This window comes from Epilithonimonas sp. (assembly GCF_032055105.1).
Lineage (GTDB): Bacteria > Bacteroidota > Bacteroidia > Flavobacteriales > Weeksellaceae > Epilithonimonas.
Genome location: NZ_DAMBRK010000004.1, coordinates 1 through 57,671 on the forward strand (window position 1 = coordinate 1; position 57,671 = coordinate 57,671).

At 34.9% G+C, this 57,671-nt stretch carries 56 protein-coding genes and 1 riboswitch (1 of these 57 running past the window's edge); of the genes, 30 read left to right on the forward strand and 26 right to left on the reverse strand.

Annotation, left to right across the window (positions count from 1 at the left end; all coding sequences use genetic code 11):
• Window positions 1–110 precede the first annotated feature (110 nt).
• The 6 genes from RTY06_RS04140 to pckA all read left to right on the forward strand — a co-directional run bounded on the left by RTY06_RS04140 (window position 111) and on the right by pckA (window position 9,557).
• Window positions 111–2,033 carry a putative porin gene (locus RTY06_RS04140; protein ID WP_312823034.1) on the forward strand — a complete coding sequence of 641 codons (1,923 nt, stop codon included), beginning with the start codon at window positions 111–113 and terminating at the stop codon, window positions 2,031–2,033.
• 263 nt (window positions 2,034–2,296) lie between these two features.
• On the forward strand, window positions 2,297–3,871 hold the full coding sequence (gene bshC / locus RTY06_RS04145; protein ID WP_312823036.1) for a bacillithiol biosynthesis cysteine-adding enzyme BshC: 1,575 nt from the start codon (window positions 2,297–2,299) through the stop codon (window positions 3,869–3,871).
• 37 nt (window positions 3,872–3,908) lie between these two features.
• On the forward strand, window positions 3,909–5,912 hold the full coding sequence (locus RTY06_RS04150) for a LysM peptidoglycan-binding domain-containing protein (RefSeq protein WP_312823038.1): 2,004 nt from the start codon (window positions 3,909–3,911) through the stop codon (window positions 5,910–5,912).
• Between the two features lie 123 nt (window positions 5,913–6,035).
• Window positions 6,036–6,911, forward strand: a complete 876-nt coding sequence (gene fabD / locus RTY06_RS04155; protein WP_089769700.1) for an ACP S-malonyltransferase — start codon at window positions 6,036–6,038, stop codon at window positions 6,909–6,911.
• Window positions 6,912–6,922: 11 nt separating this feature from the next.
• On the forward strand, window positions 6,923–7,825 hold the full coding sequence (locus RTY06_RS04160; protein ID WP_312823041.1) for a GYDIA family GHMP kinase: 903 nt from the start codon (window positions 6,923–6,925) through the stop codon (window positions 7,823–7,825).
• 118 nt (window positions 7,826–7,943) lie between these two features.
• Window positions 7,944–9,557 carry a phosphoenolpyruvate carboxykinase (ATP) gene (gene pckA, locus RTY06_RS04165; RefSeq protein WP_312823042.1) on the forward strand — a complete coding sequence of 538 codons (1,614 nt, stop codon included), beginning with the start codon at window positions 7,944–7,946 and terminating at the stop codon, window positions 9,555–9,557.
• A gap of 83 nt (window positions 9,558–9,640) precedes the next feature.
• Here the strand turns inward: pckA and RTY06_RS04170 are convergent, their stop codons facing one another.
• Window positions 9,641–10,279 carry an MBL fold metallo-hydrolase gene (locus RTY06_RS04170; protein WP_312823043.1) on the reverse strand — a complete coding sequence of 213 codons (639 nt, stop codon included), beginning with the start codon at window positions 10,277–10,279 and terminating at the stop codon, window positions 9,641–9,643.
• Window positions 10,280–10,324: 45 nt separating this feature from the next.
• Between RTY06_RS04170 and RTY06_RS04175 the strand changes: the two genes are divergently transcribed.
• Window positions 10,325–11,536 (forward strand): DUF5103 domain-containing protein, encoded by a 1,212-nt coding sequence (locus RTY06_RS04175; RefSeq protein ID WP_312823044.1) that lies wholly within the window; start codon window positions 10,325–10,327, stop codon window positions 11,534–11,536.
• Between the two features lie 117 nt (window positions 11,537–11,653).
• Window positions 11,654–11,947 (forward strand): GNAT family N-acetyltransferase, encoded by a 294-nt coding sequence (locus tag RTY06_RS04180; RefSeq protein WP_116033321.1) that lies wholly within the window; start codon window positions 11,654–11,656, stop codon window positions 11,945–11,947.
• Window positions 11,948–12,023: 76 nt separating this feature from the next.
• Here RTY06_RS04180 and rho read toward each other — a convergent pair whose 3' ends face one another.
• Entirely contained in the window at window positions 12,024–13,799 is a 1,776-nt protein-coding gene (gene rho, locus RTY06_RS04185) for a transcription termination factor Rho (RefSeq protein ID WP_312823045.1), read from the reverse strand.
• A gap of 172 nt (window positions 13,800–13,971) precedes the next feature.
• On the opposite strand from rho, the gene RTY06_RS04190 reads away from it, so the two are divergent.
• From RTY06_RS04190 to RTY06_RS04215, 6 genes are all read left to right on the forward strand, one after another.
• A complete protein-coding gene (locus RTY06_RS04190; protein ID WP_312823046.1) occupies window positions 13,972–14,361 on the forward strand; it encodes a DUF4293 family protein in 390 nt (129 codons plus the stop codon).
• 144 nt (window positions 14,362–14,505) lie between these two features.
• Window positions 14,506–15,432, forward strand: coding sequence for a M28 family peptidase (locus tag RTY06_RS04195; protein WP_312823047.1), 927 nt, complete (start codon window positions 14,506–14,508; stop codon window positions 15,430–15,432).
• 135 nt (window positions 15,433–15,567) lie between these two features.
• Window positions 15,568–17,406 carry an ABC transporter ATP-binding protein gene (locus tag RTY06_RS04200; protein WP_312823049.1) on the forward strand — a complete coding sequence of 613 codons (1,839 nt, stop codon included), beginning with the start codon at window positions 15,568–15,570 and terminating at the stop codon, window positions 17,404–17,406.
• The gene (locus RTY06_RS04205; protein WP_312823050.1) at window positions 17,406–17,537 is read left to right on the forward strand and encodes a hypothetical protein; all 132 of its coding nucleotides are present in this window, start codon (window positions 17,406–17,408) and stop codon (window positions 17,535–17,537) included. The genes RTY06_RS04200 and RTY06_RS04205 overlap by 1 nt, the downstream gene beginning before the upstream one ends.
• Before the next feature lie 14 nt (window positions 17,538–17,551).
• Window positions 17,552–17,749, forward strand: coding sequence for a hypothetical protein (locus tag RTY06_RS04210; protein WP_312823052.1), 198 nt, complete (start codon window positions 17,552–17,554; stop codon window positions 17,747–17,749).
• A gap of 16 nt (window positions 17,750–17,765) precedes the next feature.
• Window positions 17,766–18,116, forward strand: coding sequence for a hypothetical protein (locus RTY06_RS04215; protein WP_312823053.1), 351 nt, complete (start codon window positions 17,766–17,768; stop codon window positions 18,114–18,116).
• Window positions 18,117–18,124: 8 nt separating this feature from the next.
• On the opposite strand, the gene RTY06_RS04220 is transcribed toward RTY06_RS04215, so the two are convergent.
• The 9 genes from RTY06_RS04220 to RTY06_RS04260 all read right to left on the reverse strand — a co-directional run bounded on the left by RTY06_RS04220 (window position 18,125) and on the right by RTY06_RS04260 (window position 24,087).
• Window positions 18,125–18,469, reverse strand: coding sequence for a tRNA-binding protein (locus RTY06_RS04220; RefSeq protein WP_312823054.1), 345 nt, complete (start codon window positions 18,467–18,469; stop codon window positions 18,125–18,127).
• Window positions 18,470–18,471: 2 nt separating this feature from the next.
• Window positions 18,472–18,993 carry a hypothetical protein gene (locus RTY06_RS04225; RefSeq protein ID WP_312823055.1) on the reverse strand — a complete coding sequence of 174 codons (522 nt, stop codon included), beginning with the start codon at window positions 18,991–18,993 and terminating at the stop codon, window positions 18,472–18,474.
• A gap of 9 nt (window positions 18,994–19,002) precedes the next feature.
• Window positions 19,003–19,302 (reverse strand): type II toxin-antitoxin system RelE/ParE family toxin, encoded by a 300-nt coding sequence (locus tag RTY06_RS04230; protein WP_312823056.1) that lies wholly within the window; start codon window positions 19,300–19,302, stop codon window positions 19,003–19,005.
• Window positions 19,292–19,528, reverse strand: coding sequence for an addiction module protein (locus RTY06_RS04235; RefSeq protein WP_312823057.1), 237 nt, complete (start codon window positions 19,526–19,528; stop codon window positions 19,292–19,294). The genes RTY06_RS04230 and RTY06_RS04235 overlap by 11 nt, the downstream gene beginning before the upstream one ends.
• Before the next feature lie 236 nt (window positions 19,529–19,764).
• Entirely contained in the window at window positions 19,765–21,072 is a 1,308-nt protein-coding gene (gene sufD, locus RTY06_RS04240; protein WP_312823058.1) for a Fe-S cluster assembly protein SufD, read from the reverse strand.
• 27 nt (window positions 21,073–21,099) lie between these two features.
• Window positions 21,100–21,492 carry a four helix bundle protein gene (locus tag RTY06_RS04245; RefSeq protein ID WP_312823060.1) on the reverse strand — a complete coding sequence of 131 codons (393 nt, stop codon included), beginning with the start codon at window positions 21,490–21,492 and terminating at the stop codon, window positions 21,100–21,102.
• 30 nt (window positions 21,493–21,522) lie between these two features.
• On the reverse strand, window positions 21,523–22,266 hold the full coding sequence (sufC, locus tag RTY06_RS04250; protein WP_312823062.1) for a Fe-S cluster assembly ATPase SufC: 744 nt from the start codon (window positions 22,264–22,266) through the stop codon (window positions 21,523–21,525).
• A gap of 37 nt (window positions 22,267–22,303) precedes the next feature.
• Entirely contained in the window at window positions 22,304–23,752 is a 1,449-nt protein-coding gene (sufB, locus tag RTY06_RS04255; RefSeq protein ID WP_312823063.1) for a Fe-S cluster assembly protein SufB, read from the reverse strand.
• A 5-nt stretch (window positions 23,753–23,757) separates the two neighbouring features.
• Window positions 23,758–24,087 (reverse strand): iron-sulfur cluster assembly accessory protein, encoded by a 330-nt coding sequence (locus RTY06_RS04260; protein ID WP_312823064.1) that lies wholly within the window; start codon window positions 24,085–24,087, stop codon window positions 23,758–23,760.
• Between the two features lie 228 nt (window positions 24,088–24,315).
• Here RTY06_RS04260 and RTY06_RS04265 point away from each other — a divergent pair, with 228 nt between their 5' ends.
• A complete protein-coding gene (locus RTY06_RS04265; RefSeq protein WP_312823065.1) occupies window positions 24,316–25,272 on the forward strand; it encodes a GLPGLI family protein in 957 nt (318 codons plus the stop codon).
• 1 nt (window position 25,273) lies between these two features.
• Window positions 25,274–26,077: a GLPGLI family protein gene (locus RTY06_RS04270; RefSeq protein ID WP_312823067.1), complete on the forward strand. Its 804-nt coding sequence runs from the start codon at window positions 25,274–25,276 to the stop codon at window positions 26,075–26,077.
• A 34-nt stretch (window positions 26,078–26,111) separates the two neighbouring features.
• On the opposite strand, the gene RTY06_RS04275 is transcribed toward RTY06_RS04270, so the two are convergent.
• From RTY06_RS04275 to RTY06_RS04300, 6 genes are all read right to left on the reverse strand, one after another.
• Complete coding sequence (locus tag RTY06_RS04275; RefSeq protein WP_312823069.1) at window positions 26,112–27,869, reverse strand: hypothetical protein; 1,758 nt, start codon at window positions 27,867–27,869, stop codon at window positions 26,112–26,114.
• Window positions 27,870–27,873: 4 nt separating this feature from the next.
• Window positions 27,874–28,425 carry an LptE family protein gene (locus tag RTY06_RS04280; protein ID WP_312823070.1) on the reverse strand — a complete coding sequence of 184 codons (552 nt, stop codon included), beginning with the start codon at window positions 28,423–28,425 and terminating at the stop codon, window positions 27,874–27,876.
• Window positions 28,425–29,723: a sigma-54 dependent transcriptional regulator gene (locus RTY06_RS04285; protein ID WP_312823071.1), complete on the reverse strand. Its 1,299-nt coding sequence runs from the start codon at window positions 29,721–29,723 to the stop codon at window positions 28,425–28,427. Before RTY06_RS04285 ends, RTY06_RS04280 begins: the two co-directional genes overlap by 1 nt.
• A gap of 51 nt (window positions 29,724–29,774) precedes the next feature.
• Complete coding sequence (miaB, locus tag RTY06_RS04290) at window positions 29,775–31,208, reverse strand: tRNA (N6-isopentenyl adenosine(37)-C2)-methylthiotransferase MiaB (RefSeq protein ID WP_312823072.1); 1,434 nt, start codon at window positions 31,206–31,208, stop codon at window positions 29,775–29,777.
• A gap of 117 nt (window positions 31,209–31,325) precedes the next feature.
• The gene (locus RTY06_RS04295; RefSeq protein ID WP_312823073.1) at window positions 31,326–32,036 is read right to left on the reverse strand and encodes an energy transducer TonB; all 711 of its coding nucleotides are present in this window, start codon (window positions 32,034–32,036) and stop codon (window positions 31,326–31,328) included.
• 9 nt (window positions 32,037–32,045) lie between these two features.
• Window positions 32,046–32,447 carry a hypothetical protein gene (locus RTY06_RS04300; protein ID WP_312823074.1) on the reverse strand — a complete coding sequence of 134 codons (402 nt, stop codon included), beginning with the start codon at window positions 32,445–32,447 and terminating at the stop codon, window positions 32,046–32,048.
• A 97-nt stretch (window positions 32,448–32,544) separates the two neighbouring features.
• Here RTY06_RS04300 and RTY06_RS04305 point away from each other — a divergent pair, with 97 nt between their 5' ends.
• Window positions 32,545–32,967, forward strand: coding sequence for an OsmC family protein (locus RTY06_RS04305; protein ID WP_116033265.1), 423 nt, complete (start codon window positions 32,545–32,547; stop codon window positions 32,965–32,967).
• 80 nt (window positions 32,968–33,047) lie between these two features.
• On the opposite strand, the gene RTY06_RS04310 is transcribed toward RTY06_RS04305, so the two are convergent.
• Entirely contained in the window at window positions 33,048–35,654 is a 2,607-nt protein-coding gene (locus RTY06_RS04310; RefSeq protein ID WP_312823076.1) for an MGH1-like glycoside hydrolase domain-containing protein, read from the reverse strand.
• Window positions 35,655–35,899: 245 nt separating this feature from the next.
• A complete protein-coding gene (locus tag RTY06_RS04315; protein WP_312823077.1) occupies window positions 35,900–36,706 on the reverse strand; it encodes a glucose 1-dehydrogenase in 807 nt (268 codons plus the stop codon).
• Between the two features lie 172 nt (window positions 36,707–36,878).
• Window positions 36,879–36,983, forward strand: a riboswitch (SAM riboswitch).
• Between the two features lie 51 nt (window positions 36,984–37,034).
• Here RTY06_RS04315 and RTY06_RS04320 point away from each other — a divergent pair.
• From RTY06_RS04320 to metF, 6 genes are all read left to right on the forward strand, one after another.
• Window positions 37,035–37,982 carry an alpha/beta fold hydrolase gene (locus RTY06_RS04320; RefSeq protein WP_312823079.1) on the forward strand — a complete coding sequence of 316 codons (948 nt, stop codon included), beginning with the start codon at window positions 37,035–37,037 and terminating at the stop codon, window positions 37,980–37,982.
• Window positions 37,982–39,520: an ACT domain-containing protein gene (locus RTY06_RS04325; protein ID WP_312823081.1), complete on the forward strand. Its 1,539-nt coding sequence runs from the start codon at window positions 37,982–37,984 to the stop codon at window positions 39,518–39,520. Before RTY06_RS04320 ends, RTY06_RS04325 begins: the two co-directional genes overlap by 1 nt.
• A gap of 65 nt (window positions 39,521–39,585) precedes the next feature.
• Entirely contained in the window at window positions 39,586–40,752 is a 1,167-nt protein-coding gene (locus RTY06_RS04330) for an O-succinylhomoserine sulfhydrylase (protein WP_312823082.1), read from the forward strand.
• Between the two features lie 260 nt (window positions 40,753–41,012).
• Entirely contained in the window at window positions 41,013–42,026 is a 1,014-nt protein-coding gene (locus RTY06_RS04335; RefSeq protein ID WP_312823083.1) for a homocysteine S-methyltransferase family protein, read from the forward strand.
• Window positions 42,027–42,029: 3 nt separating this feature from the next.
• A complete protein-coding gene (gene metH / locus RTY06_RS04340) occupies window positions 42,030–44,711 on the forward strand; it encodes a methionine synthase (protein WP_312823085.1) in 2,682 nt (893 codons plus the stop codon).
• Between the two features lie 19 nt (window positions 44,712–44,730).
• The gene (gene metF, locus RTY06_RS04345) at window positions 44,731–45,687 is read left to right on the forward strand and encodes a methylenetetrahydrofolate reductase [NAD(P)H] (RefSeq protein ID WP_312823087.1); all 957 of its coding nucleotides are present in this window, start codon (window positions 44,731–44,733) and stop codon (window positions 45,685–45,687) included.
• Between the two features lie 46 nt (window positions 45,688–45,733).
• Here metF and RTY06_RS04350 read toward each other — a convergent pair whose 3' ends face one another.
• Entirely contained in the window at window positions 45,734–46,387 is a 654-nt protein-coding gene (locus tag RTY06_RS04350) for a hypothetical protein (RefSeq protein ID WP_312823089.1), read from the reverse strand.
• A gap of 85 nt (window positions 46,388–46,472) precedes the next feature.
• On the opposite strand from RTY06_RS04350, the gene hutI reads away from it, so the two are divergent.
• Both hutI and RTY06_RS04360 read left to right on the forward strand, forming a co-directional pair.
• Entirely contained in the window at window positions 46,473–47,699 is a 1,227-nt protein-coding gene (gene hutI, locus RTY06_RS04355) for an imidazolonepropionase (RefSeq protein WP_312823091.1), read from the forward strand.
• 253 nt (window positions 47,700–47,952) lie between these two features.
• A complete protein-coding gene (locus RTY06_RS04360; RefSeq protein WP_312823092.1) occupies window positions 47,953–48,579 on the forward strand; it encodes an HAD family hydrolase in 627 nt (208 codons plus the stop codon).
• Window positions 48,580–48,635: 56 nt separating this feature from the next.
• Here the strand turns inward: RTY06_RS04360 and RTY06_RS04365 are convergent, their stop codons facing one another.
• Entirely contained in the window at window positions 48,636–49,202 is a 567-nt protein-coding gene (locus RTY06_RS04365) for a DUF2911 domain-containing protein (protein ID WP_312823093.1), read from the reverse strand.
• Between the two features lies 1 nt (window position 49,203).
• Window positions 49,204–50,361: a methionine aminotransferase gene (locus tag RTY06_RS04370; protein WP_312823096.1), complete on the reverse strand. Its 1,158-nt coding sequence runs from the start codon at window positions 50,359–50,361 to the stop codon at window positions 49,204–49,206.
• 203 nt (window positions 50,362–50,564) lie between these two features.
• On the opposite strand from RTY06_RS04370, the gene miaA reads away from it, so the two are divergent.
• Both miaA and RTY06_RS04380 read left to right on the forward strand, forming a co-directional pair.
• Complete coding sequence (gene miaA / locus RTY06_RS04375; protein ID WP_312823098.1) at window positions 50,565–51,464, forward strand: tRNA (adenosine(37)-N6)-dimethylallyltransferase MiaA; 900 nt, start codon at window positions 50,565–50,567, stop codon at window positions 51,462–51,464.
• A gap of 24 nt (window positions 51,465–51,488) precedes the next feature.
• The gene (locus tag RTY06_RS04380) at window positions 51,489–52,046 is read left to right on the forward strand and encodes a thioredoxin family protein (protein ID WP_312823100.1); all 558 of its coding nucleotides are present in this window, start codon (window positions 51,489–51,491) and stop codon (window positions 52,044–52,046) included.
• A gap of 75 nt (window positions 52,047–52,121) precedes the next feature.
• Here RTY06_RS04380 and RTY06_RS04385 read toward each other — a convergent pair whose 3' ends face one another.
• From RTY06_RS04385 to RTY06_RS04400, 4 genes are all read right to left on the reverse strand, one after another.
• Complete coding sequence (locus tag RTY06_RS04385; RefSeq protein WP_312823102.1) at window positions 52,122–52,631, reverse strand: NUDIX domain-containing protein; 510 nt, start codon at window positions 52,629–52,631, stop codon at window positions 52,122–52,124.
• A 61-nt stretch (window positions 52,632–52,692) separates the two neighbouring features.
• Window positions 52,693–53,604 carry a site-specific tyrosine recombinase XerD gene (gene xerD, locus RTY06_RS04390; RefSeq protein ID WP_312823103.1) on the reverse strand — a complete coding sequence of 304 codons (912 nt, stop codon included), beginning with the start codon at window positions 53,602–53,604 and terminating at the stop codon, window positions 52,693–52,695.
• Window positions 53,605–53,649: 45 nt separating this feature from the next.
• On the reverse strand, window positions 53,650–54,081 hold the full coding sequence (locus tag RTY06_RS04395; protein WP_116034184.1) for a dCMP deaminase family protein: 432 nt from the start codon (window positions 54,079–54,081) through the stop codon (window positions 53,650–53,652).
• A gap of 9 nt (window positions 54,082–54,090) precedes the next feature.
• On the reverse strand, window positions 54,091–54,858 hold the full coding sequence (locus RTY06_RS04400; RefSeq protein ID WP_312823104.1) for an enoyl-CoA hydratase-related protein: 768 nt from the start codon (window positions 54,856–54,858) through the stop codon (window positions 54,091–54,093).
• Between the two features lie 188 nt (window positions 54,859–55,046).
• Between RTY06_RS04400 and RTY06_RS04405 the strand changes: the two genes are divergently transcribed.
• The 3 genes from RTY06_RS04405 to RTY06_RS04415 form a co-directional block, all read left to right on the forward strand.
• Window positions 55,047–55,385, forward strand: a complete 339-nt coding sequence (locus RTY06_RS04405) for a septal ring lytic transglycosylase RlpA family protein (protein WP_312823106.1) — start codon at window positions 55,047–55,049, stop codon at window positions 55,383–55,385.
• Between the two features lie 129 nt (window positions 55,386–55,514).
• Window positions 55,515–56,807, forward strand: coding sequence for a phosphopyruvate hydratase (gene eno, locus RTY06_RS04410; protein WP_312823107.1), 1,293 nt, complete (start codon window positions 55,515–55,517; stop codon window positions 56,805–56,807).
• A 206-nt stretch (window positions 56,808–57,013) separates the two neighbouring features.
• A protein-coding gene (locus tag RTY06_RS04415; RefSeq protein ID WP_312823108.1) for a citrate synthase crosses the window boundary here: on the forward strand, window positions 57,014–57,671 show its 5' portion. It continues 629 nt past the right edge of the window; only the first 658 of its 1,287 coding nucleotides appear in the window; its start codon is at window positions 57,014–57,016; its stop codon lies beyond the right edge, outside the window.

A 57,671-nucleotide genomic window follows, 5' to 3' on the forward strand; every position in this document is an offset into this window, starting at 1 on the left:
TCTTCTCATAAAAAATGCCCCTAAAAAGTGTATAACTTTTTGGGGGCAGTCCAATATTGCAGGGTTTTTTATTTCAGTATAATTAGTATTTTTGTAGACAAATTTCCTTGATGAAATATTTATTATTCCTGTCATTCATTTTTAGTATTTTTATAAATGGACAACAGATAAACAAAACTGACTCCAATAAAATTTCCTCCGATACAATTAAAGTAGATTCGGGAGAAAAAGATTCATTGGAGATTTATAAGCCTACAATCAATGATTACCAAGTGAAAAAAAGATTTTCTGAAAAGAAAATCTATGATACAACATTTACAATTGAGAGGTCTTATGTGGTAACTCAATATAATAAGCAAGATAATTTTGGAAAAATTCAGTCATCTAACATTGGCTCCGGATTCCAAAATTTGATGTATGAAAAAAGTAGCGAGCAAAATCTAAGTCTTCTCCCTGAAAACAAATCCTTTTACATCATAGGTGAAAATGATATCAATTATTATGATGTAAAAACCCCAACCACGACATTTTTCTATAATAATGCTATGAAAAATGGCGGGCAGCTCCAAACAACTTATACGCAAAATGTTGGGAAGAATTTCAACTTTGCTATAGAGTATATGGGACTTAGATCACAAGGTCTTTATACTAATAGTTTAGCATCTAGTAATAATACAATTTTCAGCGGTCATTATACTTCTAAAAATGGAAAATATGAGGCTTATGCACATTATATCCATCAGAATGTCAACAATCAAGAAAATGGAGGAGTGGCAGATATCTATGCCTTCCTTAGTGGTGATTCTGACTTAAACAATAGACAAAACGTTGAAACCAACTTGTCGGGAGTAGAATCTAGGTATGGTTATAGACGGTATTATTTCAGTCAAGAATTTTCTCCTTTTGACCCAGCAAAATATCCTTTTAAGCTAAGGCATACAATTTTTCATCAAGGAAATAAATACTATTTCTCGGAAACATCAACAAATGTAGATTTCTTTGGAGGTACAGATATCACAGGATTTCCTCTTGGAAGCAAAAAAGTATCCAATAATCTAAGTAACACAATTAGTCTAGTTTGGAATAATGAAAAATTTAAGCTAGATGCAGGATTTCGTCATCAATCATTGAATTTTGGTAACAAAAATGCTTATCCAATTTTAGGAATTCCTGGTTCGTTCAAAGAGCAGAGAATTGGAGCGGTTGGTAATTTACAAATCAAATTATTAGACAAAATCAAACTGAAATCTTTCTTGGAAATTTCCAAAGGTTCCGAATTTGGAGATTACATCAAAACAACTAATGAATTTATTTTCGAACCAATCAAAGATTATTTGCTAGAAGGACGAGTTAATTTTCAGTCAGCTTACCCGAGTTTCAATTATCTCGTGAATTCTTCGCATTATCTCAATTATAACTATTATCTACAAAATCCAAATAACGAAGCCGTAACCCAAATCGGTGGAACTTTGAAATTGGCGAAATGGTTCAACACAAAATTGTTCGTTGATTATTATAGAATTGACAATTACACTTATTTTGATAATTCAGCTAAACCGCAACAGAGTTCATCTTCGCTCAATATTTCTCAAATTGGAGGAGAAGCAACTGCTAACTACAGAAAATTTCATTTGAACGGAAGAGTATTGTTTCAAAAAGCTTTGACGAATGATAATCTTCTACCGATGCCCGATTTTATTGGTCGCGTTAATTTATATTATCAAGCTCCGGCATTCAAAAAAGCAGCAGAAATCCAAGCGGGAGTTAAATTATATTACTTCACCAAGTTTGCTTCAAGAGAATATTCGCCAATTCTTAATGAATATATTTTGCCTGGAACAAACGCGTATTCAATTGGTGGGCAGCCGATTGCTGATGTTTACATTAATATGAAAGTGAAAAGAATGTTTTTCTATGTAGAAGGTCAGCATATCAATCAGACTTTTATGCAGAACAAGTCGTTCACGGCGCCAAATTACCCTATTTATGATTTTCGATTGAATTTGGGCGTAGTTTGGTATCTTTTCCACTAATTTTGTGAGAATAATTATGGCAGCTTTATCCGCCTTCCGCTCCCAATCTTTTTTGCAGACGATTTCAGTTTAAATAGAACTTGATGAATAAGCAAAAAAGGATTTCCGCTCAAGTCGGGCTGCAGTTACAGTATAAAAACAACATTTGTAAATAAATCAAAATTTTGCTGAGTGAAACGCCTTTGCGTATCTTAAAAACAGTTAGTTGTTAAAAAAAAAACTTTGCGAACCTTGCGTTTAAAAATTTAAAAAGTACCAACCAAATGACCATCGGTTTCGAAAATATAGACAGCATTCCCAAATTGGTAAAAGACTTTCTGAAAAAAAATCTGGAAGAATTTCAAGGAAAAGTTTTTGACTTGGAGAATTTCAAAAATCAGATTTCAGAAAAACAAAATTCATATTCTGATGACAAAAGAGAAGTTCTTCATAATGCGATTTTTTCTCAGAATCAAGAAGAACAGATGTCTCTAAAACAATTGGAATTTCTCTTTTCTTTAAAAGATAAAAATACTTTCACTATTACAACTGGGCATCAGCTAAACTTGTTTACAGGTCCGGTTTTCTTTATTTACAAGATTTTGCAGACTATCAAAACGGCTGAGTTTTTAAAATCTAATTTCCCGGAATTCAATTTCGTTCCTGTTTTTTGGATGGCAACGGAAGACCACGATTTCGATGAAATCAATCATTTCAAAACGCGTGAACATTATTACGAAATCAAAGGAAATGCAGGTGGCGATGTTGGAAATGTAAAAATCGATGAAACTTTTTTCATTCAGGAATTTGAGAAAGAATTCAAAGATAATCTTTACGGAACCGAATTGATTCTTTGGATTAAAAAAGCGTATCAAAAAGGAAAAACACATACGCAAGCGATTCGGTATTTGGTGAATCAATTGTTTTCGGATTACGGATTATTGACAATTGATGGAAATGAAAAAGAACTGAAAAATCAGGTTAAAGATATTTTCAGAAAAGAATTGTTATCAAACCAACTTTTCGAAACGACTAAAAATCAAAGACAATTTCTCGAAGATAATTATGGCAAAGTCCAAGTCAATCCGAGAGAAATCAATCTCTTTTATTTAACAGAAACCAGAAACCGAATAGAGGAAATTAACAATGAATATTTCATTCTTGACACAGATTTGAAATTTTCAGAAGAAGAGATTCTAAATGAACTGGAAAATCATCCCGAAAAATTTAGCCCAAATGCAGTTCTTCGTCCGGCTTATCAGGAAAAGATAATGCCAAATCTGGCGTATGTTGGTGGAAACGCTGAGATTATGTATTGGATAGAACTCAAAGATTATTTCGAATACATTAATCTTACTTTTCCAATTTTGATTCCAAGAAACTCAATGTTGTTTTTGGAAGAAAAAACCTTTAGAAAAATTGAAAACTCAGGATTGAAGATTGAAGATTTCTTCGGGAATTTTGCTGAAGTCATCAATCAAAAAATATTAGACAACAACGAAATCAAATCACTTCTTGAGCAAAAAGAACAAGATTTGATTAATTCGTTTTCAGAAATAAAAACAAAGGCAGAACAAACAGATAAAACTTTTGTAAACCTTGTGAATGCAGAGGAAACGAGACAATTAAAGTCTTTCAAAAGAATGCAAAAACGTCTTTTGAAAGCAGAGAAAATAAAGCAATCGGAGAAATTCGAACAGATGCAAAATCTATTTTTGAAAGTCCACACAGGCGGAACTTGGCAGGAAAGAGTGTTGAATTTCAGTGTGTTCTATGCAGATCTTGGTAAGCAATGGATTGCCGATAGTTATCAACAGATGGATGTTCAAAAATCGGAACTGATAATTTCTTCCATTTAATCTGAAAGCATTATTTTTGTAGCAATATAAAAAAAGGATGGTTAAAAAGATTTTCATTTTATCAGGACTTATCGGCTTTTTAGGGCTTTCGGCACAGAAAACCCACACTGTTGCACCAAAGGAAACGCCTTACGGGATTTCTAAACAATATGGTATCACGATTGATGAATTGTATCAATTGAATCCTTCCAAAAAAGAAGGTGGTCTTAAAATTGGCGATGTCATTGTGGTTTCAAAAAGTGGAAGTTCAAAAACAACGACTTCAGCTTCAACGCCTGCTGCTACAACTTCAGTAAATAAAACAGGTAAAACGGGAACCATTACTTTACAGCCAAAGCAAACCATCTACGGAATTACAAAGCAGTATCAAATTTCTGAGGCTGACCTTAGAAAACTGAATCCTGAGTTAGATTCTCATATGAAAATCGGGGATAAGATTACTTTGCCATTAGATAATATTCAGAAATTTGGAGGTTCTGTACCTGCAACTGTTGTTCAAACGACTACAACGACTACGACGGAAAAACCGACTGAAGTAAAAACAGTGACTAAAACTGAAACCGATTCTTCTGATAAAGATTTATACGTTGTTCAGGCAAAGGATAATTATTATAAAATCTCGAGACAATTCAACCTGACTCAAAAGCAGTTATTTGCTTTGAATCCGGGATTGGAAACAGCAGGTTTGAAACCGGGAGAAGCAATCAGAGTTTCTGGTTCTGATTCTGTTACGACTTCTTCTAATTCTATCAAAGTTGAAGATAATTCTCAAAGCAATACAACTTCGGCTCCAGTTACAAAAACCACAACTCAGACAACTGTTTCCGAGCCTGTAAAAACTTCAAATTTGAGTTCTTCAGAAGACGATTATGTGACTTATACGGTTCAAAGTGGCGATACTATGTTCAGTATTATGAACAGATTTAATGTTACGCTTGACCAATTAATTAGCCTTAATCCAAATCTTTCTGATGGTTTGAAAGCCGGAATGACTTTGAAAATCAAGAAACAAGACCCGATGTATTCTAAGAAAAGCGGGGATGTTTTGAGTGTTGTTTTGATGTTGCCTTTCGGATATGATGCCAACGATGCGAAGTACAGAACAATGTCTATCGATTTCTTGACGGGTGCAAAATTAGCAGCTGAGAGAAATGCAAACAACGGACAAAAACTAGACATCAAAGTTGTAGATGCGGGAAACGAAACGACTTTCAAAAACAGTCTTTCTCAAATCAATCCTGAAAATACTGATTTAATAGTTGGACCTTTTTTCAAATCAAGTGTTCTTGAAGTTCTAAGGTTTGTAAATGATAAAAAAATTCCTGTAGTTGCACCTTTTGCGAATTCAGAAGACCTTTTTGATTACAGCAATTTGATTATCATCGAAACTGAAAATTCAGTTTATTCAGACAGAATCGTAAAAGAAGTTGGTCAGGTTTATCAAGACCAAAAAATCTATATCGTTGCAGATAATTCTAAAGCAAACGCAAATGCGATTAAAGCTGGTTTAGAAAAATCATTATCAAAACCTAATGTAGTTATTGTTAATTCTTCATCAGAAATTCAGTTAGAAAATAATATGATGACGGGACAATCGGTTCCAGTGATCGCTATTTTGGCTGATGACGATGAGTCTGCTGGAAATGCATTTGCATCAAAAGTTATAGCTCTTGGAAAACAAACAGAAGGCGTGAAAGCGTTCAGTATGTTTTATAGTCCAAGTTTTGAGAAAAATGTAGATGACCTTTCAAAAGCGAGTTTGGTTTATCTAATGGATAGAAAAATCAATTATGACGGAGATTTCGAAAAAGAAATTCTTGCAGCTTACAAAGGCAAATATTGTAAAACGCCTTCAAAATATGCCGTAATCGGTTTTGATGTGATGAACGATATGCTGACAAGAGAAAACAAAAAAGGAGAAATTTTCAAACAAATCGGTAAATCTCAAACACAGTTGGCTACAAAATTCGAATTTGTAAAAGCAAAACCAAATGGCGCTTACATCAACAACGGTTACAGAGTTGTGAGATTGATGCAATAATTATAGTTGATAAGCGATTAATGATAATTGATTCAGGATTCGCTTTGACATTAGAGATAAAATAAAATTTAAAACATTGATGGTATAATCATTTATAATTCATCAATTATTATTTATAAATATATGAAAGCACTTGTATTTCCTGGGCAGGGTTCACAGTTTGTCGGGATGGGAAAAGAACTTTACGATTCCCGAAAAGATGTGAAAGACCTGATGGATTCTGCCAATGATATTCTTGGTTTTGATATCGTTTCTGTGATGTTCAACGGAACAGACGAAGATCTTAAAAAAACCAGCGTAACTCAACCAGCTATTTTCCTACACTCGGTTGCTGCTGTAAAAGTAGCTAATGGTTTGGGCGCAGAAATGGTTGCTGGACATTCTTTGGGTGAATTTTCCGCTTTGGTTGCTAACGGCGTTTTATCTTTCGAAGACGGATTGAAATTAGTTTCCGAAAGAGCACAAGCAATGCAGATGGCTTGCGATATTAATCCAAGTTCTATGGCTGCAATTCTTGGTTTGGAAGATACCAAAGTTGAAGAAATCTGTGCCGAAATCGAAGGAATCGTTGTTCCTGCAAATTACAACTGTCCTGGACAATTGGTGATTTCTGGCGAAACAGCAGCTGTTGAGAAAGCTTGTGAAGCTTTGAAAGCGGCCGGAGCAAAAAGAGCTTTGTTGTTGCCCGTAAACGGCGCTTTTCATTCCCCATTGATGATGCCTGCGCAAGAAAGATTGGCTGCCGCGATAGAGAAAACCAAATTCCGTAAAGCAACAATTCCGGTTTACCAGAACATTACAACTACTGCAGTTTCTGACCCGGAAGAAATCAAGAAAAATCTGATTGCTCAGTTGACTGGTCCTGTAAAATGGACTCAAAGTGTGCAAAATATGATAAAAGACGGCGCAACCAATTTTATAGAAGTTGGACCTGGAAAAACACTTCAAGGTTTGATTAAGAAAATTAATCCGGAAGTAAGTGTTGCATCTGCAATATAAATAATCAACAAATGAGCAGGATATTTTCACCGGGCAAGTTAATGCTTACCTCAGAATATGTTGCTGTTGATGGCGCTCTTGTTCTAGCTATTCCAACGAAGCTGGGACAAGAGCTTTTTTATACAGAAAATGAAGACCAAGAGTCATTAATTTTTTGGGAAGCTTATCATCAGAATCAATTATGGTTAAAGGCTACAATTGATTATAAAAATTGGAAAATTCTTGAAACTAACGATTCCAAAGCTTCAGAATTCATTCTTAAAACGCTCAAAAATGTTCAGAATCTTTCTGAAATCAAACTAAAAAGTGATGCCTCTTATCACGTCAAAACCAATCTTCAGTTTCCTTCAGACTTCGGATTAGGAAGTAGTTCTACCTTGATGAACAATCTTGCAGAATGGGCAAATATTGACCCATTTATTCTTAATGAAATTAGTTTAGGTGGAAGTGGTTATGACGTTGCTGTTGCCAAAGAAAAGTCTGCAGTTCTTTATAGCCGTTTTCCTGAAAGAGTTTATAAAACGATTGATTTTCAACCGAATTTCAAAGATGAATTGATTTTCATTCATCTCAACCAAAAGCAAGATACACGAGAAGGAATTTCTCATTACAAGTCCAAGCCAACTTCAACGGAATTAATCAATGACTATTCTAAATTAACCAAAATGATTGTCAATAGTCAGAATTTGGAAGAATTTTCAGAATTAATGACCATTCACGAGCAAAAACTGTCCGATTTTCTCGGAACTCCAACTGTAAAAGAAAAATATTTTCAAGATTGTCCAAGTTTCGTCAAAAGTTTGGGGGCTTGGGGAGGAGATTTTGTTCTTGCTTCCAAATTTGGAGATTATCAAGACTATTTCAAAAAGCAAGGTTTTTCCAAAATATTTTCTTGGAAAGATTTAATTAGTTGATTGTTAATTGAATATGAATTTTTATTTAACTGATTAAAGTCATTTTATAAAAACTTTTATAATTCGCTGATATTTTTACATTTGTCGCAACACCCTTAATCTTCAAAAAATATTAAAAATGGACAAGCTAAAATCTTATCTCGAACTTCAAGGTATCTTTGACCCCAAAGAAATTATACACAATCCAACTTACGAAGAAATTTTCCAGGCGGAAATGGACCCGAGTAATTCCGGATTTGCTAAAGGCGTTTTGACAAAGTCTGGAGCTGTAGCTGTAAAAACAGGAATTTTTACCGGCAGGTCTCCAAAAGACAGATATATTGTAAAAGACAATATCACTCAGGATACGATTTGGTGGGACGGAAATATCAATCGTCCAACTACAGTCGAAGTTTTTGATGAGTTAAAAGACATCGTAACCAAAGACCTTTCCGGCGACAGAATCTATGTTATTGATACATTTTGTGGTTCGAATGAGGATACGAGACTGAAAGTAAGGTTCGTTACAAAAGTCGCTTGGCAAGCTCATTTTGTGATGAATATGTTCATCAGACCATCTCATTATGACCTTCAAAATTATAGAGAACCAGATTTTGTGGTTATCAACTCTTCCGAATCTGTAAATCCAAATTGGGAACAACACGGACTTAATTCTGAAGTGTTTGTAATGTTCGATTTGACCAAAAAAATGCAGATTATTGGCGGAACTTGGTACGGCGGAGAAATGAAGAAAGGTATGTTCGCAATAATGAATTATTATCTTCCATTGAAAGGAATGGCTTCTATGCACTGTTCTGCAAACGTAGGCGAAAATGATGATGTAGCAGTTTTCTTCGGACTATCAGGAACCGGGAAAACGACACTTTCTGCTGACCCAAAGCGTTATTTGATCGGCGATGATGAACACGGCTGGGATAATAATGGTATTTTCAATTATGAAGGGGGTTGCTATGCAAAAGTGATTGACCTTAGTAAAGAAAAGGAACCGGATATTTATGGCGCCATCAGAAGAGATGCATTGTTGGAAAATGTGGTTACAGATGATGAAGGAAACGTAGATTATGCTGACGGTTCGATTACGGAAAACACAAGGGTTTCCTATCCAATTTATCATATCAGCAAAATTGTTTTGCCTTCCAAAGCTGGTCACGCGAGTAAAATCATTTATTTGTCAGCAGATGCATTTGGGGTTTTACCTCCAGTTTCTATCTTGACAGACCAGCAAGCGCAGTATCATTTCCTTTGCGGATATACATCAAAATTAGCAGGAACAGAATTGGGAATCACAGAACCGACTCCTTCTTTTTCACCGGCATTCGGAGAAGCGTTTTTGACACTTCATCCAACAATGTATTCCAAAACGTTAATTGGAAAAATGAAAGAACACGGTGCGAAAGCATATTTGGTAAATACCGGCTGGAACGGAACAGGAAAGAGAATTTCTCTGAAAGAGACAAGAGCGATTATCGATGCAATCATTGACGGAAGTATTGATAAAGCAGAGACAAACAAAGTTCCGGTAATGAATTTGGAATTCCCAATTGCATTGCCAAATGTTTCCGAAAATATCCTTGACCCAAGAGATACTTATGAAAATCATTCTGATTGGGAGAAAAAAGCTAAAGATTTGGCCGGAAGATATATTAAATATTTTGAACAATTTACAGATAATGACGAAGCTCTGGAATTGGTGTCTTCGGGACCGGTTTTATCAGAAGTTCGTCAGGACTAAAAATAGAAACGCTTCCAAAATTGGAAGCGTTTTTTATTAATGGGCTTCGAGAGCCTCAGCCTGACAATGTTTGATTTTAATAATTATTTCAAAAAAGGATTATGTTCTTTTTCAAAACCGATTGTCGTTGGTTCTCCGTGTCCGCTGTAGACTTTCGTATTTTCAGGCAAAATTAATAATTTATCTTTAATACTTGAAATCAATTGATTATAATCACCTTTGTGAAGGTCGGTTCTTCCAATACTCATCTGGAAAAGTGCATCGCCGGAAATTACAAATGCATTATTTTGATTATAAAAAGCAACACTTCCCGGCGAATGTCCTGGAACATCATAGATTTCAAAAACATCTGAACCTAATTTCAATTGTTCTCCTTCTTTTATATATTCAGTTTTTCCGTTGAAAGCGGGGAAGAAGAAACCGTAATTCTTAGCTGTGAAAGTTGCTCTTTCCAATATCTCTACTTCATCAGAATGAATCAAAACCGGAACATCAAATGTATCATAAGCCCATTGCAAACCAATAATATGATCGATATGAGCGTGCGTCAAAAGAATATTTTTGATTTTAAGTTCGTTCGTTTTGATGAAATTATGTAAAGTTTCCGTTTCAGCTTCGGGCATATTTCCCGGATCAATAAGAAAAGCTTCCTTTTCATCGTTATAAATGATGTATGTATTCTCAGAAAATGGATTAAATGCAAAGGATTTTACGTGCAACATTCTTTTTAATTTAAATGTAAAAATATAAAACATTAACTTAGCGATATGAAGTTATTTAGACTATTTTTTATTTTTTTAAGTTCATTTACTTTGGCTCAAGAAATCAGTGGTGTACAAGTTTTTAATCCAAAAACTAATGACGAAACGGCTGTTATTGCACAAGGCGAGCAACTTATTTTAAGATTTGATGATTTGTCAAACTCTAGCCAGCTCTATCGTTACACTTACAAACACTATAATAGAAATTGGGAAGAAGATGGACTTTTCTTTACAGAATATGCCAATGGAAGTATGAATGCTTTGATTGACCAGTTTCAGTATTCTTTCAATACTTATCAAAAATATACGCACTACGAATTGACTTTTCCGAATGAGAAAATTCAACCAAAAATCTCTGGAAATTATGAGATTATCGTTTACAAAGATTCTCAGGACAAACCGTTATTTAAGAAAAGATTTTCTATTTATGAAGACGGAGCCAATCTTGGGATTAATGTTACCAGATTCATTGATGCAAAAAATCCCAATCTGAAACAAAGGTTAGAAATACAAGCTATCGGAAATGGTGCAGGAATTACTAATAATCTTTCGTCATTATCGTTAAGCGTGATTCAGAATAATAATTGGGGAATTGCGCTTAAAAATCTGCGTCCTAGTTCTACTTTAGGCAATCAACTGCTTTTTCAACAGTTAGGATTGGCTTTTCCAGGTAATAATGAGTTTTATTATTTCGATAACAAGATTATGAATCAGGCGATGGATATGGTTGCCAATACGGAAAATATTGATGGTAGAAATTACACTTATCTTCATCCCGTTTGGGCTTATCCAGGAGATTATCAGTATCAACCTGATGTAAATGGCGCTTATTATTTCCGAAGAAATGATCTTGGGATTGAGAGAGATGCGTCTAGAGAAGCCGATTATTCTTGGGTTTATTTTGCTCTAGACAGTCAAAAATCGGACAAGGAATTATATGTCTTGGGAATGTTTAATGATTATAAAGCTGATGCTAAAAGCCAAATGCAATATGATGAGAAAGCGCAAAAGTATATCGCAAAAATCTATTTGAAACAAGGTTTTTACAGTTACATAATTGCCACAAAAGCTTCTGATGGAAAACTGAATTACGGTGAAGTCAATGGGAATTTTTGGCAGACAGAGAATCTCTATCAAGCCTTCTTATATTATACACCATTCGGTAGAAACTTTGATGGTTTGATTGGTTATGGAGAGTTCCGAACGCCAGTGCGATAAGTAAGTTTTGATTATAATTATTTTTTTTTAATCAAAGTATTTAGAAGTAAAAATTTAATATTGCTTTATCTAATATTTTGGAACATTTTTGGTTATCTTTCTGGAAACAAAAATCTTATGGAGTTAGTCTTCGAAAACAGAAAATCAGGAAACGGCGGATTTATAACAATGAAAAACCAAGAGGAAGAAGTTGGTAGATTAACTTATACTATTGTTCCTGAGAACAAAAAGTTAATTGTAAGTTATGTGATGGTTTTTCCAAAATTTGAAGGTCAAGGATTAGCGAAAAAATTAGTCGATAAATCTGTAGAATTTGCAAGGAAAAATCGTTGGACTATCAAAGCTCATTGCTCTTATGCTCATTCTGTTCTTAGTCGAAAGCAAGATATTGAAGATGTTTTTGTAGCTTAATGAATTTTATATTAAAAATAAAAAAAACCGAATCATTTCTGACTCGGTTTTATGTAATATAATATTGGGAAAATAATTATCTATTCATAGACATTAGGAATTCTTCATTATTTTTTGTCCCTTTAATCTGTTTCTGTACAAACTCCATCGCTTCAAGAGGATTCATATCTGCTAGATATTTTCTCATAATCCACATACGCTGTTGCGTTGCCTCATCTAGAAGAAGGTCATCTCTTCTTGTACTGGATGATACCAAATCTACAGCTGGATAAATACGCTTGTTGGCAATTTTTCTGTCTAATTGTAATTCCATATTTCCAGTTCCTTTGAACTCTTCGAAGATCACTTCGTCCATTTTAGAACCTGTATCAATCAAAGCTGTTGCGATAATTGTCAAAGAACCTCCATTTTCGATTTTTCTCGCTGCTCCGAAGAAACGTTTTGGTCTGTGAAGTGCATTAGCATCAACACCACCAGAAAGGATTTTACCCGAAGCTGGAGTTACAGTATTGTAGGCTCTCGCCAATCTCGTAATTGAGTCCAATAGAATCACAACATCGTGTCCACATTCTACCATTCTCTGAGCTTTTGATAATACTAAGTTCGCTACTTTGACGTGTTTATCCGCAGCTTCGTCAAAAGTAGAAGCTATAACTTCTGCATTTACACTTCTCTGCATATCGGTTACTTCTTCAGGTCTTTCATCGATTAGAAGAACCATCATATAAGCTTCCGGGTGATTGGCAGAAATTGCGTTGGCAATATCTTTAAGCAAAATTGTTTTACCGGTTTTGGGCTGTGCAACAATCATTGCTCTTTGTCCTTTTCCTATTGGTGCAAAAAGATCTACGATTCTTGTAGAAAGTGTTGATCCTTTTCCTGCTAGATTAAATTTTTCCTGAGGAAAAAGTGGTGTAAGATATTCGAAAGCAACTCTATCTTTGATGAAAGCTAAATCTCGTCCGTTAACTTCCGTTGGCTTAAGAAGTGAAAAATATTTTTCGCCTTCTTTTGGTAATCTCACGAATCCTTTTACTGTATCTCCCGTTTTCAAACCATAATTTCTGATTTGATTGGTAGAAACATAAACATCATCTGGAGAAGAAATATAACTGAAATCCGAAGATCGTAGGAATCCGTAATTGTCCGGAAGAATTTCCAAAACACCTTCTATTGTAATCAATCCATCAAAGTTGAAATCTTTTTTCGGAGCCTGCTCAGGCTGATTTTCAGATTGTTCTTTTTGATTGTTGTTCTGAGGAGTGTTAGGATTTTGTGTTTTTTGTTGACCTCTATTATTATTGGCCTTTTGTTGCTGTTGACGATTGTTTTGCTGTTGAGGCTGTCTTTGTTGAGGTTTGGTGTCCTCAGGTTTTTCGTCAATCTTAGGAGTTGTTTCAGAAACTGGAACTGTTTCAAGAGGTACCTCAATAGGACTTTGCTCTTTATTTTCAGTTGGTGTAACTCTAGTTCTTGGTTGTTTTTTCTTGGGAGGATTTGGTTTCTTAATCTCTTCTGCTACCACTGGAGTTTCAACAGTTGTAGGAGCTTCTGATACAACAGTCTCTATGGTAGGAACTTCTGCCTCTTGTTTTGGTTTTTCAGCAGGTTTTCTTCCTCTTTTTTTAATAGGAGCTTTTTCTCCAGAGTTTTCTTCTGTGTTTTTCGTCATATTCTCTTGATTAGCGTTTAGATAATCCTTGATTACTTTGGGGTTTGAAGCCTGATAATCTAGAATTGCAAAGACAGTATCTTCTGGAGAGCTTTTCTTAGCCAAATTAACGCCTAAATCTTTAGAAAGTTTGATCAATTCCTCATCGGATTTTGACCTTAGCGTTTCAATATTAAACATATTATACGTAAAAAAGTAAATTTATTTTTGTAAAGTAAGAATGAAAACCAGGCGGTTATCATTTTTAAATGAGTGATTACAATGCAAATCTACATTAATTTTTGAATTAAGCAAAAATTATTTTATTTTTGTAATCGATTTTAACCTTTTTTATAAAGGATTTATAATAAGAATGTTACAAAGAATACAAACAGTCTGGATATTTTTAGCAGTTTTAGGAGCCATTTTCCTGAATCTAACAGCTCAGGATTTTGATATTTTTGGTGGAAATCTTACCATTAATATTTCAATTGTTTTGTTAATTGTAATTGGACTTTTGAGCTTATTCAGTTTCAAAAACCGTAAGAGACAAATTTTGCTGAATAACATCAGCATCATTATAAACGCTTTGTTGGTTGGTCTTTTGACTTACTGGCTACTCAATTTATCCGGAGGAATTCAGTTTCCTGAGAAGGGTATTGAGCCAATTTTTTCATTGATTTCTATTATTTGTCTGCTTTTGGCAAACATCTACATCAGAAAAGATGAGAGGCTCGTAAAATCTGTAGACAGACTTCGATAGGCTTACGACGATTTTTTGAGTGAGAACAGCTTCCTTTTTGGAGGCTGTTTTTTTATTTGTAACAATATTATCTTTATATTTAGAAGATTAGTAACAAAGTGCTAGCTTGTTGTACTTATTATTCTAAAATAAATCAATCTAACTATGAAAAAAGTAATCTCTGTTGTTTTAATTGCTCAATCGTTTCTGTCTTTTGCGCAGGATATTTCCAAAGAAAGACTTGTCAGTATTGTTTCAACTTTAGCTTCTGATGAGATGAAAGGTAGAAAATTCGGAACACCTGAAAACGACAAATCTGCTGAGTATATCGCACAGGAATTCAAAAAAAACAATCTGGATTACTGCTTCGGAGATTCTTATCTCGTTCCTTTCGAGTATAAAGGACAAAAAGGCTACAACGTTTGCGGAATTAAAAAAGGAAAATCTGAACAGAGTTTGGCTTTTTCAGCACATTTTGACCACATTGGAACCAATAACAAAGAGGGCGATAATATCTACAACGGGGCAGACGACGATGCAAGTGGCGTTTCAACAGTAATTGGTTTGGCTGATTATTTCAAAGATAAAAAGACAGATTTTTCAATGGTTTTTATGACTTTCAATGCAGAAGAAATTGGACTGATTGGTTCAAAAGCGTTGTCTGAAAATCAAAATTTAACGCCTGTTTTCAATAATATCAAAGCGCTTTTTAATTTCGAAATGTTAGCGACAGAATCTCAGTTCGGAAAAAATGCTGTTTTTATGACTGGCGATGAGTTTTCTGATTTCGATGAATTGATTAATGCAAACGCAGTTAACGGTTTGAAAGTTTATCCAGACCCATATCAAGGTCAGCAATTATTCTACAGGTCTGATAATGTGAATTTTGTCAAAAGAAAAATCATTGCACATTCTATCTCGACAGTTGATATGAACAAGGCTTTTCATTACCACGCTGTGAATGACGATATTAGTATTGTAGATGCTGATAATTTGACAAATATCATCAATAATTTTGCTAAAACTATTGAAAAATTCAATACAAAAAACTTCCAGCCTAAGTATAATGATAAGGTAAAATACGATTTGTAACGTCTTAATAAGTAGTAGGAAAAAAAGTACTTATAGTTAAAATATAATGATTGTTAGTCTTTTATCTTTTATCTATTTTCTTTCATCTATTGCAAGCTATTTATTTTCCGTATTTTTGCCTTTCAATTTTTCTTAATGAAACCATACCAGCGAATTTTAGGTTTTGCAAAACCACATCAAAAATACCTTTGGGGAAGTATGTTTTTTAACATTCTTTACTCACTTTTGCAAATCTTTTCCATAGGAACATTACTTCCAATTTTGAGCATAATGTTCGGAACTTCTGATGAAATCGACACAACAAAAGCTCCAATTTGGAATGGTAGACTGGCTGATTATTTCGCTTATGTGAAAGATTGGGCATATTACACGATTCAGGTTAATATCGATGAACACGGCGGAATCAAAGTTTTAGCGATTCTTTGCTGTATGACGGCGTTTGCTTTTTTATTGAGGAATATTTTCCGTTACATTGGTTCTTACTTGTTGGTAAATTACCGGGTTGGGATTACAAGAGACTTGAGAACTGCGATGTACGACAAGTTTCTGAAATTACCTGTTTCTTTCTTCACAGAACAGAGAAAAGGTGATATGATGTCCAGAATTTCCAATGATATCGGTGGTGTAGAAAGTGGAATTATGGGTTCTTTGGTAGACATTGTGAACTCGCCGTTTATGATTATTTCGTCTTTGACAGCGTTGTTTCTTCTTTCTCCAAAATTGACATTATTCTCATTAGTTGTCTTCCCAATTATGGGTTGGATTATCTCTTGGGTTGGGAAAAGTTTGAAAAAGCAGGCTAAAAATGCTCAGGAAGAATTAGGAAATCTCTTCTCTTTGGTTGATGAAACTTTAAAATCTTCAAAAGTAATCAAGATTTTCAATGCAGATAAAATTCTGAAAAATCGATTTAATAAAACCACAAATCAATGGCAACATCACGCCATATCGATGAGTAGAAGGCGAGAACTAGCTTCTCCAATGAGTGAGTTTCTTGGTTCTGTGACAATGTTGTTGATTACTTGGTATGCAGGAACAGAAATCATCAACGGAACCAATCGTGACCCTGCAACTTTCCTTGCTTTTATCGCGGTTTTCTTTCAAATTTTGGACCCGGCAAAACGTTTGTCGAATGCTGTTTCCAATATCCAAGGAGGAATGGCGAGTTTGGAAAGAGTTTCCGAAGTTTTGGATTATGATTTAAAAGTTGATGAAGTTCCAAATCCAACACCAATTTCTGAATTAAAAGATAAAATTGAATTCAAAAATATTGGATTCTATTACGAGAAATCTAATCTGATTCTCAAGAATTTCTCCATCGATTTACATAAAGGGAAAACAGTTGCTTTGGTTGGACAATCCGGAAGTGGAAAAACAACGATTGCCAATCTATTAGCAAGATTCTACGACGTTTCCGAAGGCGAAATCCTGATTGACGGACATAATATCAAAAATCTAAAACTGACGGATTATCGTAAACTTCTGGGAATGGTAACTCAGGAATCTGTTTTGTTCAACGATTCGGTTTACAACAATATCTTGATGGGAAATCCTGATGCAACCGAAGAACAAATTATAGAATCTGCTAAAATAGCGAATGCTCACGATTTTATTACCCAGCTTCCGGAAGGTTATCATACCAATATTGGAGACGACGGAAACAAACTTTCGGGCGGACAAAAACAACGTGTTTCCATCGCAAGAGCAGTTCTGAAAAATCCACCAATTATGATTCTTGACGAAGCAACTTCTGCTCTAGATACAGAGTCTGAAAGATATGTTCAAGACGCTTTGGAAAAGATGATGCAAAACAGAACTTCTCTAGTGATTGCACACAGATTATCAACGATTCAGAAGGCTGACCATATTGTTGTGATGGAAAAAGGTGATATTGTGGAGCAAGGTTCTCATCAGGAATTGATGGACAAAGACGGAACTTACAGAAAGTTGGTTGAGCTTCAGAATTTTGATTAATGAATCCCATTCAGGAATATTTTTATCGGGTTGATGAACCTGCGAGAAGTGCGCTTCTGTTTATCCGAGAAAAGATTCTAAATTCCGATGAACTGATTACCGAAACTTTCAGCTTTGGACTTCCTTTTTGAAATATAAAAAGAAAATGCTCTGCTATTTCTATTACAGCAAACAACATCAGAAGCATTATCTCAGTTTTTATCACGGCGATAGAGTGGATTATCCTGAACTTTTATCCGAGGGCAGGAAAAAATTCAAAATCTTACTTCTAGATATGGAAGAGGATTTACCAATGGAATTGATTTTCAATATTCTTGATGAGGTGAAAACTTATATCAAATAAATTTTAGAATTAAATTATGTTTTCATTATTCAGAAAAAATAAACCGTTCCAAAGAGAAAACTTTGCATTAAAGTTGTCGTTAGAATGGGGCAAGAGTTTTGGAAAAGATATATCTGAAAGATTAATAAAAAAGTTTCCAGAGCTTAATACTTCAGAAATAGAACATTATAAAAATTTGTGTAAAAGTGTTCAAAATGATTGTTGGAATTTGGTTGATTACAAAGGCGATTCTATTATTGTTGATGAATTAGAAAAACGACTAAATGAGAACGTCTTTCAAAAATATCAATGGATAAATAAAGATAATCAGCGTAAATTATATTCTCAGTTTTCCTATTACTTTTGGAAAGACGGTTTGCTTAAATAATAATTAGATTACCCAACTTCCAGCCCATTTTTCACAGGTAAGCTTGGACTTAACAAAGTCACATCACTCTTATTTTCTCCGTAAACGCCTAGAACAAGACATTCGCTGAAGAAGTTGGCGATTTGTTTCTTTGGGAAGTTCACAACCGCAAGAATTTGTTTTCCTATCAAATCTTCTTTTTGATACAAAGCTGTGATTTGAGCCGAAGATTTTCTAATACCTAAATCTCCAAAATCGATTTCCAATTGATAAGAAGGATTTCTGGCTTTTTCAAAATCATTCGCGGAAATAATTGTTCCCACTCTGATGTCGATTTTCTCAAAATCTTGCCAAGTTATTTCTGGTTTTGTCATTGTTAAGTTGTTTTATTTTTAATGTCTTGCAAAAGTTTTTCAACTTCAAATTTTTGCTCAGAGTATTTTAATTGAAGTTCACTTCCTTCGCCCATTCTTCCGTAATAAATCAAGGCTTTCTCACCAAAGAAGTTTTTGTAATAATCAGAAAGTTCTGGAATCTGCGGAAAATTGGCATGAAATAACATTTCGTAGTAAGCCTGCCATTCGCGTTCGTTCTTGTCCATAATCATCATTTTTGACGATTTCTGACGAACGTGCAACATCTCGTGAGCGAGCATATTGAGAACCAATGTCAAATCAAAATCGAAAAGATTTCTCGGAATCAAAACTTCCTGCATATCTCCGATTTCTCCATTAGCAGTCAATAATATCGAGTTCTTTTCTAATTCTTCCCGAAAACCAAATCCTAAAAAGTTCTCATCATCCAATTCGAATTCATGGATGAGGAATCTTGCAGCCTCTAGGATTTCGCCAGTTTCTTTGTAGGCGTTGAGGTTGAATTGTAATTTTTCGTAATTCATTTGTGTGTTTTATTTAATACGATTTTCCGCAATATCAGAATTTTGTTTCGTATGCAGGACTGCGTGAACATAAATCGTGTTATCTTCAACAGTATAATAAATTCCGTATGGGAATTTTCTCGTGAAGACAATCCTTATTTCTTTATATCGTTTTTGATAATGTTGCGGATTTTTCTGAATCTTAAGTAGTGATTCATCAATTTTTTCTAGAAATTTTTCAGGGAGGTTAATATTCTGATTCTTATACCATTCCATCGCTTCTCTAATATCTTGTTGCGATTTTGGTTTGATTATCAGCTTATAAACCATATTCTTTTTTAAGCTCATTCACAACATCAGCCCAAGGTTTTCCCGATTCTGGATTGTATTGATGTTCTTCTAATCGCTTATCCAGAATTTCTCGATGTTCTTTCGTAAGACCTTTTTCATCAGAGTTTTCGTTGGAAATAATTGCATTGAAAATCTGCAACATTTTATCGTCAGCTTGGTCTATAAAGTCGTGGATTTTTTTTCTGAGTTGAATGCTTGAGTCCATTTTGTGTTATTTGATGATTTCAAAGTTAATGAAATTCTGAATTTGTTTCGTGCTGATAAATAATTTGTCTGTTAAAACTAATTTTTGGAATCAAATGTTCTATAGAAGTTGAATCTGCGCCCCGACTTGAGTGGAGCTCTTTTTCTTTTTTGAATAAAAAAGAAAAAAGCGGGAACGGAAGGCGGATTAAGGCGCCCAAATAAAAAATCGCACCTGAGAGATGCGATTTGATTTATTTAGAATTCCATATTGACTTCCAGTTTTTCTGCCAGAAGTTTGGAAACTTTTACTTTGAGTGGCTCGATATCGATGTTTTGCATCGCATCGTTGGCGAAAGCGTAAAGCAACAATGCTCTTGCTTCTTTCTTGGAAATTCCACGAGCTCTAAGGTAGAACATCGCGTCCTCGTTCAGCTGTCCAACGGTACAACCGTGCGAACATTTTACATCGTCTGCGAAAATCTCCAGCTGAGGTTTTGTATCGATAGTTGCGCCTTCGTCCAACAAAATATTGTTGTTCTGCTGATAAGCATTGGTTTTCTGAGCAATCTTGTTCACGAACACTTTTCCATTGAAAACACCGTGCGATTTGTCTTTGAAAATCCCTTTGTAATTTTGGTAAGATTCGCAGTTTGGCGTGTTGTGATGAACGGCCGTGTGGTGGTCTACCAATTGGTCTTTCCCGATAATTGTGATTCCGTTCATAAACGAATTGATATTCTCACCGTTGTGAATAAAATCCAAATTGTTACGAACTAATTTCCCTCCGAAAGAAAACGTGTTCACAGTCGTTAAGCTGTCTCTTTCCTGTTTTGCAAATGTATGGTCCACAAGGTAAGAAGTGTCGCTGTCGTTCTGCAATTTGTGCCAATCTGCTTTTGCATTTTGATAAGTGAAAATTTCCGTCACAGAGTTGGTGAAAACGAAAGATTCATCAAAATTGTGGTGACTTTCAATCACTTCTACTTTTGCACCAGCTTCTACAATCAGAAGATTTCTTGTATTGTAGAATGTATTTTCTTCTTGACTGTCAGAAATATAAAAAACGTGAATGGGTTTTTCGATGACGATGTTTTTTGGAACTTTCAAGAAAAATCCTTCATTGAAATAAGCCAAATTCAAGTTTGTGAAAGCTAAATCTTTGTTCGCAATCGTATTGAAATATTGATTGAAAGTTTCTTTTTTTGCTGAATCATTAAGAGCTTCATTCAAAGTCAGAAATTCTGCATTTTCAATCGAAATGTTAGAATATTCTTTGTGAAGTTTACCGTTGATGAACACAATCCAGTCAAAATGTTCTTCTCCAAGATGCAATTCGTCCAACTGCTCTTTGGTAATATGATGAGTTTCTGAAGGGAAAAAATTGTAATTTTTCTCTGTGATTTCCTTCAGATTCGTGTATTTGTATTCTTCATCTTTTTTGGTCGGAAAACCTTTCTCTTCAAATTTCTGAAGCGCAGTTTTTCTCTCTTCGTTCAAAAAAGAATGACGAAGCGATTCCAAAAAATCTGAATGTTGATTTAAAATTTGTATGTTTAAACTCATTAGTTGTTTGAAGTTTGAGATTTGAAGTTAAGGACGCAGAAATTTGTTTCCATTATGTTCTGTAGTTTTTAGGTATTTCATAAAGCCAGAAATCATTTTTGAAAGCTCTGCACAATCTTTTAGCAAATCGTTAAATTCATTTTCATTAATAAATTTTCTATCAAATGCTCTGATTAATTGAGAACGTACTTCTCCACAAGAACCCTTTGAAATTGAAAGAAAATTAATAAACTCTTTATTTCCTTCCCGTTCAAATCCTTCTGCAATATTATCCATAACAGAACCGGATGAACGGTCAATTTGATATTTAATATTTTGACTGCAATTTGGGTTTTGAAGTAAATAGGCATCAACTTTTTGACATAAAATTCGAGACTTTTTCCAAATCTCTAAATCTTCAAAATTATTAATTGTTGCCATAATTTCAAACTTCAAATCTCAAATTAGAAATTAATTAAGAAGCCAATCGTAACCTTTTTCTTCTAATTCAAGTGCTAGGGATTTATCTCCTGTTTTTATGATTTTTCCATCTGCCAAAACGTGAACGAAATCTGGCTGAATGTAGTTTAAAAGTCTTTGGTAATGCGTGATTAACAAAACTGCGTTGCCTTCATTTTTGAATTGGTTTACACCATCAGCAACGATTCTCAAAGCGTCGATATCCAATCCAGAATCAGTTTCGTCAAGAATTGCCAATTTTGGGTTAAGCATCATCATTTGGAAAATCTCGTTTCTTTTCTTTTCACCTCCAGAGAAACCTTCGTTCAAAGAACGGGAAAGGAAATCTTTCTTGATTCCTAATTTCTCAGAGTTTTCACGAATTAATCCCAACATCTCTTTAGCGCCCATTTCTTCCAATCCGTTTGCTTTTCTTGTTTCGTTAAGAGCAGCTTTGATGAAATTGGTAACAGTAACTCCAGGGATTTCCACAGGGTATTGGAAAGAAAGGAAAATTCCTTTGTGTGCTCTTTCTTCAGGCGCATATTCACCGATTTCTTCTCCTTCGAAAAGAATTTCGCCATCCGTTACTTCGTAATCTTCTTTTCCTGCAATCACAGAAGAAAGTGTCGATTTTCCTGCTCCGTTCGGTCCCATAATAGCGTGAACTTCGCCTGGTTTTATTTCAAGATTGATTCCTTTTAAAATTTCTGCGCCATCTTCAATTTTGGCGTGTAAGTTTTTGATTTGTAACATTATATATGTTTAATATCTTGTGTTTAATTTTTAAATTTTAACCAACTGAACCTTCAAGCGAAATTTCCAATAATTTCTGAGCTTCAATTGCGAATTCCATCGGAAGCTTGTTCAAAACTTCTTTACTGAATCCATTCACAATCAGAGCGATTGCTCTTTCTGTATCAATTCCTCTTTGGTTACAATAGAAAATCTGGTCTTCTCCGATTTTCGAAGTCGTTGCCTCGTGTTCCAATTGTGCAGTCGGATCTTTAATTTCGATGTAAGGGAAAGTGTGTGCACCACATTCATTACCCATCAACAAAGAGTCACACTGAGAAAAGTTTCTCGCTCCTTTTGCAGTTGGCATTACTTTTACCAATCCACGATAAGAATTATTAGATTTTCCAGCAGAGATACCTTTTGAAATAATGGTTGACCTAGTGTTCTTTCCGATGTGAATCATCTTCGTTCCTGTATCTGCATACTGATGCATATTTGTAACTGCGATTGAATAAAACTCTCCAACTGAGTTATCACCTTTCAAAATACAGCTCGGATATTTCCAAGTTACAGCAGAACCTGTTTCAACTTGAGTCCAAGAGATTTTTGCATTTCTCTCGCAAAGACCTCTTTTAGTTACAAAATTGAAAACGCCACCTTTTCCTTCTTCATCTCCAGGATACCAGTTTTGAACTGTAGAATATTTGATTTCAGCATCGTTCATTGCGATTAATTCTACAACTGCTGCGTGAAGTTGATTCTCGTCTCTTGACGGTGCTGTACAACCTTCAAGATAAGAAACATAACTTCCTTCATCAGCAATGACCAAAGTTCTCTCGAACTGACCAGTTCCTGACTGATTGATACGGAAATAAGTAGATAATTCCATAGGACATTTCACACCTTTTGGAATGTAGCAGAAACTTCCATCAGAGAAAACTGCGGAATTCAAAGCAGCGTAGAAATTATCGCCTCTCGGAACTACTTTTCCTAGATATTGTTTTACCAAATCCGGATGTTCTTTGATAGCTTCAGAAATAGAGCAGAAGATAATACCTTTCTCTTTTAAAGTTTCCTGAAATGTTGTCTTTACTGAAACAGAATCTACAACGATATCAACCGCAACATTCGCTAATCTTTTTTGTTCCTCGATATTGATTCCCAATTTTGCGAAAGTCTTCAACAATTCTGGGTCAACTTCATCAAGACTTGCCAATTCCGGTTTTGCCTTCGGAGCCGCATAATATCTGATTGCTTGAAAATCAGGTTTTTGATATTTGATGTTTGCCCAATCCGGTTCTGTCATTTTCAGCCAGATTCGGAAAGATTCCAAACGCCATTCTGTCATCCATTCCGGCTCTTCTTTCTTTTTAGAAATTGCTCGGATAATATCTTCGTTAAGACCAATCGGGAAATCTTCGTATTCGATATCCGTTTCGAATCCAAACTCGTACTTTTTATTTTCTAAATCGACGCGTAAATCGTCTTCGGTATATTTAGACATAATTTTTATAAACTAAAACTTTCTCCACAACCGCAAGTTCTTGCAGCATTTGGGTTATTAAAAACAAAACCTTTTCCATTCAATCCTCCAGAATATTCCAGAGTTGTTCCTGCAAGATAAAGGATGGATTTTTTGTCAATAATGACTCTCACGCCGTTATCTTCAAAGATTTGGTCGGTTTCATTTTTTATATTATCAAACTTCAAGACGTATTCTAGACCGGAACAACCGCCACTTTTTACGCCTACTCTTATATAGTCAGTCTCAGGATTGAAGCCTTCTTCAGTCATCAACTGAGCTGCCTTTGATTTTGCCTGATCGCTTACTTTTATCATTGTTTTTATTTAGACTGATTTTAGGCAACAAAAGTACGAACTAATTTCCGCAATCTCAAATCGACAGCGTCTATTTTAACGATTTTAAATAGACTTTAATATTTCGTTCAACAATGAAAGACAGTTTGTTAATGTTAAATTGTTATCAAAAAATGAATAAAAATTAGTTCTGATTGTTCTTATAATTAACTTTGCTTGATTTTGTTAATCAAACAATCAGTTTTAATTATGAAGAAGATATTTATTTTAATGATGATGATTTCCTTTTTTGGAAAAATGATGAGCCAGACCGAGAGGTATATTTATCAAACCGAAGTGAATCCAGATACGATTAATCTTGTTAATATGAAAGTTGAGAATACTTTTTTGGATGTCAAGAATAATCAGTCATTGTTCATCAGTGAAAGTAAATTATTAAAAGATTCTTTAACTGCAGTTTTAAAACAACAAGGCGTAACAGAAATTAAAAAATCAAAAAAAGATAAATCCGAATTTCCAAAGCTGCCGAATGGAAAATCTATACAACCTACTTTTTTTGATTATTTTATTACAAAAAATCAAGAAGACAAGTCTGTAAATTTTGTTGAAAGTATTGGTTCAAAGCAAGTCTATTATCAGGAAGACAGAAAAATGAATTGGGATATTTCTAATCAAATTTCCGATTTTAATAATTATAAAGTTCAGAAAGCAACGATGACGTTTGGAGGAAGAACTTGGACAGCTTGGTTTGCTCCTGAAATTAAAATCTCCGATGGGCCATACAAATTTTTAGGACTTCCGGGATTAATTTTAAAACTGGAAGATGATAAAGGTGATTACAGATTTACCTTTACTAAGAAAATTAATATAGAAAAAGCCTTTTCCGAAACAATAAAACCAGACGCCAGAAAATCTACAAGAATCAACTTCCGAGGAGACAAAGAATCTGTAAGAATGGAAATGGTTAAAAATAAGGATCCTGAGATTAACTTTGATAGTTTCAACAGAATGAACCAAAGAAGTGGTGGTATGAATGGCGGATTCGGCGGCCAGCAAGGAATGAATGGCGGAATGCCAGGTAGCGAGGTAGGAAACGGACAAGCAGATATACAAATGGGAAATCCGCAAGATAACTCGGCTGGAAATAAAGCTCCTGCAATGAATTTCGGAAATACCAATCCAATTGAATTAAGTAACAAATATTAATATGAAATTTTTAAAACTATTAACCTTTTTCGCAATGTCTTTTTTAATGGCTCAGCAAGGGACGCGTTTTGTCTATCAGGTGACAATGAAACTAGATTCTACGAACCGAGATGATATCAAAACTGAAATTGCCAATTTGGATGTTAATGCTGAAAAATCAGTTTTTTATGGTGAGAAAAGATTGCAGCGTGATTCGCTTTTCAAACGTGCATTTGAAACCAAATCTTTTAATTTTGACCGGACACAAATGGAAAGTCTGCGTTCAAGAATTGACTTCATTGTAGAAAAGAACTTTAAAACAGGTACAAAAAGTTTTAAAACAAGAATTGCGAGAGATAATTATCTGTACACCGAAGATCGTACAATGGATTGGAAAATACTTCCCGAAACGGTGAAAATCGGTGATTATAATACTCAAAAAGCAGAAGTTAATTTTGCAGGAAGAACTTGGTTTGCTTGGTTTACTACAGATATTCCTTTCCAAGATGGACCTTATAAATTCTCTGGGTTGCCTGGTTTGATTGTAAAAGTTGAAGATTCTAAAGGTGACTTTTCTTTTGATTTGAAGGAAACTAAAAAGATAAATAATATTGCAACGTTCGAAGAGCGAGGAGCTACCATTACTTTGAAAAGAAAAGATTTTATAAAGCAAGAGCTTAAATTCAAGCAAGATCCTGGTTCTTTTATGACCAACTCGGGTCGTGGGAGAGGGCGAAATGAATCGAACCCGCAGGAGCGAAAAGATCGTGAAAACCGAATGAAAGAAGATGCAAAGAAAAATAATAATCCGATTGAGTTAGAATAAAAAAATCGTCCTGAGATTCGGGACGATTTTTGTTTTATGATTTCCTGATTTCCTTGACTTCTTCGATTTTTTCTTCGAAGTAATCTTTTTTGTGAGGATGCTTTTCAGAAAGGATTTCGTAAGCTTTTATTGCTTTTGTATAGAGCTTTTGCTCAGTATATAATCTTGCAAGGGTCTCGGTCATCAAGTGAGAAATGTCGTCTTTTTTCTCTTTTACAACATAATTGCTTTCCTCTTTTAATTGTGAGATTTTTGGGTTTGTTTCTATGAAATTATCAATGATTTTTTCCTTGACTTTTGCTTGTTCTTCTGCAGTTTCTTTTCTCTCAATTTTCAACCAGCTTTGCCAAGTGTTGATGAAAGTTCCAACGTTGCTATCAGGAATTTCTTTCGCTTCTGGCTTTTCAATAATTGAGGGGATTTCTCTTTCTTTTTCTTCAATTTTAGAAACTTCGTTGCCGAAGAAAGAAACATTCATCACAGGTCTTTCAGTTTCTGTGACTTGAGGTGTTTCTTCTACAATTGGCTTTTCGTTAATAATGATTTCTTCTTTAATTTCAGATTCGGCAGTTTTTTCTTCAACTATACTTTCGACTTCAGGCTGCTTTTCTACTTCTGTAGTTTTGCCAATCAGCGCATCGGGAATATTAGCAGAAAAAGACATTGGTTTCCATTCAGAAATAGATTGTTCATCAACTTTTTCCTTTTTAGAAATAATTTCTTGCTCCTGAATTTTAGCGACAATTACAGGTTCTTCTGGTTTCGAAACTTCGAAACTCTGAGTATTTTCAAAGCTGATTTCATCTTTACTAATGTTTTCGTCAATTTCAGATTCTACCTCAACAACTTCTGTTGGTTTTGAAATTTCGAAAGTTTGAGTGTTTTCAAAACTTACTTGGCTGTTGTCGATTTCATTTTCAGCAATTTCAGGAACAACTGGTTCTACATATTCTGTTTTTGCAACAGGAATTTCTTGTATTGGTTGTTGTACTTCTTTCTTAATTTCTTTTTTTGGAGGATTAAGATAATCTAAGTGATTTTTGGGAACCGAAAACTTAACCTGAGGAAGAAAATCTTCAATCCCATTAAAACTAATATTGCCAAAAGAATCCTCATCTTGAACTTGAATTTCTGGTTTGATTTCTACAATTTTTTCTTCATGAGTTTCTAAAACTTCTTCAACGGTTTTATGTTCAGAAATAGTTTCTTCAGAACGATTTTCATCAATAACAATTAAATTGTCTTTAATTTCCAAATCATCTTTAACTAAAACAATTTCAGGTTCTTTGGTAGGTTGCGAATCGATTTTATGATTTTTTTCTTCTACGGAGTTTTCTTCGTTATCTAAAACAACGAATTCGGAATTTTTCTCACTTTCATTTTCGATAGTTTTATCAATGTCAAATTGATTAATAACAGATTGGGTTTCTGTTTTTTCTATCTCAGTTACGATTTCAGATTCCGCAGGTTTTACAATTTCTGTTTCTGTATTGTTAATTGTTTGATTGTGAGCTGTTTTTTCTGGCTCAATTTGAGTTGACGTGATTTCTTTTTTAGCAATTTTTTCAGAATTGATGAATTGATAAAGTATTTTTTTATCCGTTGTGTAAGCTGCTGTTTTAGAAAGATTTTCTTTGTATTTTTCTGATTGATAAAGATTAATCCCATAAAGATAAAGCGCACGAATACTCTGAGCGTAAGGCATTTTCTCCGACTCGGATTCTAATATCTTCAAATCGGATTCTGTAATAATCTTTGGATTTTTTATTAATTCTAAAACTCTTGTATTCATACTTTTACCAATTGGCTACAATATCATTGTAAATTTTGTTGATGATCCTTTCATTCACAATTCTTACCTGTGCAGTTTCTATTAAGTTGATATCCAGGTCGCTATTGAAAACGGCTTCGTCACTATAAGTTCTGTCAAAACTTAGCGTTGGGTCTACATTATTTTCATAATGAACTTTTATTGTGATGGTTAACTTGTTCTGAAGCGCTTCAATTGTACTTCCAGAAGTTGTAGTTGTAGCGGCTCCAACACTGGTTGGTGTGATGTTGTAATCACTTATTTCTCCTTCTATCAAGAGATCTGGTTTTTCAATAGCACCTTTCAAAGTAGTTCTCTGTAGAAAACGATTCTGCAACGCCACCGTAAAATCCTGACTCAAACTTGGCAGATTGTTGGCTGCGTTATTCGGAAATGTGTTGATTTTAACTGTTTTCATTTCCGGACTTAAAGATGATCCTGTGAAAGAATAGCAACTTGTAAGAACAAAGAATAAAGAGAAAAGAAAAAAGATTTTAATTCTCTGGCTTCTGACTTCTGGCTTCTGACTTCTGACCATTATTCCTCTAGATTATATTGTTTTATTTTTCTATAAAGTGTTCTTTGCGAGATTCCCAACTCGTCCGCAGCTTTGTTTCTTCTTCCTTTGTGTTTTTCTAATGCTTTGATTATTAGATCTTTTTCATTGTTTTGAAGCGAAAGAGATTCTGACCTAGCTTCTTCAATTTCAATATCTTCTACATCGTTGTAATTATGATCTTCGTCTTCAGAAATAATCGTTGGATGATGAATCTGATTTTGATTGTTGTTATTATTTTCGAAGTAAAGCAAAGAATTAGGACTTGCTACTTGCTGTGTTTCAGGAGTATATATTCTATTGATGAGGTTTTTCTCCTGTAAACTTAGATCAGCATTTCCTTTATTTTTTATCAGTTCCGAAGTTAAGGATTTTAAATCATTAATATCGTTTCTCATATCGAAGAGAATTTTGTACATAATATCCCTTTCCGAACTAAAATCTGAACCTTGATTTCCTCCAAGATTATTCTTCTGAACAACCGCCGGAAGATTTGCATTCATTGGGATATATTCTGCTAACTTCACCGAATTGATTTCTCTATTCTGCTCAACAACAGTCATTTGCTCTACCAAATTTCTCAACTGGCGAACATTTCCGGGAAAACTATAATTTTCAAGATAAGATACGGCGTCATCTGTCAGTTTTAGTTCCGGCATTCTGTATTTCTCAGCAAAGTCAATCGCAAATTTTCTGAACAATAAATGAATATCGCCTTTTCTTTCTCTCAAAGCCGGCATATCAATCTGAACGGTATTTAAACGATAATACAAATCCTCCCGAAAACGGCCGTCTGTAATCGCTTTCATCATATTAACGTTGGTTGCAGCTACGATTCTTACATTGGTTTTCTGAACTTGCGAAGAACCCACTTTCATAAATTCTCCACTTTCCAAAACTCTTAATAACCTAACCTGCGTTTGCAAAGGTAATTCTCCAACTTCATCCAAGAAAATTGTTCCGCCATCTGCGACTTCAAAGTATCCTTTTCTGGTAGAGGTTGCGCCTGTAAAAGCGCCTTTTTCGTGACCAAATAATTCGGAATCGATTGTTCCTTCTGGGATTGCACCACAGTTTACAACAATGTAAGGCTGATGTTTTCTTCTGGATTCTGAATGGATTATTTTCGGGATAAACTCTTTCCCAACACCACTTTCTCCAATTACAAGAACGGAAATATCTGTTGGTGCTACTTGTATCGATTTTTCTAAAGCGCGGTTCAAAGCAGGAAAATTCCCGATGATTCCGAAACGTGCTTTTATGGATTGTAAGTCTGCCATATTGATTTGATGTTTGAAATTTAAGATTTGAAATTCAATGGTTAAGAATCATCAAACCGTTTCCCCCAAGAGTGTTCCTTGCGTATTCCCGTGAACAAAAACTGAAACAATGTCACCAATTTTCTGTCCTTCCAGCATATCGAAAACACAAACTGCATTTTGGGAATTTCTACCTTTCCATTGGTTTTTATTCTTTTTGGAAACACCTTCAATCAGGATTTCGTGAACTCTACCAACGTAAGAAGCCATTCTCTTTTTGGATAATTCGCCTTGTAGAGCAATCACTTCTGCCAAGCGTCTCTGCTTAACATCTGCAGGAATGTCGTCTTCCATTTTTTTGTGAGCAGGCGTTCCAGGTCTTTCTGAGTAAGCAAACATATAACCGTAATCATATTCCACTTCTCTCATCAATGACAATGTATCTTGGTGATCTTCTTCAGTTTCTGTGCAGAATCCGATAATCATATCTTGAGAAAAAGAAATATCAGGAACGATTTCTTTCGCTTGTTTGATTAAGTCCAAATATTCCTGACGCGTGTGCTGACGATTCATTAAATCAAGGATTCTGTCGCTTCCACTTTGAACAGGCAAGTGAACGTATTTGCAAATATTATTATGTTTTGCCATCACACGGAAAACGTCCAGACTCATATCCTGAGGATTGGAAGTCGAGAATCTGATTCTCATATTAGGAACGGCATTAGCAACCATTTCCATCAATTGAGCAAAATTAACAGCTGTCAATTTTTGCATTTCGGATGCTTTTGCAAAATCCTTTTTTGGTCCACCTCCGTACCAAAGGTAAGAATCCACGTTTTGACCTAAAAGTGTAATTTCTTTATAACCGTTATTCCAAAGGTCAACACATTCTTCTATGATAGAATGTGGGTCACGGCTTCTTTCTCTTCCTCTTGTGAAAGGAACAACACAGAAAGTACACATATTATCGCAACCTCTTGTAATTGTAACAAAAGCTGTAACGCCATTTCCACCAAGACGAACAGGATTAATGTCTGCGTAAGTTTCTTCTTTTGAGAGAATTACGTTAATAGCGTCTCTTCCGTCATCGGTTTCTTTGAGAAGATTTGGAAGGTCTCTGTAAGCATCCGGACCAACCACCAAATCTACGAGTTGTTCCTCGTCTAAGAATTTGGTTTTCAGTCTTTCTGCCATACAACCAAGAACGCCAACGGTCATATTGGGACGCTCTTTTTTAAGGTTTTTGAATTGAGCAAGACGCATTCTCACTGTTTGCTCAGCTTTCTCACGAATGGAACAAGTATTTAATAAAATTAAATCTGCTTCTTCTGCTTTCAAAGTCGTGTTGTAACCTTGTTCGTTAAGAATGGATGCAACAATTTCGGAATCAGAGAAGTTCATCTGACAGCCGTAACTTTCCAGAAATAATTTTTTAGAATTTCCGGATCTTTCAGCGATTGCGAAAGCTTCTCCTTGTTTGGTTTCGTCTATATATTTTTCCTGCACTACATTTAGATTTAAAGTTCAATGTTAAGAAATCCAATGTTGATGAACTTTGAACCCGAAAATTTGAACTGTTTAAGTCTGCAAAGATACAAAATATTGTGACAGAATGGCAGGGATTTATTCCATAGAAAAAGTCAATGGAAATTTCATATGACTTCTTACTGGTCTGGAGTGAATCTTTCCAGGAGTCCACTTATTTTTGATTTTTTTAATTGATTTTATAACCATTTCATCAAACTCTTTTAGACCCGAAGACTCTTCCAAAACGATATTAGATAAAGATCCATCTCTTTCAACAACAAATCTAGTAACAATTCTGAATTTGCCTTTCCAATTAAACCTAGAAAGATCAATAGCATTGGATACTTTTTTTCGAAATTCGTTTATTCCTCCTTCATAATCTGGAAGAATGTAACTTTTAGAAGAATCATAACCTTCTTTATATTTTTCAAAAAGATCATCAGGGTAAATTATGAAATGAGCTATTGCTGCTTTCTTTTCTCCATTAATAATTGCAGGTGTCCAACCAGTTTGATATTTTGCAACTTCTCTTGCAAGATCAAATGCACATTTGTTTTCAAGAATATTTTTTTCATCTGCATCCTTTACAAATTTTATAGTCGCATCTGGTGAAATTAGAACTTTAAAATTATACATCTCATCGATATTACTACAAGACTGAAGTCCTTTCTCCACAATTATTTTGTGGAAATCTTTGTAGTAATTTTCTATTCCATCTTTATAGGGAGATTGGTCTTTAGGGAAATAATCATACTGAGCATTGCAAAATGCGCTTATAAAAGTCAAAAAATAGTAAAAGTTTTTCATTGGTTAAAATTAATATTCATGGTCAGAATGTTCCGAAGAAAAATTGATTTCAAAAATAATATTGGAGCTTACAGGAATTCCGTTTTGAAGAGCAGGTTTCCATTTCTTTTTGATTCGTCTCATAGCAAAGTCCATATCTTGACGAAACTCGTCATCATTTCTCACTTTTGGATAGATTTTCATTTCGCTCATTTTTCCTTTTTCATCAATGGTGATGACGAAAGAAAATTTTCCGTTCACAGCATAAGCTGTCAAATCCACATAGCCGTGAACCATTTTCATAAACTCATTTCGGAAAGCTTCCTTTCCGCCTGGGAATTCTGCTTTTCTGGTAACATTTGACAAGTCCGAATTTTGAGAGTAAAAAGATGAACTGGTGAATATTGCGAAGACTAGAAATAGGTATTTCATTGTTTAGGTTAAAAGTTTTGTCAAATATATTAAAATAGCGAATGAAAATAACCGATGCTGTTTTATGATTTTGTAATTTTGATTTTAATTTGACATAATGAAAATTACACTTAATAGAATCAATGATGATTTTTTGTTTGAATGTTCCAATGAACAGGGAAATTCTATTTTATTAGACAACACCACTTTGCCAGGAGCAAAAGGTGTATCGCCAATGCAATCTTTATTAATGGCAGTGGCTGGATGTAGCGGAATTGATGTCGTTTCAATATTGAAAAAACAACGCCAGACGATTACAGATTTCAAAGCGGAAGTAGAAGGCGAAAGAGTGCAGGTAGATGATGCAAAACCTTTCAAATCCATCAAAGTAAAATTTTTTCTTGAAGGTGAAATCGACCCGAAAAAAGCAAAAAAAGCATCGGAATTATCTTTCGAAAAATATTGTTCTGTTTCTAAAACATTGGAGCCAAATGTTGAGATTTCTTACGAAGTCAGCGTTAATGGAGAACTTGTGCAATAGAGTTTGAGGGTTTGAGCGTCTTAGAGTAGGAGAGAATCAAAACTCACTAAAACCCTAAAACGCTCACACACTCCAGCTTATTATCGGCTAGCCAGCCTCGGTTGAATCAACTTCGCAACTGTTGAAGTCCAACCAGTTTGATGAGAAGCGCCAACACCACGGCCATTATCGCCGTGAAAATATTCGAAGAACATAATGTAATCTTTGAAATGTGGGTCTTGATTGAATTTCTCAACGCCACCGTTGAACGCTCTGTTTCCGTTTTCATCCTTCAGGAAAATCTTACAAAGTCTGTTGCTGATATCCTTTGAAACTTCATCCAGATTTTTGTATTCTCCGCTTCCTTTTGGATATTCGATTTTTAAAGAATCTCCGAAAAAGAAATCAAAACGCTGTAAACTTTCAACAATCAGGAAATTAATCGGAAACCAAATAGGTCCGCGCCAGTTGCTGTTGCCGCCAAACATTCGGCTGTCACTTTCTGCTGGTGTGTAATAAACCACGTGTTCCTGTCCGTGAACAGTGAATCGGAAAGGGTTTTCCTCATAAACCTTGGACATCGCACGGATTCCATAATCGCTGAGGAATTCAGATTCGTCAACTAATCTTGTTAAAACTTTTGTCAATCTTGTTTTTCTTAGGATGCTCAAAAGGTGTTTGTTTCCTTCGCCTTCAACATACCATTGGGAAACCAATTTCGTAAGGTCTTGTTTATTTTTCAGAACCCACTCCATCCTTTTTTTGAACTCGGGAAGTTTTTCCAAAAGGCTGTGTTCCACAACTTCTACCGCAAACATTGGAATCAATCCAACAATGCTTCGAAGTTTCAGACTCACACTATCTCCGTTGGATAACTGAAGCAAATCGTAGAAAAACCCATCTTCTTCATTCCAAAGTCCTTGTTTGTCTTCCCCAATGTTTTCCATTGCTTCGGCAATATAAAGATAATGTTCAAAAAACTTAATCGCCAAATCTTCATAGACCGGATTGTAAGTTGCCAATTCCATAGCAATACGCATCATATTCAGCGCATACATTGCCATCCAACTCGTTCCGTCGGCTTGTTCCAGATGTTCACCTTCACTGAATTCCATATTTCTATCGAAAGCTCCGATGTTATCTAGTCCAAGAAATCCACCTCCAAAAAGGTTTTTCCCGTTGTAGTCTTTTCGGTTAACCCACCAAGTGAAATTCAATAATAATTTCTGAAAAACTCTCTCTAGGAAAGCCAAATCTGGTTTTCCATTATTTTTTTCATCGATTTTAAAAACTCGGAAAGTTGCCCAAGCGTGAACAGGCGGATTAACATCATCAAAATTCCATTCGTAAGCAGGAACCTGTCCGTTTGGATGCATATACCATTCTTTCGTCAGAGTAATCAGTTGATTTTTAGCGAATTCCGAATCAATTACAGAAAAACTCACACAATGGAATGCCAAATCCCAAGTTGCATACCAAGGATATTCCCACTTGTCGGGCATCGAGATGATATCTTTGTTATGAAGATGTTCCCAATTGCTGTTTCGCACAAAACCTTTTCGTTGAATAGGGAAATTCGGGTCGCCTTTCAGCCATTTTCCGATGTTGTAATGATAGAATTGTTTATTCCAAAGCAAACCTGCAAATGCCTGTCTTTGGACATTCTTTTCGTCTTCATTCTCAATATCTTTCTGGATGTTCGCATAAAACTTATCCGCTTCCTGTTTTCGTCTCGAGACTATTTCATCAAAATCCCAAAACGCATCATCCATAATATGAGGCGACAATCGGAATTCGAAAACTTTGTTGCTGTTCGCTTCTATGATTTCTTCACAATGGAGAGAAGCTTTCGTTCCTGTTTTCGAAGGATTGATTGTATCAAGACCTTTCGTGATATATTGATTAATTCCGTCTTTGAAAAAACCTTCTGTCTTCGGAAGATTGAATAATCTCGAACGATTCGTTTCATTTTCACAAAACAGCGCATCCACATTTCTGTTTCTGGAGTATAATTTCTTTATACTAAGGCTGTTATGATGGATGTCAATCTCACCTTGTTTAGAAAAACCAAGTTGACCTTTGTAATCATTATAACCCCACATCCAATTGTTTCTGTACCAGACTGTTGGCAAAACCACAATTGGAGCAGGCTGATTACTTCTGTTATGAACATCAATTCTGACTAAAAAATCATCTTCACCAGCTTTCGCATATTCAATAAAAATGTCAAAATATTCATCGTTATCAAAGATTCCTGTATCAAATATTTCATATTCAGGGTCTTTGTTGGAGCGTTGCGCATTGGTATTGATGAGGTCATCGTAAGGAAACGCTTGGATTGGATATTTGTAAACCATCTTCATATAGCTATGAGACGGTGTATTGTCCAGATAATAAAAAATCTCCTTGATATCTTCGCCGTGATTTCCCTGATGATTGCTTAATCCAAAAAAACGTTCCTTAACTCTGCAGTCATTTTTGTTCCAGAAAGAAAGTGCAAAACATAATTGCTGTTTCTCATCCGAGATTCCTGCGATGCCTTCTTCTGCCCAACGGTAAGTCCACGCTTCCGCTGTATCGTGACCGGTAAATTCCCACGCATCACCGTTGGTACTATAATCTTCGCGTACATTTCCCCATTGGCGGTGACTCACGTACGGACCCCACTTTTTCCAATTCGGATTTCTTAGTTTTTCTTCTTCATTCATTTTTCTAATTATTTTTTGAGAATAATTATTCTTTTTTATCAGGAGCAACACGGTTGTACATTTGTTAGAACATTCCAACCCGCTGTCCACTATATCTTTTTTTGCTTAGACTATTTGTCATTAAAAACAATTTCCCCAAAAGCAAAAAAAGGATGCCGTTCCCATCGGGGCTATGTTGGGGTTTGTTCCTTCTTTCAACGAATTAAAAAACCATTAATAATTGATAATTCATCATTAATAATTAATTACCCGTTATCCGCAAAACTCTCCAGACTCGCCATTCCGCCATCTACATAGATACTCGCACCTGTAATATAATCCGAATAATCACTCGCCAAAAATACGGCTAAATTTCCAATGTCTTCCGGTTGCCCGATTCTATCATACGGAATCAGCGTCATTAGCGCATCCAGAGATTTTTGATTATCCCAAGCTGATTTGTTAATAGGAGTTTGAATGGCGCCTGGACAAATATTATTCACACGAATTTTTTGTTTCCCGTATTCCTGAGCCAGCGTTTGCATCAGCATTCTAAGCGCTCCTTTACTGGAAGCATAATTCGCGTGTCCGGCCCACGGAATAGTCTCGTGAACACTACTGATATTGATGATTTTTCCAAGCGCGCAGGATTTTTCTGTCATTCCTCGCTTCAGGAATTCCTTAATCGCTTCTCTTGAGCAAAGGAATTGTCCTGTCAGATTCACATCAATTACTTTCTGCCATTGAGCAAGCGTCATTTCTACAAAAGGCGCATCTTGTTGTAAGCCTGCATTATTAATGAGAATATCTACAGTTCCGTATTTATTAATAGTCGCTTGGAACATTGCCAAAACTTGGTCTTCCTTACTTACATCACATTGAATAATCAAACCTTCGCCTCCGTTTTCTTCAATGGTTTTCAAAGTTTCTTCCGCTTCGGGACGAGAATGTTCAGATGAATGATTGATGATAACGATTGCTCCGGATTTTGCCAAACTGATAGCAATTCCTTTTCCTATTCCACTGCTAGAGCCAGTAACAATAGCAACTTGCTTATTTAGATTAATGTCCATTTTTCAAATTTTGTGATTTTTTCTAAGCAAATATTATACATAATTGCCATTATAAATATCTTACAATTAATTGTTAACAAAAAATTGATGTAGAGAAATTTTCATACAATTTGGAACTAATGCAATTTCTTGTCTATCTTTGCGGTCAGATTTGTTCATTTACATATTGAAAATGTTATCGAGAAAGGTGGAGAGATTAGACTCTGTGAAACCTTGGCAACCCTTCGGAAACGAAGAAGGTGCTAAATTCTATCCGCAATGGCGGAAAAGATAACCCAGACATTTTTCTACATTTCCCTGTAGCATTTTCAATTTAATTTTATCAAAATTGAAAAACGAGCTACAACATATCAACCTTAATAACTTCACGACTCAGAACGGAAAAGTTCTCGACATTCCATTAAGCTATCAGCTTTTTGGAAAAGAACTGTATTCAGCTCCGATTGTTTTAATCAATCACGCATTGACAGGAAATTCTGATGTTGCGGGAGAAAATGGCTGGTGGAAATCTTTGGTTGGGGAAGAGAAAATAATTGATACCAATCGATTTACAATTATTTCTTTCAATATTCCCGGAAATGGGTTTGATGGATTTTTCATTGATAATTACGAAGATTTCACAGCTCAGGATATTGCATCTATTTTTCTTGAAGGGTTGAAAAATCTTAAAATTGAAAAACTTTTCGCATTAGTTGGTGGTTCTGTTGGAGGTTCAATCGGTTGGGAAATGCTGACTTTGCAAAATAATTTAGCAGAAAAATTCATCCCGATTGCGACAGATTTCAAAACATCGGATTGGTTACATTCTCAATGTCTGGTTCAGAAATTTCTTTTGGAATCAGAAGACAAACCTCTTGAAAAAGCCAGAGTTCACGCAATGTTGTGTTACAGAACGCCTGAATCTCTTAACTTAAGATTCAATAGAGAAATCGATTCTGAAAAACAAATTCTGAAGTCTCACGACTGGCTCAACTTTCACGGAAACAGATTAAACGAAAGATTTAGTTTAAAAGCTTATAAACTCGTTAATCATCTTCTGATGAACATCAACGGAAAGGAAAATGAATTGGAGAATATCAATTCAGAAATCCATTTGGTGTCAGTAGATTCAGACCTTTTTTATCCTGCTTTTGAGATTAAAAATACTTACCAATTTTTACAAAATAAAAACAAAAACGTTCAGTATCACGAGATTAATTCCATTCACGGGCACGATGCTTTTCTAATGGAATATGAGCAATTGAACACAATTTTAAAACCAATTTTTTTGAACTGATGACAGACAAGAACACAATTAATATTTATAGAAACAAAGCTTTGGTGAATTTCGAAGGAAAGGATTTTCTTGGACAGATTGGCGTGGATTCACGTATTTTTCAGGCTTTGAATGGAGGAGGAATCAGTGTTGGAGTAATTTCCCAACAAGCGATTGAAAACGGAATTTCTGTTCTTGTGGATGAGAATGACGCTTCGGATGCAGTTGATTTTCTGAATAAAGAATTTGAAAAAGAGAAGGCAAAAGGACACGTGAGCAATATTTACAGTGTTGAAAATCTTAGTGTTATCGGATTTGTTTCTGATAATTATAATAAGATTTTGTCGGAGCTTCAGAGAAATAAGATTTATCCTTTGTTGCTAAGTCAAATTGCTTCTGCGGGAAGAGTAAATATCGTCGTAACCGGGAATCAAACAGAAATCACAAAAAATATCATCGAAACCGAAATCTACGGGAAACCAAAAACAGTTCATCTGGCTTTGATTGGTCACGGGAATGTTGGTGGAACTTTGGTGGAGCAGATTTTGGATTCGGCTTATGATATTCTGAATCGTAAAAGAGTGGATTTAAAAATTGTTGCGATTGCGAACTCAAGAAAAATTGCCTTTAACAAAGCTGGTTTCGCAAGCGATTGGAGACAGAAAATCAAATATTCTACAACAGATTCTAGCATAGAAGCTTTGATAGATTTTGCAAAAGAACATCACTTGGAAAATCTTGTAATGGTGGATAATACGGCGAGCAAAGATTTTGTGAAGCATTACCCAACGTTTGTAGATAACGGATTTGATATTGTAGGTTCTAATAAAATATATAATACATTACCAATCTCTGAATACCGAAATTTCAGAAAATTATTAGAAAAAAACAAAAAGAAATATCTCTACGAAACCAATGTCGGCGCAGGTTTACCTTTGATTGACACCATTAAATTATTGCATCTTTCAGGCGAAAACATTACAAGAATCAAAGGTGTTTTTTCCGGAACTTTGAGTTATGTTTTCAATAATTTTTCGCTTCGTAATGACAAATTTTCAACGATTATCAACGAAGCTTTAGAAAAAGGTTACACAGAACCAGACCCGCGCGAAGATTTATCAGGAAATGATGTTGCAAGAAAGCTCTTGATTTTAGCAAGAGAATTAGATTTGATTAATGAATTTGAAGATATTAATATTCAGAATCTTGTTCCTGAAAGTTTGTTGTCAGTTTCTAAAGAAGAATTCCTTTCAAGATTGGAGGAATTAGACGACGAATATCAAAAAATTAAAGAAAAGCAAGAGCCAGGCTATGTTTTAAGATACGTCGGAGATTTGCACGGAGATTTGCAAAAAGAAAAAGGAGAATTGGATGTGAAAGTAATTTCTGTTCCGGCTAATTCTGCACTTGGACAACTAAAAGGTTCGGATTCTATTTTCGAAATTTACACAGAAAGTTACGGTGAAAATCCAATCGTAATTATGGGAGCAGGAGCCGGAGCAAAAGTAACCGCAAGAGGTGTTTTCGGAGATATTTTAAGACTCAGCGAAACAAAATAAAATCAACGAACTCGAAGAGTTCACCAAAATAGCCGTAGGTGAAACCTATGGAAAATAGCAGACAAATGGAAAACCAAAATTTCGAAACATTAGCCATAAGAACTCAAACCGAAAGAACTCAGTTTGACGAACATTCCACACCGTTATATCTCACGTCAAGCTTCGTTTTCGAAGATGCAGAAGATATGCGTGCGAGCTTTGCAGAAGAAAAAGACAAGAATCTTTACAGCCGTTTCAGCAATCCCAACGTTACAGAATTTGTAGATAAGATTGTAAAAATGGAAGGCGCAGAATCTGGTTATGCTTTTGCAACAGGAATGGCGGCGATTTATTCTACATTTGCAACTTTGCTTGATGCTGGCGACCATATTGTGAGTTGCCAATCGGTTTTCGGTTCCACGCACACTTTGTTCACAAAATATTTCCCAAAATGGAATATTGAAACATCATATTTCAAAGCAGAAGATGCTGAAAACGTAGAACAATACATCAAACCAAATACAAAAATCTTGTATTTAGAAACACCGACAAATCCTGCAATTGAAGTTTTAGATTTGGAATTTTTCGGTCAGATTGCTAAGAAACATAATTTGATTTTCATCGTTGACAACTGTTTTGCAACGCCTTATTTGCAACAGCCAATTAAATACGGAGCTGATATCGTGGTACACTCAGCAACAAAACTGATTGATGGTCAGGGTCGTGTTCTTGGCGGAGTTGCCGTTGGAAAAGCAGATTTGATTCGTGAGATTTATTTGTTTGCGAGAAACACAGGTCCGGCAATGTCGCCTTTCAACGCTTGGGTTTTGAGCAAAAGTTTGGAAACGTTGGCGATTCGTGTAGAAAAACATTGCGAGAATGCATTGAAAGTTGCGGAGTTTTTAGAAAATCATCCGAACGTAGAATTGGTAAAATATCCGTTCCTAAAATCCCATCCAAGCCACGAAATCGCTAAAAAGCAAATGAAATTAGGCGGAAACATCGTGGCTTTCGAAATCAAAGGCGGAATCGAAGGTGGTAGAAATTTCCTGAACAGAATTAAGATGTGTTCCCTTTCCGCCAACTTGGGCGACACCAGAACGATTGTTACGCATCCTGCTTCCACAACGCATTCCAAACTTTCTGATGAAGAAAGAAACGAGGTTGGAATCACTGCCGGATTGGTGCGTTGCTCTGTTGGTTTGGAAAATATTGATGATATTATCAACGATTTGAAACAGGCTTTAGACTAACGGAATCGGAATTAGGAGCAATAAGTTTTCAACTCCGAAACAAGATTCCAACCCGCTGTCCGCTATATCTTTTTTGTTTTTACAACATTTGTCATTCTGAACTTGTCTAAGAATCCAAAAAAAACAAAAAAGGATGCCGCTACCATCGGGGCTATGTTGAGGTTTTATCTTCCTATCAACGAAAAAAACGAAGAATCCGAAAGATTCAATATCAGTAGCCGTCGGTAAAACCGATGGTACATTAGAAAAAGAAATGAATTATGAAAAATTCAGAACAATTATATAACGCATTGGGTGAACGCATTCTCATTCTCGACGGAGCAATGGGAACGATGATTCAGCGCTACAATTTCACCGAGGAAGATTATCGCGGTGAGCGATTCAAAGACTGGGAATCTCCACTCAAAGGAAATAACGATTTGTTATCTCTGACTCAACCGGAAGCGATTGAAGAAATTCACAGAAAATATCTTTTAGCAGGTGCGGATATTATCGAAACTAATACATTTTCCGGGACTACCATTGCGATGGCAGATTATCATATGGAAGATTTGGTTTACGAACTTAATTATGAATCGGCTAAAATTGCTAAAAAAGTCTGCGATGAATTTACTGCCCAAAATCCTGATAAGCCAAGATTTGTTGCAGGTTCCATCGGACCAACCAATAGAACGGCGAGTCTTAGTCCGGACGTCAATGACCCAGGTTATAGAGCTATTACTTTTGACGAACTCAGAATCGCTTACAAACAACAAGCAGAAGCTTTGCTAGACGGAGGTTCTGATATTCTTTTAGTTGAGACAATCTTCGACACTTTGAATGCAAAAGCGGCATTGTTTGCCATTGACGAAATCCGAGAAGAAAGAAATATAACCATTCCGATTATGGTTTCGGGGACGATTACCGATGCTTCTGGAAGAACGTTGAGCGGACAGACTGCGGACGCATTTTTGATTTCGGTTTCACATATGGATTTGATAAGTGTTGGTTTCAACTGTGCTTTAGGAGCGAAACAATTGACGCCTTATCTGGAAATTCTTGCCAATCACACCGATTTCGGAATCTCTGCTTATCCAAATGCCGGTTTACCGAATGCTTTCGGTCAGTACGACGAAACTGCCGAGCAAATGGCGGAGCAAATCAAAGAGTATGTGGACAAAGCTTTAATCAATATTATCGGAGGTTGTTGTGGAACAACGCCAGACCATATCAAAGCGATTGCTGATTTGGTGCAAACTTACCAGCCGAGAAAATTATCGGCAATTAGTGAATAATTTATGGAAACAGATTGTAAAAGAAAATATCTGAAATTATCAGGCCTCGAGCCTTTAATTATAACTCCCGAATCCAACTTCATCAATGTTGGAGAGAGAACCAACGTTGCCGGTTCCAAAAAATTTCTTCGATTAATCAAAGAAGAAAAATATTCTGAAGCACTCGATATTGCCAGAAATCAGGTGGAAGGCGGTGCTCAGATTCTCGACGTCAATATGGATGACGGACTTCTGGACGGGAAAAATGCAATGGTCAGATTCCTGAATCTTATTGCTTCCGAACCAGATATTGCCAGAATCCCGATTATGATTGATTCATCAAAATGGGAAATTTTAGAAGCTGGTTTGCAAGTGGTTCAAGGAAAACCTGTTGTGAATTCTATCAGTTTAAAAGGTGGTGAAGAAGAATTCATCAAGCAGGCAAAAGCGATTAAAAGATATGGTGCAGCGGCGATTATTATGGCTTTTGATGAGGTTGGACAAGCTGATAATTACGAAAGAAGAATCGAAATTTCCAAAAGGTCTTATGATATTTTGGTGAACCAAGTAGGCTTTCCTTCGGAAGATATTATTTTTGATCTTAATATTTTTCCTGTTGCGACAGGAATGGATGAACACCGTAGAAACGCTATTGATTTTATCGAGGCAACTCGCTGGGTTCGTACCAATCTTCCGAATGCGTCCGTAAGTGGCGGTGTTTCCAATGTTTCATTTTCGTTCCGTGGAAATGATTCTGTGAGAGAAGCGATGCATTCTGTTTTCCTTTACCACGCCATAAAAGCGGGGATGAATATGGGGATCGTAAATCCAACAATGTTGGAAGTTTACGATGAAATTCCGAAAGATTTGTTGGAATTGGTGGAAGATGTAATGCTCGATAGAAAAGACGATGCGACAGAAAAACTTCTCGATTATTCCGAAAAACATAAATCAACCAAAAAAGAAAAAACCGAAGACCTTAGCTGGAGAGAACAGGATTTACAATCGAGAATTACACACGCTTTAGTCAAAGGAATCGATCGTTTTATAGAAGAAGATACCGAGGAAGCTAGAAAAACTTCAAAACGTCCGCTTGATGTTATCGAAATTAATCTAATGAATGGAATGGGCGTTGTCGGCGACCTTTTCGGAAGTGGAAAAATGTTTCTGCCTCAGGTTGTAAAATCTGCGAGAGTAATGAAAAGAGCTGTTGCTTATCTTCAGCCTTTCATCGAAGCGGAAAAAGACCAAACTCAAAAATCTAACGGGAAAATCCTTATGGCAACTGTAAAAGGCGATGTTCACGATATCGGGAAAAATATTGTGAGTGTAGTTTTGGGTTGTAATAATTATGAAATTGTGGATTTAGGAGTAATGGTTCCTGCCGAGAAAATTATTCAGACTGCGATTGATGAAAAAGTGGATGTGATTGGATTAAGTGGATTGATTACACCAAGTTTAGACGAAATGGTTCACATTGCAGACGAACTGGAACGTAAAAACCTGAGTTTTCCTTTGCTGATAGGTGGCGCAACCACTTCCAAAGCGCATACAGCCGTTAAAATTTCACCTAAATATTCCAATACCGTCGTTCACGTGAATGACGCTTCCAGAGCGGTTGGTGTGGTGAGTGCACTTTTGAATCACGATAAATCTAATGCTTATGCTTTAGAAATCAGAAAGGATTATGATGAATTCCGTGAAAAATTCCTGAACCGACAAGTTGACAAAGAATATGTTCCGATTGCAGAAGCACGTGAGAAAAAATTCAAAATCGATTGGGAAAATGAAATTATTCCAACACCAAAAAAATTAGGAATTACAATTATCGAAGACCAAAATCTGGATGATTTAGTTGAATTTATCGATTGGTCTCCGTTTTTCAGAAGCTGGCAATTATTCGGGAAATTTCCTGAGATTTTAACTGATAATGTGGTTGGAGAACAAGCGACGATTTTATTCAATGAAGCGCAGACAATGCTCAAGAAAATTCTGAAAGAAAAGAGTTTTGTTGCAAAAGGTATTTTCGGAATTTTCCCTGCTAATGCAAATGAACAGGATGATATTTTGGTTTATGATGACAATCAGAATGTGATTTCAACTTTCAGAACTTTAAGACAACAACATAAAAAATCGGAGGGCAAAGAATATTTTGCTTTAAGTGATTTTATTGCGCCTGAAAATTCTGGAAAACAAGATTATATCGGAGCTTTCTGCGTTTGTACAGGTTTTGGAGCTGATGAATTAGCAAAAGAATATGAAGACCAGAATGACGATTACAATGCGATTATGGTAAAAGCGTTGGCAGACCGTTTTGCAGAAGCCTTCGCCGAATATCTTCACAAAAAAGTCAGAACCGAATATTGGGGATATTCTGAAAATGAAACTTTGGATAACGAAGAATTAATTAAAGAAAAGTACCTTGGAATTCGTCCTGCTCCGGGTTACCCTGCTTGTCCTGACCATTTGGAAAAATTGACGATTTGGGATTTACTAAAGGTGGATGAGAAAATCGGAGTGACTTTAACTGAAAGTCTTGCAATGTGGCCAACAGCAGCGGTTTCTGGTTATTATTTTGGGAACGAAAAATCAAAATATTTCGGAGTTGGAAAAATTGATGAAGACCAATTGAAAGATTTTGCTGAAAGAAAAGATGTTGAATTGGATTATGCCAGAAAATGGCTAGCTCCTAATCTTGCGGATTAATATTATTTAAAATTATTGAATGAAAATTACTGACCATATAAAAAACGCCAACGGCAAAACACTTTTCTCATTTGAAATTGTTCCTCCACAAAAAGGAGTGGGAATTGCCGATTTATATAAAAATATTGACCCGTTGATGGAGTTCAAACCGCCATTTATAGATGTTACAACTTCTCGAGAAGAGTACATTTTTCTGGAAAGAGGAAACGGTTTGATGGAGCGAAAAATCACAAGAATGCGTCCTGGAACGTTAGGGATTTGCTCGGCAATTCAGAATAAATATAATGTTGATACCGTTCCACACGTACTTTGCGGTGGATTTACAAAAGAAGAAACCGAATATCTTTTGGTGGATTGTATGTATTTGGGAATCAATAATATTGTTGCTTTACGAGGCGATGCAATGAAAGGCGAAAAATATTTTGAACCGTCTGTAGGAGGGCATAAATATGCTTCAGATTTGGTTAAACAAATTCACGATTTGGGAATTGGAGAATATCTGCACGGCAAGATAGAGTCTGATGTGGACAACAGTTTCTGCATCGGCGTTGCAGGTTATCCTGAAAAGCATATCGAAGCGCCTTCTATGAATTATGACCTTCAAATGTTGAAGAAAAAAGTGGAAGCAGGTGCTGATTACATCGTTACTCAAATGTTTTTTGACAATCAAAAGTTCTTTGAATTCGTAAAGCAAGCTAGAGAAATTGGGATTGATGTTCCGATTATTCCGGGTATCAAACCAATTGCTACAAAAACGCATTTGCAAATGTTACCACAGGTTTTCAAAATCGATTTGCCTGAAGCTTTAATCAATGAAGTCTTGAAATGTAAAACCAATAACGATGTTCGTGAAGTTGGTATAGAATGGGCAATCAACCAAAGCAAAGAACTCTTAGACTTTGGAATTCCTGTTCTGCACTTTTACTCGATGGGGAAAAGTGATAATATTCTCAAAATAGGAAGAGAAGTATTTTAAGACAAAAAGAGGTGTAATTTGCACCTCTTTTTTATGTTTAATGAAATTAAAGACTATTTAAGAACTTAACTAATTTAATCATTGATTCTTCTTGCTTTATTTTAATTTTATTTGTTTTAATAAAATTTTCAATTTCATTCTTTTGTTCTGGAAAATTACTCATCAATTCCTTCTCATTTTTTGGGATCTTAATTAAATTTTTTTCATTTTTAATAAAGTATGTAGGATTTACTCTTTCAAATTTAGAATAACCGTCCTTTATTGTGGAGTTAGGTTCAATTGAAGGTTTAACTACTTCAACTTTCACTTTTTCTTTTTTTAATAATTGATTTTTGCCATCAACTAATCGAAAAAAATAACCATTGTCTTCTTTTAAATAAACAATAGTGATATTTGATCCTTTAAATTTTAACGTTGCAAATTTTTCATTTTTTGGAAGTTCATATACTTTATCGTCAACGAGAGTTTCAACTTGATCTATATAAGCATCATAACGAATTGGTAAAGAATCCTGTGACTCTCCAATTGTTGCAGAGAGAAAATTAAGGTTGGAATAAGGGGTGCCTATTACATTATGTTCTGCTTTTTCATAATCTTTATTGATTGAAGCAAGAGGACCAGTAAACATTTTATAATTCTGCTGTGCATTAAAAAACGAAGTGCTTAATATAATAGCAATATTTGCAATAATTATTTTCATAGGTTTTTAAAATTTTTATAAAAGTACAATTTATAATAGATAGAAAATATAAAGTTATCGTTATTTTTACAACATAAGATTTAATATGAACTTAACTGGTCCTTTCACACAAATCGTAACACTCAATAATCTTCCATTAAAAGGAAAACTCCAGGACGAATCTTTAGAAATCATTTCCAATGGAGGAATTATTACAGAAAATGAAATCATTCAAAAAGTGGGTGATTTTGATTCTTTAAAACAGCAATTTCCAGATTCAGAAATTGATTTTATTAAAGGTGAGCAAATTGCAATTCCAGCTTTTGTGGATGCACATACGCATATTTGTTTTGGAGGAAATCGTTCTAATGATTTTGCAATGCGAAACGCGGGAAAAACCTATCTAGAAATTGCAGAATCCGGTGGTGGAATCTGGAGTTCTGTAAAACATACAAGAGCCTCTTCTGAAGAAGAATTAGTTGAAGGAATTCTTAAAAGAGTTAATCAACTTATCAAACAAGGTATTACGACGATTGAAATAAAAAGTGGTTATGGATTAAATGTTGAAGAGGAACTCAAAATGTTGCGAGCTATCAAAAAAGCTCAGGCAAAAACTAAAGTAACCTTAGTTCCCACTTGTCTTTCTGCCCATCTCAAACCAAAAGATTTTGAAGGTACTTCCGAGGAATATCTCAATTATATTTTGGATGAAATTCTATCAAAAGTAAAAGAAGAAAACCTCGCAAATCGAGTTGATATCTTCATAGAAAAATCAGCGTTTCAACCTGAGGAAAGCAAAATGTTTCTTGAAAAAGCAAAAGAATTAGGTTTTCAAATTACAGTTCACGCAGACCAATTCACGGCTGGAAGTTCTAGAATTGCTGTTGAGGTCGGTGCAAAATCTGCTGACCATTTGGAGGCAACAATTGATAAAGATATTGAGTTTTTAGCTAATTCAAATACAGTTGCAATTGCTTTACCCGGTGCAAGTTTAGGTCTTGGTGAACCATTTTCTCCCGCTAGAAAAATCCTTGACAAAGGCGGAATTCTTGCCATCGCAACCGACTGGAATCCCGGTTCTGCACCAATGGGAAATCTCGTGACTCAAGCTTCGATTTTAGCAACTTATCAGAAGTTGACAACGGCGGAAGTTTTATCTGCAATTACTTTTAGAGCAGCGTTTGCTTTGGATTTAGAAGATAGAGGAATTTTAGCTGAAGGTAAAAAAGCAGATTTTATCACTTACAATACCGATAATTTCCAAAATATTCTTTATCATCAAGGGAGTCTTTTGCCCAATCAAGTTTATATTAATGGAGAGAAAATTTTATAAATATGAAAAGATAATCACTTATCTTATATGGACATTCTCTCTTTTAGGATTATTATATTATCTCAGTATTGTTTGGATTTTTACTGTTATGACTAAAAGAGTTGGAGATGATATCATAAACCCTCAAGATATTTTAATTTCAGGAATTGTTATTTTAAATATAGGTTTAATCTTTTTTTCATTGTTCAAATTAATTCGAGAGATAGTTCTAATTATTAAAAAAATAAATATTTATAAAGAAAAGAATTTTATAATGAAAGAAAGAGACAGTATTATTTTTGACCTAGACGGAACACTTTGGAATGCTTCCGAAACAGTTTCCAAAGCTTTTAATGAAAGTATAAAAGACTTTGGATTTGATATTGAAATCACTTCACAAACCGTCAGAGATTTTTCTGGGATGAAAATGGATGACATTTTTGCTCAGCATTTCAGTTTTATTCCAAAAGAAAAATTGCAGGAGTTTGAAAAGATTTATGCAAAAAAAGAAAGCGATTATCTTAAGGAATTTGGAGGTGAATTGTTTCCCAAAGTCAAAGAAACTTTAGAACAATTAAATAAAAATTACAGACTTTTCATCGTCAGCAATTGTATGAAAGGTTACATAGAAAACTTCATCGAGTTTTTTAGTTTTAAAGATTTATTTGAGGATTTTGAATGTTACGGAAATGCCGGTTTACCCAAAGATAAAAATATCAGATTGATTGTTGAGCGAAATAATCTTCAAAATCCGGTTTATGTTGGAGATACAATTTGGGACAAAGAATCTTCCGAAAAAGCTGGCGTTGATTTTATTTACGCCGCATATGGTTTTGGAACAATCGAAAATCCTAAAATCGAAATTCAAAACTTTGAAGAATTACTTTCAATCAAGTTTTAAAAGAAGAAGCCTTATCAAAATCTGATAAGGCTTCATTTATTATAAATTTCGAGAAATTACTTGAACTCAATTGGGAATTTAACCTGAGAATTATCCCATCCAGCGTACAAATCTGCTCCGGTTTTTGTCTGTACAAACGTCACAGAAAAATATTCAATTGGTGATGAAGTTTTTTCAACCGGAACATTGAATCTCACAACATCTTTACTCTTGTCATAGAAATAAGCTCCCCACTTATCGATTTCAGAATTTAGAACAATTGTCCATTCTTTTTCAAACGGAATAGCGAAAATACTATAAGTTCCAGCAGGAATTTCTTTTCCACCAATTACAACTGGCGTGTAGAATTTGATTTCAGAATTTTCATTCGCTCCAAATCTCCAGATTTCCCCATACTTAATCAAGTTACCAAAAACAACTCTGTTTTTTTTCTGCGGACGAGAATAAACGACTTTTACTTTTGGAGCGTCTGACTTTGAAGACGTCACTTGAATTGGAAAATAAGCAGCATCCATTGGACTTGCATCAGCTGAAAAATAATTCAGTTTTGCTGGGTCTAATTTTGCTTGAGAAAATGCGCTAACTCCTACTAATAAAGAAGCTGCGATGATTAGGTTTTTCATATTATATTTTAATTTTTAATAACTTTTCGATGGCTTTGTCCAACGTTTCCTGTTCTTTTGCAAAACAAAAACGAATTACTTTTTCATCAGTTTTATCTTTGTAAAATGCAGAAAAAGGGATAGTTGCGACTTTATATTCTTTCGTCAGCCAATAGCAAAAATCTTTGTCTTGCTTATCAGAAATTGCGCCAAAATTTGCGGATAAAAAATAAGTTCCTTCACAATCTAATAATTGAAAAGGTGTTTCTTTTAAAGCATTTTTAAGATAATTTTTTTTTGTTTGGAAAAATGTTGAAATTGTTTGGAAATCATCCACATTGTGCAAATATTTAGAAATTGCAAATTGCGCAGGCGTGTTCACACAAAACACATTGAACTGATGAACTTTCCTAAACTCAGACATCAAATCCGAAGGCGCACAAACATAACCGATTTTCCAACCTGTAATGTGCAATAATTTTCCAAAAGAGCCAACGACAAAAGTTCTCTCTTTTAGTTCGAGGTATTTGGCTAATGTCAGATGAGGTTTTTTATCAAAAGTAATACTTTCATAAACTTCATCACTTAAAATAATGATGTCTGTGTCTTTTACAATCGAAATTAATTCATCAATATCCTTTTGTTTCAGGATTTTTCCGGAAGGATTATTCGGATTGTTGATGATAATCATTTTGGTTTTTTCGGAAACCAGATTTTTAACTTCATTCCAATTAATTTCATAATTAGGATAAAGCATTTTGACGTTTTTTACAATTCCGCCATTCAAGATAATTGCGGGTTCGTAACAGTCGTAAGCTGGTTCAAAAATAATGACTTCATCGCCTTTTCCCACAAATGCAGAGATAATCGTGAAAATTCCTTGAGTTGCTCCGGCAGTTATATTAATTTCAGAATCCGCTTGATAATCCACTTGATACTGAAGATTGAATTTCCTTGAAATCTCTTCCCGAAGTTCTTTGATTCCTGCTAAAGGTGCATATTGATTGTAACCTTGTTTCGCAAAATCACCGAGATATTTGATTAAGTTCTCATCAGGTTGATAATCCGGAAATCCTTGAGAAAGATTCACTGCGTTTTCCTGTTGCGCCAATAAGCTCATCTCTGCGAAAATAGTCGTTTTCACGTCAGGAAGTTTGGAGTTTGGTAATTTGAATGCCATTCTGATTGTAAAAATAAGTAATTATTGATTTGCTTTTATCGCAAAGGCGCAATTATTTTTTAATCGAAAATATTTAAAGAAGCAAAATCCAATATTTGTATTTGCGACTTAAAAACAATGAATTGATAATTATTTTGCGCCTTTGCGATAAAATATAATGCAAGAAGAATTTCGCATTTCGTAAATTTGCAAAAATTAACTTTTTGAAACGTCTTATCTCCATCGTCGGAACTACAGGAATTGGGAAAACCCGATTGGCAATCGATTTGGCAAAACATCTCGATACAGAAATTATTTCCTGCGACTCGCGCCAGTTTTATAAAGAAATGAAAATTGGAACTGCAACACCGACTGATGAAGAATTGGCAGAAGCGAAGCATCATTTTGTAGGCAATATCAGTATTAATGATTATTATTCGATTGGATTGTATGAAGAAGAAGCTCTAAAGAAATTGAACGAAATATTCTCCAAAAAAGATGTTGCAATAATGGTTGGCGGAAGCGGAATGTATGAAAAAGCCGTTGTTGAAGGAATGAATGATTTACCTATAGCTGATGATGACAATCAGAAAAAACTCATTTCTATTTTTGAAAACGAAGGCATTGAACCTTTGCAAAAATTACTTGAAGAACTTGACCCGGAATATTATTCAATCGTTGATAAAGATAATTCCAGACGATTATTAAGAGCCATCGATATCATTTGGCAAACCGGAAAAACTTACACCGAAAATCTTAGTACACCAAAAGCAAAACGTGATTTTGAAACCATCAGAATTGGTATTAATGCACCAAGAGAAATCATTTACGAAAGAATTAATCTTCGAGTTGATAAAATGATGGAAAACGGTTTGTTGGAAGAAGCAAAAGCTTTGATTGCTGACAGAGATAAAGTCGCTTTACAAACCGTTGGTTATTCGGAGCTGTTTCGATATTTTGATGGAGAATGGGATTTGGATTTTGCAGTTTCGGAGATTAAGAAAAATTCCAGACGATATGCAAAACGCCAAACAACGTGGAATAGAAAGTTGAAGAATGTAAATTGGGTCAACTATGATAATTCTCTCCAAGAAGCATTATCTTTGCTGAATCAATTAGATTAATCATCACATTAATAAATTATAACGATGTCAAATACACCTTCGAATATGCTGGCTTTAGGAACAAAAGCTCCGAATTTTAAACTTCCTAATCCGTCCAAAAATAACGAATTACAAAGCCTTGAATCTTTGAAAGGAAAGAAAGGAACTTTGGTTGTTTTTATGTGCAATCATTGTCCGTTTGTTCTTCATATTATTGATAAATTGGAAGAATTGTACGAGGATTACAAATCTCAAGGAATTGAATTTATTGGGATTAATTCTAATGATGTGAATAGATATCCTGCAGATTCTCCTGAATTAATGGTAGATTTTGTAGATGAAAGAAACATCAAATTCCCATATTTGTACGACGAATCTCAAGATGTTGCAAAAGCTTATGAAGCGGCTTGTACACCCGATTTTTATTTCTTCGATGAAAATCTAAGTTTGATTTATCGTGGACAAATGGATGACTCTCGTCCGGGAAATCAGAAAGAAATTACAGGAGAAGATTTGATTATTGCTTTCGAGAATCTTTTGGCAGGCGCTGACCAAGAAGAATTCCAAAGACCGAGTTTGGGTTGTAATATCAAATGGAAATAAAATCAAAACTCCGGAAAATTTACTTTCCGGAGTTTCTTTTTATTAACTTAAAAACACAGTTCTTATGAGAACCTTTTATTTTAAATATTGTTGTAGAAAACGCTTTTGTGACTCGAAAGCGATTTCGTCAAAATTGATTTCAGATTTTTTCACCCAAATTCCTGCGGAGATTTCTGATTCTTCTAATTTGATTTCAAATTTTTCCTCAACTTCATACAAGTAGAATAAATCCAAAGTGTTGTAATCAATACTCTTGTAAGGATAGATGTTTGGTTGACTTCCCAGATATTTGAATTCTTCAGGATTGATTTTTAATCCTAATTCTTCATTTAGCTCGCGGGAGCAAGTTTCTTCAGAAGTTTCTTTCGGGTCTGTAAAACCTCCTGATAAATCCCATTTTCCTTTTCCGGGTTCTTGATTTCTAACAGTAAAAAATAATTCATCTTTACATTGTATGACAACCGCAACTGCAGCTGCAGTATTGTGATATAATACAAAGTCACAATTGTTACAACTCCATTTGGAAACGTTATTCCATTGCAAATTTCCCTGACCACATTTGGGGCAGAATCTCAAATTTTCCATAGGATAAAATTAATCAAATAAAAAGAAACCACTTAGATTATATTTAAGTGGGCTTTAATATTTAAACTACTTTTCTATTTCTAGGATGGAATTTGATAATCACATCTCTCAATTCCTCTGTTTTCAAATGCGTATAAATCTGGGTTGTTGTAATGCTGCTATGCCCCAACATCTCTTGAATAAATCTCAAATCTGCTCCATTCTGTAATAGATGTGTTGCAAAAGAATGTCGGAAAGTATGCGGAGAAATGTTTTTATTGATGCCTGCTTTTTGGGTCAATTCTTTTATGATAATAAAAACAATTACTCTAGACATATTGGTTCCTCTGGTATTCAGAAATAGGGTGTCTTCAAATTTTTTATTGATTTTATTATTGCTTCTTACATTTTTTATATAGTCTTGGATGTAATCTGCCGTAGATTTGGCTAAAGGTACCAATCTTGTTTTTTCGCCTTTTCCTTCTACGATGATGTAGCTTTCTTTGAAATTAATATTGGAAATTTTCAAATCTACTAATTCCGACACGCGTAATCCACAGCTATATAATACTTCCAAGATACATTGGTTTCTTTTTCCAATATCTGTGTGTTTTTGTATGTTTTCTATGATTTTGTCAATGTCATCAATGCTCAGTGTGTCAGGAAGGTAAAGTCCCAATTTTGGGCCTTCCAAAAGTGAAGCCGGATTGTCTTCTCTATATTCTTCTTCCAAAAGAAATTTGAAAAAAGCTTTTATAGAAGAAATACTTCTAGCTTGAGAGCGTTCGCTGATTTTCTTTTTTGATAGTTGATAAATGAATTCCTGAAGGTTTTCATAGCTGATGACTTGTGGAGATATTTCACCTAAATCAGTTATAGCAAAACCTTCTAATTTTTTGATGTCTCTAACGTAAGCGTCAAGCGTGTTGTCGGAGAAGCTTTTCTCAAATTTTAGAAAATTTGAGAAGTCTGTTATTTTTTCGGACCAGTTCATATTTGTGTGTTTTTTTTTAATTGTTTTTTAAAATGTATTGTTATGTCATACGATATATAATTCTTGTTCTGTAATGTTTAAAATCTCAATTCCCGAATTTTTTAAAAATTCTAATCCACTATCATCAGAGTACCCAGCCATGTAAACTACTTTTTCGATTCCAGATTGTAATATCAATTTGCTACACTCTTTGCAAGGTGACATTGTGATATATAATGTTGCACCTTTGCAAGATTGTGTACTGCTTGCTATCTTCAATATTGCATTGGCTTCTGCATGAAGAACAAACCAATTGGTTTTTCCTTCTTCGTCCTCACAATTGTTTTCGAATCCCGAAGGTGTCCCATTATATCCGTCAGAAATAATCATCCTGTCCTTTACAATAAGTGCACCAACTTTTTTTCTCTTACAATAAGATAGATTGGCCCATTCGGACGCCATCTTAAGGTAAGCAATATCGAATTTGTTATAATTCATTATTTTAGTTTAATTGAAGGAAGGTTTTCTTTTTTCTAGAAAAGCAGAAACACCTTCTTTAAAATCTTCTCCCGAAAATAATTCTCCAAAAGAATTAACCTCCGTTTCCATTCCATTTTCTTTGTCACTAGCATTTACAGCTTTTATGGCTTTAGCAATGCCTTGTGGGGAATTTTTCACAATTTGTTCAGCTAACTCCTGAGTTTTTGCAAGCAATTCTTCTAAAGAAAAAACTTCATTTACTAAGCCTATTGATTTCGCTTTTTCAGCTGTAATCAATTTCGCTGAAAAAATCATTTCGTTGGCCAGGCCTTTTCCAACTAATTTTGGTAATCTTTGTGTTCCTCCATAGCCAGGAATTAATCCTAAAGTAACCTCTGGTAAACCTAATTTTGCATTTTCCGAAGCATATCTGATATGGCAAGATAATGCCAATTCTAATCCTCCACCCAAAGCAAAACCGTTGATAGCTGCAATTACTGGTTTGCTCAAATCTTCTATTTTTTGAAAAACCAAATGTCCCCTTTTTGAGAGCTCTTTTGCTTTTTCTGAACCGAAAGCAGAAAATTCTTTGATATCTGCACCAGCAACGAAAGATTTTTCTCCACTACCAGTAACAATCACACAGCTTACATTTTTATCTGAATCTAAAATGCCAAAAACATTTTCCAAATCATTAAAAACCTGAGCATTCAAGGCGTTTAAGCTTTCGGGTCTGTTGATAGTTACTACTGCAATTTTCTTATCTATCGTTAATTTTATACTTTCGTAATTCATTCCAAAAAGAAGATTATTTAATTCTAAAATGATGTAATAATCGAATTTAGAAATTTATGCAATATAAACAAAATATTAATGATTAATTAATATTCCGGCTGTTATTTTATTAACCTTTGTAAATTGAGTTTGTGAAAAATATTTATAGAATACTGGTAATTTTATTTAAAATAAACATATTCCTACTTATGCTTTCTGTAGTTTCTTGTGGAAGTCGAAACTCTAGTAATTCATCTGGTTATGCAATAACAACAGTTTCCTATTATGCCAACAAATTTAATGGTAAAAAAACGGCAAGTGGAGAAACCTATAAACATTCTAAAATGACAGGAGCACACAAGTCTCTTTCTTTTGGGACACGAGTTGAAATTGTAAATGTTGATAATGACAAATCGGTAATAATTGTTGTAAATGATCGCGGTCCTTTGAGGTCTTCCAGAGAATTCGATCTTAGTCAAGGAGCTTTTAAAAAAATTGCTGACCTTAATGATGGTGTTGTAAAAATAAAATACAAAATCCTCAAATAATAAGTGATTTCTATAGATGTGATAAATGTTAAGAAATGATTCATCACATAATATTTTAAAAATGTTTAAATTTGCAATGCTTTATAAAAAGCAAACCAATTAAAAAATCTTAAAAACAACATCAAGACAATGAGTTACATTTCATTTATCGAAGCAAGACAAATATTAGATTCCAGAGGGAATCCTACAATTGAAGTAGATGTTTTCACAGAAAGTGGAGCAATGGGACGTGCAGCAGTACCTTCTGGAGCTTCTACAGGAGAGCACGAAGCAGTTGAACTAAGAGACGGTGCACCAGAATTCCTTGGGAAAGGTGTTTTGAAAGCGGTAGAAAACGTAAAAGAAATCATCGCTCCAGAATTGATTGGTCTTCCAGTTTTTGAACAAAACTTGATTGATGCTGTAATGATTCAACTTGATGGAACTTCTAACAAAGGTAAATTAGGAGCCAACGCAATTTTAGGTGTTTCTTTAGCTGTTGCAAAAGCTGCTGCTAATGAGCTTAGAATGCCTCTTTATAAATATGTAGGTGGTGTAAACGCAAACACACTTCCTGTCCCAATGATGAACGTAATCAACGGTGGTTCTCACTCAGATGCGCCAATTGCTTTCCAAGAATTTATGGTAATGCCGGTAAAAGCGGATTCTTTCTCTCATGCTTTGAGAAAAGGAACTGAGATTTTCCACAGCTTGAAATCTATTCTTCACGGTAGAGGTTTGTCAACTGCAGTAGGAGACGAAGGTGGATTTGCTCCAACTTTCACGGGAACAGAAGATGCTTTGGATACATTACTACAAGCTATCGAAAAAGCTGGTTACAAGCCAGGTGATGATGTAATGATTGCATTGGATTGTGCGGCTTCAGAATTCTACAAAGAGGGAGTTTATGATTACAGAAAATTCCAAACTCCAGATGCGCCTGTATTCTCTAGTAGTGAGCAAGTTTCTTACTTGGCAGAATTAGCTAACAAATATCCAATTATCTCTATCGAAGATGGTATGCAGGAAAATGACTGGGCAGGTTGGAAAGAATTAACAGATAAAATCGGTGACAGAGTTCAGTTGGTAGGTGACGATTTATTCGTAACTAACGTTGAGAGACTTTCTAGAGGTATCGCAGAAAATACAGCTAACTCAATCCTTGTAAAAGTTAACCAGATTGGTTCTCTTTCCGAAACTATGGCTGCTGTACAAATGGCTCAGCAAAACAAATACACGACAGTAATGTCTCACAGATCTGGTGAAACAGAAGATGCTACAATTGCAGATCTTGCAGTAGCTCAAAACTGTGGACAAATCAAAACTGGTTCTGCTTCTAGATCAGATAGAATGGCGAAGTACAACCAATTGTTGAGAATTGAGGAAGCTCTTGGAGAAACTGCAGTTTTCCCAGGTTTAGATGCTTTCAAAATCAAAAGATAATTTTTGATTAATATTCATATAAAGCCTTTGAATTTTTCAAAGGCTTTTTTGTTTTATCGATTTGATTGTCAAAATATTAATAAAGGAGTAAGTGTTTTGAAATCAGTCGATTGTCATCATAAATAAAATCAATCCTAATTTATGACTTTTGTCAGTTGACAGTTCGGTGTGAAAGTCCTATATTTAGCAGACAAAATTTTTTTAAAATGTCAGATAATAAAGTTATATTAAATTACGATGGAAAAAGTTTCGAGTATCCAATCGTAGATAGTACTATCGGTGACAGAGGAATTGATATTTCCAAATTGAGAGATCAAACTGGTTTGATTACTTTGGATCTTGGTTACAAAAACACAGGTGCTACAATCAGTGAAATTACTTACCTAGACGGTGATAAAGGGGAATTATTCTACAGAGGCTATCCTATAGAGCAAATCGCGGAAAAATCAAACTTTACAGAAGTAATGTACCTTTTACTTCACGGAGAATTACCATCAACAGAACAGTTCAGTTCTTTTGAAAACAACATCAAAAAATATAATTTTGTTGCAGACGAGCTTAAAAAGCTAATCGATGTTTTCCCTCGTTCTGCGCATCCTATGGGCGTTTTGTCTTCTTTAACTTCTGCTCTTACAGCGTTCAATCCAAAAGCGGTTGATGTTAAATCTAAAGAAGAATTAGATCTTGCAGCAGAATTAATGATTGCAAAATTCTCTCATCTTTGTGCCTGGACTTACAGAAAAACTCAAGGCTTACCAATTAACCACGGAGATAACAGTCTTAACTATGTTGAGAATTTCTATAAAATGGCGTTCAGACTGCCGAATGAGGAATTCCAAATGGATCCAGTTCTAGTTGCTGCTT

Bases quoted from the DNA above. Each gene is read 5' to 3' on its own strand.
- RTY06_RS04140 (WP_312823034.1), top strand. From the start codon at position 111: ATGAAATATTTATTATTCCTGTCATTCATTTTTAGTATTTTTATAAAT.
- bshC (WP_312823036.1), top strand. From the start codon at position 2,297: ATGACCATCGGTTTCGAAAATATAGACAGCATTCCCAAATTGGTAAAA.
- RTY06_RS04150 (WP_312823038.1), top strand. From the start codon at position 3,909: ATGGTTAAAAAGATTTTCATTTTATCAGGACTTATCGGCTTTTTAGGG.
- fabD (WP_089769700.1), top strand. From the start codon at position 6,036: ATGAAAGCACTTGTATTTCCTGGGCAGGGTTCACAGTTTGTCGGGATG.
- RTY06_RS04160 (WP_312823041.1), top strand. From the start codon at position 6,923: ATGAGCAGGATATTTTCACCGGGCAAGTTAATGCTTACCTCAGAATAT.
- pckA (WP_312823042.1), top strand. From the start codon at position 7,944: ATGGACAAGCTAAAATCTTATCTCGAACTTCAAGGTATCTTTGACCCC.
- RTY06_RS04170 (WP_312823043.1), bottom strand. From the start codon at position 10,279: ATGTTGCACGTAAAATCCTTTGCATTTAATCCATTTTCTGAGAATACA.
- RTY06_RS04175 (WP_312823044.1), top strand. From the start codon at position 10,325: ATGAAGTTATTTAGACTATTTTTTATTTTTTTAAGTTCATTTACTTTG.
- RTY06_RS04180 (WP_116033321.1), top strand. From the start codon at position 11,654: ATGGAGTTAGTCTTCGAAAACAGAAAATCAGGAAACGGCGGATTTATA.
- rho (WP_312823045.1), bottom strand. From the start codon at position 13,799: ATGTTTAATATTGAAACGCTAAGGTCAAAATCCGATGAGGAATTGATC.
- RTY06_RS04190 (WP_312823046.1), top strand. From the start codon at position 13,972: ATGTTACAAAGAATACAAACAGTCTGGATATTTTTAGCAGTTTTAGGA.
- RTY06_RS04195 (WP_312823047.1), top strand. From the start codon at position 14,506: ATGAAAAAAGTAATCTCTGTTGTTTTAATTGCTCAATCGTTTCTGTCT.
- RTY06_RS04200 (WP_312823049.1), top strand. From the start codon at position 15,568: ATGAAACCATACCAGCGAATTTTAGGTTTTGCAAAACCACATCAAAAA.
- RTY06_RS04205 (WP_312823050.1), top strand. From the start codon at position 17,406: ATGAATCCCATTCAGGAATATTTTTATCGGGTTGATGAACCTGCGAGA.
- RTY06_RS04210 (WP_312823052.1), top strand. From the start codon at position 17,552: ATGCTCTGCTATTTCTATTACAGCAAACAACATCAGAAGCATTATCTC.
- RTY06_RS04215 (WP_312823053.1), top strand. From the start codon at position 17,766: ATGTTTTCATTATTCAGAAAAAATAAACCGTTCCAAAGAGAAAACTTT.
- RTY06_RS04220 (WP_312823054.1), bottom strand. From the start codon at position 18,469: ATGACAAAACCAGAAATAACTTGGCAAGATTTTGAGAAAATCGACATC.
- RTY06_RS04225 (WP_312823055.1), bottom strand. From the start codon at position 18,993: ATGAATTACGAAAAATTACAATTCAACCTCAACGCCTACAAAGAAACT.
- RTY06_RS04230 (WP_312823056.1), bottom strand. From the start codon at position 19,302: ATGGTTTATAAGCTGATAATCAAACCAAAATCGCAACAAGATATTAGA.
- RTY06_RS04235 (WP_312823057.1), bottom strand. From the start codon at position 19,528: ATGGACTCAAGCATTCAACTCAGAAAAAAAATCCACGACTTTATAGAC.
- sufD (WP_312823058.1), bottom strand. From the start codon at position 21,072: ATGAGTTTAAACATACAAATTTTAAATCAACATTCAGATTTTTTGGAA.
- RTY06_RS04245 (WP_312823060.1), bottom strand. From the start codon at position 21,492: ATGGCAACAATTAATAATTTTGAAGATTTAGAGATTTGGAAAAAGTCT.
- sufC (WP_312823062.1), bottom strand. From the start codon at position 22,266: ATGTTACAAATCAAAAACTTACACGCCAAAATTGAAGATGGCGCAGAA.
- sufB (WP_312823063.1), bottom strand. From the start codon at position 23,752: ATGTCTAAATATACCGAAGACGATTTACGCGTCGATTTAGAAAATAAA.
- RTY06_RS04260 (WP_312823064.1), bottom strand. From the start codon at position 24,087: ATGATAAAAGTAAGCGATCAGGCAAAATCAAAGGCAGCTCAGTTGATG.
- RTY06_RS04265 (WP_312823065.1), top strand. From the start codon at position 24,316: ATGAAGAAGATATTTATTTTAATGATGATGATTTCCTTTTTTGGAAAA.
- RTY06_RS04270 (WP_312823067.1), top strand. From the start codon at position 25,274: ATGAAATTTTTAAAACTATTAACCTTTTTCGCAATGTCTTTTTTAATG.
- RTY06_RS04275 (WP_312823069.1), bottom strand. From the start codon at position 27,869: ATGAATACAAGAGTTTTAGAATTAATAAAAAATCCAAAGATTATTACA.
- RTY06_RS04280 (WP_312823070.1), bottom strand. From the start codon at position 28,425: ATGGTCAGAAGTCAGAAGCCAGAAGTCAGAAGCCAGAGAATTAAAATC.
- RTY06_RS04285 (WP_312823071.1), bottom strand. From the start codon at position 29,723: ATGGCAGACTTACAATCCATAAAAGCACGTTTCGGAATCATCGGGAAT.
- RTY06_RS04295 (WP_312823073.1), bottom strand. From the start codon at position 32,036: ATGAAAAACTTTTACTATTTTTTGACTTTTATAAGCGCATTTTGCAAT.
- RTY06_RS04300 (WP_312823074.1), bottom strand. From the start codon at position 32,447: ATGAAATACCTATTTCTAGTCTTCGCAATATTCACCAGTTCATCTTTT.
- RTY06_RS04305 (WP_116033265.1), top strand. From the start codon at position 32,545: ATGAAAATTACACTTAATAGAATCAATGATGATTTTTTGTTTGAATGT.
- RTY06_RS04310 (WP_312823076.1), bottom strand. From the start codon at position 35,654: ATGAATGAAGAAGAAAAACTAAGAAATCCGAATTGGAAAAAGTGGGGT.
- RTY06_RS04315 (WP_312823077.1), bottom strand. From the start codon at position 36,706: ATGGACATTAATCTAAATAAGCAAGTTGCTATTGTTACTGGCTCTAGC.
- RTY06_RS04325 (WP_312823081.1), top strand. From the start codon at position 37,982: ATGACAGACAAGAACACAATTAATATTTATAGAAACAAAGCTTTGGTG.
- RTY06_RS04330 (WP_312823082.1), top strand. From the start codon at position 39,586: ATGGAAAACCAAAATTTCGAAACATTAGCCATAAGAACTCAAACCGAA.
- RTY06_RS04335 (WP_312823083.1), top strand. From the start codon at position 41,013: ATGAAAAATTCAGAACAATTATATAACGCATTGGGTGAACGCATTCTC.
- metH (WP_312823085.1), top strand. From the start codon at position 42,030: ATGGAAACAGATTGTAAAAGAAAATATCTGAAATTATCAGGCCTCGAG.
- metF (WP_312823087.1), top strand. From the start codon at position 44,731: ATGAAAATTACTGACCATATAAAAAACGCCAACGGCAAAACACTTTTC.
- RTY06_RS04350 (WP_312823089.1), bottom strand. From the start codon at position 46,387: ATGAAAATAATTATTGCAAATATTGCTATTATATTAAGCACTTCGTTT.
- hutI (WP_312823091.1), top strand. From the start codon at position 46,473: ATGAACTTAACTGGTCCTTTCACACAAATCGTAACACTCAATAATCTT.
- RTY06_RS04360 (WP_312823092.1), top strand. From the start codon at position 47,953: ATGAAAGAAAGAGACAGTATTATTTTTGACCTAGACGGAACACTTTGG.
- RTY06_RS04365 (WP_312823093.1), bottom strand. From the start codon at position 49,202: ATGAAAAACCTAATCATCGCAGCTTCTTTATTAGTAGGAGTTAGCGCA.
- RTY06_RS04370 (WP_312823096.1), bottom strand. From the start codon at position 50,361: ATGGCATTCAAATTACCAAACTCCAAACTTCCTGACGTGAAAACGACT.
- RTY06_RS04380 (WP_312823100.1), top strand. From the start codon at position 51,489: ATGTCAAATACACCTTCGAATATGCTGGCTTTAGGAACAAAAGCTCCG.
- RTY06_RS04385 (WP_312823102.1), bottom strand. From the start codon at position 52,631: ATGGAAAATTTGAGATTCTGCCCCAAATGTGGTCAGGGAAATTTGCAA.
- xerD (WP_312823103.1), bottom strand. From the start codon at position 53,604: ATGAACTGGTCCGAAAAAATAACAGACTTCTCAAATTTTCTAAAATTT.
- RTY06_RS04395 (WP_116034184.1), bottom strand. From the start codon at position 54,081: ATGAATTATAACAAATTCGATATTGCTTACCTTAAGATGGCGTCCGAA.
- RTY06_RS04400 (WP_312823104.1), bottom strand. From the start codon at position 54,858: ATGAATTACGAAAGTATAAAATTAACGATAGATAAGAAAATTGCAGTA.
- RTY06_RS04405 (WP_312823106.1), top strand. From the start codon at position 55,047: ATGCTTTCTGTAGTTTCTTGTGGAAGTCGAAACTCTAGTAATTCATCT.
- eno (WP_312823107.1), top strand. From the start codon at position 55,515: ATGAGTTACATTTCATTTATCGAAGCAAGACAAATATTAGATTCCAGA.